The organism is Streptomyces sp. NPDC005402 (assembly GCF_040606575.1).
Lineage (GTDB): Bacteria > Actinomycetota > Actinomycetes > Streptomycetales > Streptomycetaceae > Streptomyces.
The window spans coordinates 1-57096 of record NZ_JBEXFB010000020.1 but is presented as its reverse complement, the minus strand read 5'-3'; the positions used below and the strand labels follow the sequence as shown (position 1 = coordinate 57096).

48 protein-coding genes, 1 tRNA gene and 2 pseudogenes (1 of these 51 only partly in view) are annotated in these 57096 nt (G+C 71.4%); 20 read left to right on the top strand and 31 right to left on the bottom strand.

Going from position 1 to position 57096, the window contains the following annotated elements; all coding sequences use genetic code 11:
* The 6 genes from zwf to ABZT02_RS32425 form a co-directional block, all read left to right on the top strand.
* Positions 1–1133, top strand: partial view of a glucose-6-phosphate dehydrogenase gene (gene zwf / locus ABZT02_RS32450; protein ID WP_356023845.1) — the 3' portion only. It extends 403 nt beyond the left edge of the window; only the last 1133 of its 1536 coding nucleotides appear in the window; the start codon falls outside the window, past its left edge; it ends in the stop codon at positions 1131–1133.
* On the top strand, positions 1130–2065 hold the full coding sequence (gene opcA / locus ABZT02_RS32445; protein ID WP_356023843.1) for a glucose-6-phosphate dehydrogenase assembly protein OpcA: 936 nt from the start codon (positions 1130–1132) through the stop codon (positions 2063–2065). Before zwf ends, opcA begins: the two co-directional genes overlap by 4 nt.
* Complete coding sequence (gene pgi, locus ABZT02_RS32440; protein WP_356023841.1) at positions 2058–3710, top strand: glucose-6-phosphate isomerase; 1653 nt, start codon at positions 2058–2060, stop codon at positions 3708–3710. The genes opcA and pgi overlap by 8 nt, the downstream gene beginning before the upstream one ends.
* A 1-nt stretch (position 3711) precedes the next feature.
* A complete protein-coding gene (gnd, locus tag ABZT02_RS32435) occupies positions 3712–4599 on the top strand; it encodes a phosphogluconate dehydrogenase (NAD(+)-dependent, decarboxylating) (protein ID WP_356023839.1) in 888 nt (295 codons plus the stop codon).
* Between the two features lie 7 nt (positions 4600–4606).
* Positions 4607–5194: a histidine phosphatase family protein gene (locus tag ABZT02_RS32430; protein WP_356023837.1), complete on the top strand. Its 588-nt coding sequence runs from the start codon at positions 4607–4609 to the stop codon at positions 5192–5194.
* Positions 5195–5293: 99 nt separating this feature from the next.
* Positions 5294–6757, top strand: a complete 1464-nt coding sequence (locus tag ABZT02_RS32425; RefSeq protein WP_356023835.1) for a membrane-associated oxidoreductase — start codon at positions 5294–5296, stop codon at positions 6755–6757.
* 18 nt (positions 6758–6775) lie between these two features.
* Here the strand turns inward: ABZT02_RS32425 and ABZT02_RS32420 are convergent, their stop codons facing one another.
* Positions 6776–7651 (bottom strand): shikimate dehydrogenase, encoded by an 876-nt coding sequence (locus tag ABZT02_RS32420; protein WP_356023833.1) that lies wholly within the window; start codon positions 7649–7651, stop codon positions 6776–6778.
* A gap of 130 nt (positions 7652–7781) precedes the next feature.
* Here ABZT02_RS32420 and ABZT02_RS32415 point away from each other — a divergent pair, with 130 nt between their 5' ends.
* Together ABZT02_RS32415 and ABZT02_RS32410 are read left to right on the top strand one after the other, a co-directional pair.
* On the top strand, positions 7782–8447 hold the full coding sequence (locus ABZT02_RS32415; protein WP_356023831.1) for a TetR/AcrR family transcriptional regulator: 666 nt from the start codon (positions 7782–7784) through the stop codon (positions 8445–8447).
* Positions 8448–8569: 122 nt separating this feature from the next.
* A complete protein-coding gene (locus ABZT02_RS32410; protein ID WP_356023829.1) occupies positions 8570–9910 on the top strand; it encodes an MFS transporter in 1341 nt (446 codons plus the stop codon).
* 21 nt (positions 9911–9931) lie between these two features.
* Here the strand turns inward: ABZT02_RS32410 and ABZT02_RS32405 are convergent, their stop codons facing one another.
* Together ABZT02_RS32405 and ABZT02_RS32400 are read right to left on the bottom strand one after the other, a co-directional pair.
* A complete protein-coding gene (locus ABZT02_RS32405; protein WP_356023827.1) occupies positions 9932–10342 on the bottom strand; it encodes a VOC family protein in 411 nt (136 codons plus the stop codon).
* 481 nt (positions 10343–10823) lie between these two features.
* Positions 10824–11273: a PPOX class F420-dependent oxidoreductase gene (locus ABZT02_RS32400; RefSeq protein ID WP_356023825.1), complete on the bottom strand. Its 450-nt coding sequence runs from the start codon at positions 11271–11273 to the stop codon at positions 10824–10826.
* Positions 11274–11431: 158 nt separating this feature from the next.
* Between ABZT02_RS32400 and ABZT02_RS32395 the strand changes: the two genes are divergently transcribed.
* A complete protein-coding gene (locus ABZT02_RS32395; protein WP_356023823.1) occupies positions 11432–12658 on the top strand; it encodes a serine hydrolase domain-containing protein in 1227 nt (408 codons plus the stop codon).
* Between the two features lie 3 nt (positions 12659–12661).
* On the opposite strand, the gene ABZT02_RS32390 is transcribed toward ABZT02_RS32395, so the two are convergent.
* From ABZT02_RS32390 to ribA, 5 genes are read right to left on the bottom strand one after another with little or no spacing between them, the layout of a single operon-like run.
* Entirely contained in the window at positions 12662–13816 is a 1155-nt protein-coding gene (locus ABZT02_RS32390) for a saccharopine dehydrogenase family protein (RefSeq protein WP_356023821.1), read from the bottom strand.
* Positions 13809–14873, bottom strand: a complete 1065-nt coding sequence (locus tag ABZT02_RS32385) for a saccharopine dehydrogenase (RefSeq protein WP_356023819.1) — start codon at positions 14871–14873, stop codon at positions 13809–13811. The genes ABZT02_RS32390 and ABZT02_RS32385 overlap by 8 nt, the downstream gene beginning before the upstream one ends.
* Complete coding sequence (locus ABZT02_RS32380) at positions 14870–16018, bottom strand: FAD-binding oxidoreductase (RefSeq protein ID WP_356023817.1); 1149 nt, start codon at positions 16016–16018, stop codon at positions 14870–14872. The genes ABZT02_RS32385 and ABZT02_RS32380 overlap by 4 nt, the downstream gene beginning before the upstream one ends.
* The gene (locus tag ABZT02_RS32375) at positions 16015–16578 is read right to left on the bottom strand and encodes a hypothetical protein (protein ID WP_356023815.1); all 564 of its coding nucleotides are present in this window, start codon (positions 16576–16578) and stop codon (positions 16015–16017) included. The genes ABZT02_RS32380 and ABZT02_RS32375 overlap by 4 nt, the downstream gene beginning before the upstream one ends.
* Before the next feature lie 45 nt (positions 16579–16623).
* A complete protein-coding gene (gene ribA / locus ABZT02_RS32370) occupies positions 16624–17283 on the bottom strand; it encodes a GTP cyclohydrolase II (RefSeq protein ID WP_356023812.1) in 660 nt (219 codons plus the stop codon).
* Positions 17284–17321: 38 nt separating this feature from the next.
* On the opposite strand from ribA, the gene ABZT02_RS32365 reads away from it, so the two are divergent.
* The gene (locus tag ABZT02_RS32365) at positions 17322–18095 is read left to right on the top strand and encodes a creatininase family protein (RefSeq protein WP_356023810.1); all 774 of its coding nucleotides are present in this window, start codon (positions 17322–17324) and stop codon (positions 18093–18095) included.
* A 113-nt stretch (positions 18096–18208) separates the two neighbouring features.
* Here the strand turns inward: ABZT02_RS32365 and ABZT02_RS32360 are convergent.
* The 5 genes and pseudogenes from ABZT02_RS32360 to ABZT02_RS32340 form a co-directional block, all read right to left on the bottom strand.
* Positions 18209–19342, bottom strand: a pseudogene (locus ABZT02_RS32360) (lysylphosphatidylglycerol synthase transmembrane domain-containing protein); the annotation flags it as partial.
* Complete coding sequence (locus tag ABZT02_RS32355; RefSeq protein ID WP_356023808.1) at positions 19339–20346, bottom strand: class I SAM-dependent methyltransferase; 1008 nt, start codon at positions 20344–20346, stop codon at positions 19339–19341. The pseudogene ABZT02_RS32360 and the gene ABZT02_RS32355, both read right to left, overlap by 4 nt.
* On the bottom strand, positions 20343–21518 hold the full coding sequence (locus tag ABZT02_RS32350) for a glycosyltransferase family 4 protein (RefSeq protein WP_356024117.1): 1176 nt from the start codon (positions 21516–21518) through the stop codon (positions 20343–20345). The genes ABZT02_RS32355 and ABZT02_RS32350 overlap by 4 nt, the downstream gene beginning before the upstream one ends.
* Before the next feature lie 5 nt (positions 21519–21523).
* Complete coding sequence (locus tag ABZT02_RS32345; RefSeq protein WP_356023806.1) at positions 21524–21922, bottom strand: 6-carboxytetrahydropterin synthase; 399 nt, start codon at positions 21920–21922, stop codon at positions 21524–21526.
* A 114-nt stretch (positions 21923–22036) separates the two neighbouring features.
* The gene (locus ABZT02_RS32340) at positions 22037–23017 is read right to left on the bottom strand and encodes a zinc-binding alcohol dehydrogenase (RefSeq protein ID WP_356023804.1); all 981 of its coding nucleotides are present in this window, start codon (positions 23015–23017) and stop codon (positions 22037–22039) included.
* A gap of 121 nt (positions 23018–23138) precedes the next feature.
* On the opposite strand from ABZT02_RS32340, the gene ABZT02_RS32335 reads away from it, so the two are divergent.
* Positions 23139–23936, top strand: coding sequence for a CDP-alcohol phosphatidyltransferase family protein (locus ABZT02_RS32335; RefSeq protein ID WP_356023802.1), 798 nt, complete (start codon positions 23139–23141; stop codon positions 23934–23936).
* Positions 23937–23955: 19 nt separating this feature from the next.
* Here the strand turns inward: ABZT02_RS32335 and ABZT02_RS32330 are convergent, their stop codons facing one another.
* The 5 genes and pseudogenes from ABZT02_RS32330 to ABZT02_RS32310 all read right to left on the bottom strand — a co-directional run bounded on the left by ABZT02_RS32330 (position 23956) and on the right by ABZT02_RS32310 (position 30023).
* On the bottom strand, positions 23956–24405 hold the full coding sequence (locus ABZT02_RS32330) for a GNAT family N-acetyltransferase (protein WP_356023800.1): 450 nt from the start codon (positions 24403–24405) through the stop codon (positions 23956–23958).
* Positions 24406–24993: 588 nt separating this feature from the next.
* Entirely contained in the window at positions 24994–26208 is a 1215-nt protein-coding gene (locus ABZT02_RS32325) for an MFS transporter (protein ID WP_356023798.1), read from the bottom strand.
* Positions 26205–27994 (bottom strand): annotated as a pseudogene (locus tag ABZT02_RS32320) (ABC transporter permease subunit). Before ABZT02_RS32320 ends, ABZT02_RS32325 begins: the two are co-directional and overlap by 4 nt.
* Positions 27995–27997: 3 nt before the next feature.
* A complete protein-coding gene (locus ABZT02_RS32315; protein ID WP_356023796.1) occupies positions 27998–29479 on the bottom strand; it encodes an ABC transporter substrate-binding protein in 1482 nt (493 codons plus the stop codon).
* A 7-nt stretch (positions 29480–29486) separates the two neighbouring features.
* On the bottom strand, positions 29487–30023 hold the full coding sequence (locus tag ABZT02_RS32310) for a GNAT family N-acetyltransferase (protein ID WP_356023794.1): 537 nt from the start codon (positions 30021–30023) through the stop codon (positions 29487–29489).
* A 117-nt stretch (positions 30024–30140) separates the two neighbouring features.
* On the opposite strand from ABZT02_RS32310, the gene ABZT02_RS32305 reads away from it, so the two are divergent.
* Complete coding sequence (locus ABZT02_RS32305) at positions 30141–31109, top strand: AAA family ATPase (RefSeq protein ID WP_356023792.1); 969 nt, start codon at positions 30141–30143, stop codon at positions 31107–31109.
* A 56-nt stretch (positions 31110–31165) separates the two neighbouring features.
* The gene (locus ABZT02_RS32300) at positions 31166–31558 is read left to right on the top strand and encodes an SCO5389 family protein (RefSeq protein WP_356023790.1); all 393 of its coding nucleotides are present in this window, start codon (positions 31166–31168) and stop codon (positions 31556–31558) included.
* Positions 31559–31643: 85 nt separating this feature from the next.
* On the opposite strand, the gene fusA is transcribed toward ABZT02_RS32300, so the two are convergent.
* From fusA to ABZT02_RS32285, 3 genes are all read right to left on the bottom strand, one after another.
* Positions 31644–33680 (bottom strand): elongation factor G, encoded by a 2037-nt coding sequence (gene fusA, locus ABZT02_RS32295; RefSeq protein WP_356023788.1) that lies wholly within the window; start codon positions 33678–33680, stop codon positions 31644–31646.
* Positions 33681–33980: 300 nt separating this feature from the next.
* Positions 33981–35084: a serine hydrolase domain-containing protein gene (locus tag ABZT02_RS32290; protein WP_356023786.1), complete on the bottom strand. Its 1104-nt coding sequence runs from the start codon at positions 35082–35084 to the stop codon at positions 33981–33983.
* A 675-nt stretch (positions 35085–35759) separates the two neighbouring features.
* Positions 35760–35844: transfer RNA gene (locus tag ABZT02_RS32285), tRNA-Leu, on the bottom strand.
* A gap of 197 nt (positions 35845–36041) precedes the next feature.
* On the opposite strand from ABZT02_RS32285, the gene ABZT02_RS32280 reads away from it, so the two are divergent.
* Positions 36042–36470 carry a PAS domain S-box protein gene (locus ABZT02_RS32280; protein ID WP_356023784.1) on the top strand — a complete coding sequence of 143 codons (429 nt, stop codon included), beginning with the start codon at positions 36042–36044 and terminating at the stop codon, positions 36468–36470.
* Between the two features lie 66 nt (positions 36471–36536).
* Here ABZT02_RS32280 and frc (ABZT02_RS32275) read toward each other — a convergent pair whose 3' ends face one another.
* Together frc (ABZT02_RS32275) and oxc are read right to left on the bottom strand one after the other, a co-directional pair.
* Positions 36537–37793 carry a formyl-CoA transferase gene (gene frc / locus ABZT02_RS32275; protein WP_356023782.1) on the bottom strand — a complete coding sequence of 419 codons (1257 nt, stop codon included), beginning with the start codon at positions 37791–37793 and terminating at the stop codon, positions 36537–36539.
* Positions 37794–37831: 38 nt separating this feature from the next.
* Positions 37832–39580 (bottom strand): oxalyl-CoA decarboxylase, encoded by a 1749-nt coding sequence (gene oxc / locus ABZT02_RS32270; RefSeq protein ID WP_356023780.1) that lies wholly within the window; start codon positions 39578–39580, stop codon positions 37832–37834.
* A gap of 254 nt (positions 39581–39834) precedes the next feature.
* On the opposite strand from oxc, the gene ABZT02_RS32265 reads away from it, so the two are divergent.
* The gene (locus ABZT02_RS32265; protein ID WP_356023778.1) at positions 39835–41418 is read left to right on the top strand and encodes a FadD7 family fatty acid--CoA ligase; all 1584 of its coding nucleotides are present in this window, start codon (positions 39835–39837) and stop codon (positions 41416–41418) included.
* A 952-nt stretch (positions 41419–42370) separates the two neighbouring features.
* On the opposite strand, the gene ABZT02_RS32260 is transcribed toward ABZT02_RS32265, so the two are convergent.
* The 5 genes from ABZT02_RS32260 to ABZT02_RS32240 form a co-directional block, all read right to left on the bottom strand.
* A complete protein-coding gene (locus ABZT02_RS32260) occupies positions 42371–43324 on the bottom strand; it encodes a LysR family transcriptional regulator (RefSeq protein ID WP_356023777.1) in 954 nt (317 codons plus the stop codon).
* Positions 43325–43386: 62 nt separating this feature from the next.
* Positions 43387–43599: a formate dehydrogenase subunit delta gene (locus tag ABZT02_RS32255; RefSeq protein ID WP_356023776.1), complete on the bottom strand. Its 213-nt coding sequence runs from the start codon at positions 43597–43599 to the stop codon at positions 43387–43389.
* A 1-nt stretch (position 43600) separates the two neighbouring features.
* Positions 43601–46417 (bottom strand): formate dehydrogenase subunit alpha, encoded by a 2817-nt coding sequence (fdhF, locus tag ABZT02_RS32250; protein WP_356023775.1) that lies wholly within the window; start codon positions 46415–46417, stop codon positions 43601–43603.
* A complete protein-coding gene (locus tag ABZT02_RS32245) occupies positions 46414–48027 on the bottom strand; it encodes an NADH-quinone oxidoreductase subunit NuoF (protein WP_356023773.1) in 1614 nt (537 codons plus the stop codon). The genes fdhF and ABZT02_RS32245 overlap by 4 nt, the downstream gene beginning before the upstream one ends.
* Positions 48024–48524, bottom strand: a complete 501-nt coding sequence (locus ABZT02_RS32240; RefSeq protein ID WP_356023771.1) for a formate dehydrogenase subunit gamma — start codon at positions 48522–48524, stop codon at positions 48024–48026. The genes ABZT02_RS32245 and ABZT02_RS32240 overlap by 4 nt, the downstream gene beginning before the upstream one ends.
* A 264-nt stretch (positions 48525–48788) precedes the next feature.
* Between ABZT02_RS32240 and ABZT02_RS32235 the strand changes: the two genes are divergently transcribed.
* Entirely contained in the window at positions 48789–49478 is a 690-nt protein-coding gene (locus tag ABZT02_RS32235) for a GntR family transcriptional regulator (protein ID WP_356023769.1), read from the top strand.
* Between the two features lie 18 nt (positions 49479–49496).
* On the opposite strand, the gene ABZT02_RS32230 is transcribed toward ABZT02_RS32235, so the two are convergent.
* The gene (locus ABZT02_RS32230) at positions 49497–50363 is read right to left on the bottom strand and encodes an acyl-CoA dehydrogenase family protein (RefSeq protein WP_356023767.1); all 867 of its coding nucleotides are present in this window, start codon (positions 50361–50363) and stop codon (positions 49497–49499) included.
* 219 nt (positions 50364–50582) lie between these two features.
* Here ABZT02_RS32230 and ABZT02_RS32225 point away from each other — a divergent pair, with 219 nt between their 5' ends.
* A complete protein-coding gene (locus ABZT02_RS32225) occupies positions 50583–51275 on the top strand; it encodes a GntR family transcriptional regulator (RefSeq protein ID WP_356023765.1) in 693 nt (230 codons plus the stop codon).
* Between the two features lie 40 nt (positions 51276–51315).
* Here ABZT02_RS32225 and ABZT02_RS32220 read toward each other — a convergent pair whose 3' ends face one another.
* Together ABZT02_RS32220 and frc (ABZT02_RS32215) are read right to left on the bottom strand one after the other, a co-directional pair.
* On the bottom strand, positions 51316–51837 hold the full coding sequence (locus tag ABZT02_RS32220) for a carbonic anhydrase (RefSeq protein WP_356023763.1): 522 nt from the start codon (positions 51835–51837) through the stop codon (positions 51316–51318).
* A gap of 29 nt (positions 51838–51866) precedes the next feature.
* Positions 51867–53060 (bottom strand): formyl-CoA transferase, encoded by a 1194-nt coding sequence (gene frc / locus ABZT02_RS32215; protein WP_356023761.1) that lies wholly within the window; start codon positions 53058–53060, stop codon positions 51867–51869.
* Between the two features lie 221 nt (positions 53061–53281).
* Between frc (ABZT02_RS32215) and sucC the strand changes: the two genes are divergently transcribed.
* From sucC to ABZT02_RS32200, 3 genes are all read left to right on the top strand, one after another.
* Positions 53282–54412 carry an ADP-forming succinate--CoA ligase subunit beta gene (gene sucC, locus ABZT02_RS32210; protein WP_356023759.1) on the top strand — a complete coding sequence of 377 codons (1131 nt, stop codon included), beginning with the start codon at positions 53282–53284 and terminating at the stop codon, positions 54410–54412.
* 11 nt (positions 54413–54423) lie between these two features.
* Positions 54424–55323 (top strand): succinate--CoA ligase subunit alpha, encoded by a 900-nt coding sequence (gene sucD, locus ABZT02_RS32205; protein ID WP_356023757.1) that lies wholly within the window; start codon positions 54424–54426, stop codon positions 55321–55323.
* Between the two features lie 95 nt (positions 55324–55418).
* Positions 55419–56975: an aldehyde dehydrogenase family protein gene (locus tag ABZT02_RS32200; RefSeq protein WP_356023755.1), complete on the top strand. Its 1557-nt coding sequence runs from the start codon at positions 55419–55421 to the stop codon at positions 56973–56975.
* Positions 56976–57096 lie beyond the last annotated feature (121 nt).

The following is a 57096-nucleotide window of genomic DNA, read 5'->3' as shown; positions in this document are numbered from 1 at the left end:
ACGCCTTCTACCTCTCCGTGCCGCCGAAGTTCTTCCCGAAGGTCGTCCAGCAGCTCAAGAAGCACGGGCTGGCGAACGCGCCCGAGGGATCGTGGCGGCGGGCGGTCATCGAGAAGCCGTTCGGCCGCGACCTGAAGAGCGCCCGCGAGCTCAACGCGCTCGTGCACGACGTGTTCGAGCCGGACCAGGTCTTCCGGATCGACCACTACCTGGGCAAGGAGACCGTCCAGAACATCCTGGCGCTGCGCTTCGCCAACCAGATGTACGAGCCCATCTGGAACCGCTCGTACGTCGACCACGTGCAGATCACGATGGCCGAGGACATCGGCATCGGCGGCCGCGCTGGTTACTACGACGGCATCGGCGCCGCCCGTGACGTCATCCAGAACCACCTGCTCCAGCTCATGGCGCTCACCGCCATGGAGGAGCCGGCCGCCTTCGACGCCGAGTCGCTGCTCACCGAGAAGCTGAAGGTCCTCAGGGCCGTGAAGCTGCCGGAGGACATCGGTGCGCACGCCGTGCGCGGGCAGTACGCGGGTGCCTGGCAGGGCGGCGAGAAGGTGCTCGGCTATCTGGAGGAGGACGGCATCGACCAGGCCTCCACCACGGACACGTACGCGGCCATCCGGCTGAACGTCGACAACCGCCGCTGGGCGGGCGTCCCCTTCTACCTGCGCACCGGCAAGCGGCTCGGCCGCCGGGTCACCGAGATCGCGGTCGTCTTCCAGACGGCCCCGCACTCGCCCTTCGACTCCACGGCCACCGAGGAGCTCGGCTCCAACGCCATCGTCATCCGGGTCCAGCCGGACGAGGGCATGACGGTCCGGTTCGGGTCGAAGGTGCCGGGCACCTCCATGGAGATCCGGGACGTGACGATGGACTTCGCCTACGGCGAGTCGTTCACGGAGTCCAGCCCGGAGGCGTACGAGCGGCTCATCCTGGACGTCCTCCTCGGGGACGCCAACCTGTTCCCCCGTCACCAGGAAGTGGAAGAGTCCTGGAAGATCCTCGACCCGATCGAGGAGTACTGGGCGAACCACGGTCGTCCGGCGCAGTACGCGTCGGGTACCTGGGGACCCGAGGAAGCCGACGAGATGCTCGCACGAGACGGACGGAGCTGGCGCAGGCCATGAAGATCGACCTGACCGACACCACGGCAAGCAAGATCAACAAGGCGCTGGTGCAGGGTCGCCGCGCCATCGGAACCCCCGCTGTGGGCATGGTCCTGACGATGGTGATCGTCACGGACGAGGAGAACGCCTACGACGCGATCAAGGCGGCCGAGGAGGCCTCGCACGAGCACCCCTCGCGCACCCTGGTCGTCATCAAGCGGCACGCCCGCACCGCCCGCGACCGGATGGCGTCCAAGCTGGACGCGGAGGTCCGGGTGGGCGCCGACGCCGGCACCGGCGAGACGGTCATCCTGCGGACCTACGGCGAGGTCTCCGACCACGCCGACTCCGTGGTGCTGCCGCTGCTGCTGCCGGACGCCCCGGTCGTCGTGTGGTGGCCGGTGGACGCGCCGGAGAACCCGGCGAAGGACCCGCTGGGCGCGCTGGCCCAGCGCCGGATCACCGACCTGTACGCCGTGGAGAACCCCCTCGACGTCCTCGCCGCCCGGGTCCGCTCCTACGCGCCGGGCGACACCGACCTCGCCTGGACCCGGCTGACCCCGTGGCGCTCGATGCTGGCGGCGGCCCTCGACCAGGCCCGCGCGGAGATCATCTCCGGGGCCGTGGAGGCCGAGGCCGACAACCCGGCCGCCGAACTGCTCGCGCGCTGGCTGGAGGCGCGGCTGAAGGTGAAGATCGACCGTGTGGTCACCGACGGTCCGGTCGTCACGGCCGTGCGCCTGGGCACCGCGAACGGCGAGGTCGTCATCGACCGCCCCGAGGGCCCGCTGGCCACGCTGTCCCTGCCGGGCCAGCCCTCCCGCACCCTCGCGCTGAAGGTCCGCACCACCTCCGAACTCATCGCCGAGGAGCTCCGCCGCCTCGACGCCGACGAGATGTACGCCGTCGCCCTGCGGGGCGAGGCCACCAAGGAGACGCCTGCTCATGTCTGACTCCCCTCTTCTGACCCGTCGCCCCGAGTGGACGGCCCTGGAGGACCACCGCGGCGAGCAGCACGCGCATCTGCGTGAGCTGTTCGCGACGGACCCCGGGCGCGCGGAGCGGTACGTGGTGCGCGTCGGTGATCTGCGCATCGACTACTCCAAGCACCTGATCACCGACGAGACCCTGGCCCTGCTCCAGGAACTGGCCGGCGCCACCGACGTGTTCGGGCTGCGCGACGCCATGTTCCGCGGTGAGCGGATCAACCTCACCGAGGACCGGGCGGTGCTGCACACCGCGCTGCGCGCCCCCGCCAACGCGGTGGTCGAGGTCGACGGCGAGAACGTCGTGCCTCGCGTGCACGCCGTGCTCGACAAGATGAGCGACTTCGCGAACCGGGTCCGCTCCGGCGAGTGGACCGGCCACACCGGCAAGCGCATCAAGAACGTCGTCAACATCGGCATCGGCGGCTCGGACCTCGGTCCCGCGATGGCCTACGAGGCCCTGCGGGCCTTCACGGCACGGGAGTTGACCTTCCGGTTCGTGTCCAACGTGGACGGCGCCGACCTGCACGAGGCGGTCCGCGACCTGGACCCGGCGGAGACCCTGTTCATCGTCGCGTCCAAGACCTTCACCACGATCGAGACGATCACCAACGCCACCTCGGCCCGCACCTGGCTGCTTCAGGGCCCGAACGGGCTGGGCGACGACAAGGCCGTCGCGAAGCACTTCGTGGCCCTGTCGACGAACGCCGAGAAGGTCACGGACTTCGGTATCGACCCGGACAACATGTTCGAGTTCTGGGACTGGGTCGGCGGCCGCTACTCCTTCGACTCGGCGATCGGTCTCTCGCTGGTGATCGCCATCGGCCCGGACCGGTTCCGGGAGATGCTCGACGGTTTCCGGATCGTCGACGAGCACTTCCAGAACGCGCCCGCCGAGGCCAACGCCCCGCTGATCCTGGGCCTGTTGGGCATCTGGTACGGCAACTTCCACGGCGCCCAGTCGCACGCGGTGCTGCCCTACTCCCACTACCTTTCCAAGTTCACCGCCTATCTCCAGCAGCTGGACATGGAGTCCAACGGCAAGTCGGTGGACCGCGACGGCAACCCCGTGGAGTGGCAGACCGGCCCCGTGGTGTGGGGCACGCCCGGCACCAACGGGCAGCATGCCTACTACCAGTTGATCCACCAGGGCACCAAGCTCATCCCGGCCGACCTGATCGGCTTCGCCCGTCCGGTCGACGAGCTGAGCGACGAACTCAAGGCCCAGCACGACCTGTTGATGGCCAACCTGTTCGCACAGGGGCAGGCGCTCGCCTTCGGCAAGACCGCCGAGGAGGTGCGCGCGGAGGGCGTGGCCGAGGAGCAGGTGGCGCACCGCACCTTCCAGGGCAACCACCCCACCACGACCATCCTGGCCCGCGCGCTGACCCCCTCGGTCCTGGGCCAGCTGATCGCCCTCTACGAGCACAAGGTGTTCGTCCAGGGCGCGGTCTGGAACATCGACTCCTTCGACCAGTGGGGCGTCGAGCTCGGCAAGGTCCTCGCCAAGCGCGTCGAGCCCGCCCTCACCGAGGGCGCGGACGTCCCCGGCCTCGACCCCTCCACCACCGCCCTCGTGGCCGCCTACCGTGAACTGAAGGAAGTGCACTGACATGACAGCGACGCAGCTCGGCCTCATCGGCCTGGGCAAGATGGGCGGCAACATGCGCGAGCGCATCCGCCGCGCCGGCCACACCGTCGTCGGCTACGACCGCAACCCCGAAGTGTCCGACGTGGCGAGCCTCGCCGAACTGGTCGACAAGCTCGAAGCGCCGCGCACGGTGTGGGTGATGGTCCCGGCCGGCGCCGCCACCCAGTCCGTCGTGGACGAGCTCGGCGAGCTCCTGTCCCCCGGTGACACCGTGGTCGACGGCGGCAACTCCCGCTGGACGGACGACGAGAAGCACGCAGAGGAGCTGGGCGCCAAGGGCATCGGCTTCGTCGACGCCGGTGTCTCCGGCGGCGTGTGGGGCCTGCAGAACGGCTACGCCCTGATGGTCGGCGGCGACAAGGAACACGTGGACCGGCTCCAGCCGATCTTCGAGGCGCTGAAGCCCGAGGGGCCCTACGGCTATGTCCACGCGGGCAAGGTCGGCGCCGGGCACTTCTCCAAGATGGTCCACAACGGCATCGAGTACGCCATGATGCAGGCGTACGCCGAGGGCTGGGAGCTGCTGGAGAAGATCGAGTCGGTGGACAGCGTGCGGGAGGTGTTCCGCTCCTGGCAGGAGGGGACCGTCATCCGTTCCTGGCTGCTCGACCTCGCGGTCAACGCCCTCGACGAGGACGAGCACCTGGACAAGCTCAAGGGCTACGCGCAGGACTCCGGCGAGGGCCGCTGGACCGTGGAGGCGGCCGTCGACAACGCGGTGCCGCTGCCCACGATCACCGCCTCGCTGTTCGCGCGGTTCGCGTCCCGCCAGGACGACTCCCCGCAGATGAAGATGGTCGCGGCGCTGCGCAACCAGTTCGGCGGCCACGCCGTCGAGGCGAAGAAGTAGGCGCGCCGTGGGGGATCTTCTTCTGGTCCGCCACGGCGAGACGGAGTGGAGCGTGTCGGGCCGGCACACCAGCTGGACCGACCTGCCCCTCACCCAGCACGGCGAGGAACAGGCCAAGTCACTCGCTCCGCTCCTCTCGGCCCGGACCTTCTCGCTCGCGCTGACCAGTCGACTGGGCCGCGCGATACGCACCGCCGAACTGGCGGGCATCACCGGGGCCCTGACCGACCCCGACCTCCACGAGTGGGACTACGGCGCCTACGAGGGCGTCACCACCGTCGACATCTACCGCACCCGCCCCGACTGGGACCTGTGGACCGACGGGGTCCCGCCCGGCCCGGACGGCCACCCCGGTGAATCCCCCGAGGAGGTCGGCCGCCGCGCCGACCGGGTCCTGGCCCGGGTCGACGCCGCCCTCCCCGACGGTGACGTGGTCCTCGTGGCCCACGCCCACTTCCTGCGGGTCCTGACGGCACGCCGACTGGGACTGGCCCCGGCGGACGGCCGGCTGTTCCAGCTGGCGACCGGCACGGTGAGCCGGCTGTCGACGGAACACGACCGACCGGTGATCGCGGAGTGGAACACCAGGGTCTAGAAAGGCAGTTGCGTACGGCCCGGGAGCACATGCTCCCGGGCCGTCGTCGTCCGCAGGGCCTGTTGACACCGTGACGTGTGCGTTGGAGAGTCACGCCTGATGGAGATCAACAGCCTGACCCCGGCCGAACTGCGGGTGTGGCGCGCCTTCCCGAAGGGCGAGGCCGTGGACTTCCGCGCGGCGGACGACGAGGAGGTGTCGGGCGGCGCCGAGTGGGGTGCCGAACGTACCGTGCGGGCCTCCGTGGTGCGGGCGCTGATGCTCAACGGACCGCAGGAGGACGGGGAGATACCCGCCCTCAAGCTGGCGGGCGCCCGGATCACCGGTGTGCTCGGGCTGCAGTACGGGACGGTCGACCACGCCGTGCGCCTCAGCCATTGCCACTTCGACGACGTACCGCTGCTGTACGGCTGCCGGCTGCGTCAGTTGAACCTCAGCAACTCCGTGCTGCCCGGGCTGACCGCCGCCACGATGCGCGTGGACGCCGTGCTGCGGATGACGGACTGCCGGGTGAACGGCCCGGTGCGGCTCGGCGGGGCGCAGATCGCCGGGGCGCTGTTCATGGACCGCGCCGAGATCGTCGCGGACCAGGCCGGGGAACCCGCCCTCCAGCTCAACCACATGAGCATCGGTGACGACCTGTGGGCGCCGGGCCTGCGCGCCCACGGCGAGGTCCGTCTCAACGGCGCCACCGTCGCCGGTTCCGTCAACCTCAACGACGCCCGGCTTAGTCACCCCGGCGACATCGTCCTCGACGCGCAGACCCTCGTCGTGGAGGGTGACTTCCATCTGCGCCGGGGGCACACCTTCGGCTGGATCGGCCTGCGGGGCGCCCGGATCGCCGGCCGGCTCGACTTCTCGTACGCGCATCTGTCGAACCCGGGCGACGCGGCGCTCAGGGCGAACAGTTCCACCATCGGGGAGCTCTGGCTGCGCAAGGGGCCACCCGTTCAGGGCACCCTCAGCCTGCGCCGCGCCCAGATCGACGACCTGTTCCTGGAACCCGAAGTGGTGCCCGAAGAGGTCCAGTTCAACAAGCTCGTCTACACCTCGCTCACCCCGCAGGAGCCCGCCGAGCGCCGCCTGCCCATGCTGGAGCGCGACCGCGAGGGCTATGTCCCGCACGCCTACGAGCAGTTGACCGCCGCCTACCGCCGCATCGGCGACGACCGCGCCGCCCGGCTGGTCCAGCTCGCCAAGCAGCGCCGCCACCGCGCCACGCTCGCCTGGTACGGGCGACTGTGGGGCCACGTCCAGGACGCCACCGTCGGCTATGGCTTCCACCCCCTGCGGGCCTGCGTCTGGCTGCTCTCCCTGCTCGCCGTCGGCACGGTCGCCTACGGCCTGCACCACCCGCCGCCGCTCAAGGCGGACGAGGCCCCGCACTTCAACGCGCTGTTCTACACCCTCGACCTCCTGCTGCCGGTGATCTCCTTCGGCCAGGAGGGGGCCTTCGCCCCGCGGGGCTGGTACCAGTCGCTGTCGTACGCCCTGGTCATCGCGGGCTGGATCCTGGCGACGACGGTCTTCGCGGGCGTCACCCGGACCGTCAACCGGCAGTGAACCTGTTGTGGAGCGGGGTTACTTGGGGGCGCCGACCACGCCCGCCAGTTCCGCGATGTCCGCGAGCATCCTCGCCGCGTCCGGCTCGCGCCCGGTGAACAGCCGGAACGCGTCCACGGCCTGGAAGACGGCCATCCCCGCGCCGTCGAGAGTGGCGCAGCCGAGCGCGCGGGCGGTCCGCAGCAGCTCCGTCTCCAGCGGGCGGTAGACCACCTCGGCGACCCACAGCTCGGGGCGGAGCAGGTCGGCCGGGAGGGGCAGGCCGGGGTGGGCGGCCATGCCGGTGGGGGTGGCGTGCACCAGGCCGTCGGCGTCGGCGAGCAGCTGCGGCAGTCGGTCCGGGGTGGCCGCGGCCGCCCGGCCCTCGCCGAAGTGCCGGTTCAGGGAGGCGGCGAGGTCGGCCGCCCGGTCGGCGAGCGCGTCGACGACGGTGACCCGTCCGGCGCCCAGGGTGAGCGTGGCGTGTGCGACGGCCGCGCCCGCACCGCCCGCGCCCAGCTGTACGACCCGTTCCAGGGGTACGTCGGGCAGCCCGCGCGCGAAGGACGCGGCGAAGCCGGTGACGTCGGTGTTGTGGCCGATGGCGCGGCCGTCCTCGAAGACGACGGTGTTGACCGCGCCGAGCGCCTCGGCCTGCGGGGCGAGCGCGTCCAGATGCCCGATGACCTGCTGCTTGCAGGGGTGGGTGATGTTCAGCCCGTCGAAGCCCAGGTCACGGGCGGCCCGCAGCAGCTCCCCGACCGCCTCGGGGCGCACGCCGAGCACGTCGATGTCGATGAGCCGGTACACATAGCGCAGGCCCTGCCGGTCCGCCTCCCGCTCGTGCAGCGCCGGGCTCAGCGAGGGGCCGATACCGGCGCCGATCAGTCCGACGAGAAACGAGTCCTTGGCCACGCGGACCTCCCGAGCAGAACGGTAATGTACGAACCAGTACGTTAGCTATATCAGCCGGACGGTCGCCGCGGAAGAGCCGGGCGGCGCCTTCTAGAATCTGCGGCACCGGCCGCTCTCCCGAAGGAACCCGATGACCAGCGTCGACGAACCGGCACGACCAGGCGGGCGGATCCGCGACGCCGCCCGCACCCAGGCCGAGATCCTCGACGTGGCGACCCAGGAGTTCGCGCGGGCCGGCTACGACGGCGCCCGCGTGGACGAGATCGCCGCCCGCACCCGCACCACCAAGCGGATGATCTACTACTACTTCGGCGGCAAGGAGCAGCTGTTCACGGCCGTCCTGGAGCGGGCGTACTCCGTGATCCGCGAGGCCGAGCAGGAGCTGGACGTCGAGCACCTGGACCCGGTCGCGGCGATCCGGCGCCTCGCGGAGCTGACCTTCGACCACCACGAGCAGCACCCCGACTTCATCCGCCTGGTCAGCATCGAGAACATCCACGGGGCCGAGCACATCGCCGCCTCCGAGAAGCTCGGCAGGATCGGCTCCCCCGCCCTCGACGTGATCGGCCGCATCCTCGCCTCGGGGCGGGAGTCCGGCCTGTTCACGGCCGACGTGGACGCGGTGGACCTGCACGCGATGATCAGCTCGTTCTGCTTCTTCCGGGTGGCCAACCGGCACACCTTCGGCGCGCTCTTCGGCCGGGACCTGGTCGCCCCGGAGCAGCGCGCGCACTACCGGGCCATGCTCGGCGACATGGTGATCGCCTACCTGACGGCGGACCGCGCGGCGGACTGACCCGGCACGCCGCGACCCCTTGACACCCGGGATGCGCGGGCGCACCATCCTCGGCAACCGCTACTAACTATCCAGTGGGTTAATTACCTGGATAGCTCCCGGAGTCCCCCGAAGGAGCACCCGTGTCCGTCCCCGCCGAAGCCGTCGGGCAACCGAAAAAGGCGGCGACCGCCGCCTGGATCGGCAGCGCCCTGGAGTACTACGACTTCTTCATCTACGGCAGCGCCGCAGCCCTGATCTTCCCGAAGGTGTTCTTCGACGAGTCCGACCCGGCCACCGCGACCCTGCTGTCGCTGGCCACGTTCGGCGTCGCCTACGCGGCCCGGCCCGTCGGCGCGCTCTTCCTCGGCCATTTCGGCGACCGGGTCGGCCGCAAGAAGATCATGGTCTTCACGCTGATCCTGATGGGCCTGTCGACCTTCCTCATCGGCTGTCTGCCCACCCGCCACCAGGTCGGCACCCTCGCCCCGGTCCTGCTGGTGCTGTGCCGGGTCCTGCAGGGCATCTCGGCGGCCGGCGAGCAGGCCAGCGCCAACTCCATGAGCCTGGAACACGCGCCGGCACACCGGCGGGGCTTCTTCACCAGCTTCACGCTCAGCGGCACCCAGGGCGGCCAACTGCTCGCCACCCTGGTCTTCCTGCCGGTCGCCGCGCTGCCCGAGGACCAACTGCTGTCCTGGGGCTGGCGGGTGCCCTTCTGGCTGAGCGTGGCGGTCGCCGTGGTCGGGTTCGTGATCCGCCGCAAGCTGGACGAGACACCGGCGTTCGAGCAGCAGGCCGCCTCCGAGGGCGTCCCGAGGATGCCGCTCGCGGTGCTGCTGCGGGAGCACTGGGCGGACGTACTGCGGGTGATCGGGGGCGCGTTGATCGCCTCGGTCTCCACGATCTTCACGGTGTGGGCGCTGGCGTACGCGACGAGTGACGCGGTCGGGATGAGCCGTTCCTCGATGCTGTGGGTGGGCGCACTGGCCAACCTCGTCGCACTCGCCGCGATCCCCCTGTGGGCCACGCTGTCGGACCGCATCGGCCGACGTCCGGTCTTCCTGATCGGCGCGGCGGGCAGCGCGGTGACGATGTTCCTGTACCTCTGGGCGATCTCCACGGGCAACTACCCGCTGACCCTGCTGCTCGGCATCGTCGCCTTCGGTGTCGTCTACAGCGCCGCCAACGGGGTCTGGCCGTCCTTCTACGGCGAGATGTTCTCGACCCGGGTCCGGCTGTCGGGCATGGCGATCGGCACGCAGATCGGTTTCGCGGTGGCCGGTTTCGCGGTGACCTTCGCGGCACAGATCGCGGGCCCCGACGGCACCGACTGGTCCTCGGTGGCCCTGTTCACCGCGGCCCTGTGCGTCCCACCGCTGATCGCCGCCGTGACCGCGCGCGAGACCCACAAGGTCCCCACGGAGGACCTCGGCTCACGTACACCCCGGGAGGCGTCCCGCCCGGAGAAGGTGACCGCCTGACCCCGGGCCCGCCCGTTGCCCCTACCCGTTCGCCCAGCCCCTCCTGCACAGCACCAGCCGGTAGCCGTCCGGGTCCTCCACGGTGACACCCCACTGGTTCCAGTACGGGTTGGGCGACCGCACCTGTCTGCCGCCGTGCGCCTCCAGGCGGGCGACGAGGTCCTCCGGCACCGGACCGTCGACGTAGATCACCAACAGGTCCTCCTCGGTGGGGCGGGGCTCGACGGGGTGGCCCTGCTCGTGGACCAGCTCCAGGTGCCACCCGGCGTCCGGCCATCCCAGCATCAGGAGGTCGTGCTCGCCGGGTTCGGGGCCGCCCTCGGCACGCCACACGACACCGAGGCCGAGCCCCTCGACCCAGAACCGTTCGGCCGCGGCCAGGTCCCGGGAGGGGCGGGCGATACGGATGTGGCTGCGGCCGTCGACCGGCATGGTGACCTCTTCCCTCGGTGTGCCGGTCAGCGTAGGCAGCCGCCGGGCCCGGCACATCGGCCGTCCGCCCTGCGCCCCCGGTCGTAGGACCGGTGCACCGCGGTGACCGACGGGCGGGTGCGGCGCCGTCGGCCGCGTTCGTCGCGCACCGGAACGCGGAAACGCGGCCACGGCCGGCCGGCGGGATGCCGCTGGGGCGGTTCGGCGCGGCCGGCGTTCCCGTGGAGTGCGCCGGTACTGCGCGCGCCGGCCGGGGCGGACGGGGGTCGGCACGCCCTGCCCGCCCGGTGCGCGCAGTGCCCTCGTACCCGGTCGATCCGCCCGGGGCCGGCCGCCGCCCGCTCGGCGGGATTGCGCCGGGCGCGTCCCCACGGATCGCACTGGTCACTCCTCGCAGCGGCCGAGACGCGCGGGGGCCGGCACGCGTGTCCCGGCCGGTGTCCGGCACTCGATCGGTCGGCCAGGGGCGCCCCCGCGTCGGTCAGCCGCGGTTCGTCCCGGCCGGAATCCCGTACGCCCGCTCCACCCGCAACCGCAGCACCAGCCGCCGGTCCCGGACCATCGCCGCCCGGTAGTCGTCCCAGTCGGGATGTTCGCCCTGGACGTCCCGGTACAGGCGGACGAGTTCGTCGACCGTGTCGTCGTGCGGGTCCTCCGCCACCGGGGTCAGATCGGCCGTGCCCTCGGCGACCGTGTACGCCCACCGGTCCGACGTCGTCACGTGGTACGAGGCACGGGGATCCCGGCGCAGGTTGCGGGTCTTGGCGCGGTCGTCGGTGAGGGAGACCCGGATGATCCGCTCGTCGGGGTAGTAGGCGTGGCTGACGTTCGACAGCTGCGGCCGGCCGTCGCGCTTGAGGGTGACCAGCACCCCGCCGTGGCTCTCGGAGAGCAGCCAGAGCAGTGCGTCCTGCGTCGCGTCCTGAGTCATACCACCGTCAACGGGCCCGGCCGCGTTCGGCATTCCCACGACCGCCGAATCCCGGCCCACCCGCAGCTCGTCGCGGTTTCCTGAGCGAAGATGATGTCTGAGGTGGTCCGGGCCGGGTATGTCGATCCGCACCTCGACGGATGCGACGGAGGAGAGCGATGGCACAGCTGCGGCAAGAGGTCGACCCCGGTGAGGTGGGGCTGGACGCGAAGGCGCTGGACCGCCTCGACCAGCACTTCGCGCACTACGTCGACGAGGGCCGGATGCCCGGCTTCCTGGTGTCCGTCGCCCGCGGCGGACGGGTCGCCCACCTCACCGCGCACGGCCATCGTGACCTGGCGGCCGGCCTGCCGGTCGAGGCCGACACCCTGTGGCGGATCTACTCGATGACCAAGCCGGTCACCGCGGTCGCCGCCCTGATACTGGTGGAGGAGGGCCGGCTGTCGCTGGACGACCCGGTCGCCGAGTATCTGCCGGCGTTCGCGGAGCCCCGGGTCTACGTGGAGGGTTCCGGTGAGAGCCTCACGACCCGCCCGGCGGACGGTCCGATACTGGTCCGTCATCTGATGACCCACACCGCGGGCCTGACCTTCGCCTTCTACCACTCCCACCCGGTCGACGCCCTCTACCGCGAGGCCGGTCTGGAGTCGTCCGTGCTGCCGGGCTCGGACCTCGCCAAGACGGTCGCCGTGTACGCGAGCCTGCCGCTCCAGTTCGAGCCGGGCACACAGTGGAACTACTCGGTCGCCTCCAACGTCCTGGGCCGGGTCATCGAGATCGCGTCCGGCCAGACCCTCGACGCCTTCTTCGCCGAGCGTGTCTTCGACCCGCTCGGGATGACCGACGCCGGCTTCTGGGTGCGGGACGAACAGGCGGGCAGGCTCTCGGAGTTGTACGGCGAGAAGGACGACGGCACCATCGAGCCGGTCCCCGGACTGCCGCTGCGGGGCCGCCCCCGCCTGCTGTCCGGCAGCGGCGGCATGGCGGCGTCGGCGTACGACGTCCACCGCTTCGCGGAACTGCTGCGCCGCCGCGGCGAACTGGACGGCACCCGCCTGCTGTCCGCCGAGACGGTCGACCTGATGACCTCCAACCACCTGCCGGGCGGTGCCGACCTGCGCGCGTTCGGCACCAAACCGGCCCACGACGAACCCGGCAACGACGGCGTCGGCTTCGGCCTCGGCGTCTCCGTGGTGATCGACCCCGCCCGCACCCTGGCACCGTCGACGCTCGGTACCTACGGCTGGAGCGGGGCGGCGTCCACGACCTTCTGGGTCGACCCGGGCCGCGATCTGACCGTCCAGTTCTTCACCCAGGTCCGGCCGAGGACGCTGAAGCTCTTCCCCGACCTCAAGCGGCTGGTCCACGAGGCGGTCGTGGCCTAGTGCCTACTGATCGACCCGCAGGGTGAAGTGCACGCCGTCCCGGGCGAGTTCGCCCAGCCACTGCTGTGAGCGGGCGGCGGTCTCGGCGGCGCGGTACAGCCCTGCGGTCAGGGAGCCGTCCAGGATGTGGCCGACGCCCAGGGCGACGGTCCGGGAGACACAGCGGGCCATCGCGCTGTCCTCCTCGTCACCCACCAGGTCGAGCAGATAGCCGCCGGACCAGGTGCGGCCGTCCTCCGCGCGCACGTCGAGGGAGACGGCGAGGACGACCCGGTCGCGATCGGTGTCCGTCGTCGGGTACCTGGCCGCCAACTCCTGGGCCAGGGCCGTGATCCGGGTGTCGTCGCCGGTCCTCAGCTCCTCGAAGACCGGCTCCCAGGCGCGCAGCCAGCCGTCCAGACGCAGGGTGCCGCGCACGAAGGTCCGCGGCGTCCAGGCGGCCGGCAGCCCGTACTGCTCGACGAAGGGGAGGCTGTCGCGGTTGGGATAGACCTCGAAGGTCTCGCCGTCCACGACATGGCGCCGGGTCACCTCCCAGGGGCGGTCGGCGGTGGTCGGGGTGCCGTGGTCGATGTAACGGGCGGGCGAGCGCAGGGCGTTCAGGACGCCGGCGGGGGCCCAGCTGAAGCGGTACCTGAAGTCGTTCGGGACGGCGGGGACACCGCCGCAGTAGGAGGTGAGTCGGTACGACGCCGGTGTCGCGTCGCCGATCGCCTCGCGGGCCCTGGCGACGAGGCTGTGCGCGAAGAGGTGGTCGATGCCCGGGTCGAGGCCGGCCTCGGTGAGGACGACGAGCCCGGCCTTGTGCGCCTGCGGGACCTGTTCGAGGACGGCGTCCGACACATAGCTGGAGCAGGCGAAGTGGGCGTTCTCGCGGACACAGACGGCGAGGATCCCGGCGTGCTCGGGAGCGGGCAGCATCGACACGACGACGTCCCCGGGGGCCAGTTCGGCCGCGAGCGCGGACAGCGTGCAGGCGCGGGGCGCGGCCCGTCCGTTGAGCCCCAGCGCTTCGAGGGCCTCTTCCGCCCGCTCCTCGGTGCGGTGCCACAGCATCACACGGTCGGCCCTGTCACACAGTGCGGCCAGACCGCTGCCGGTGGAGAGCCCGGCACCGATCCAGTGGACGGTACCGGTCGCGGGAACCAGGTCAGTCACGGCGCAACTCCCCTTCTTCGATGCCGAGTTCGCGGCACGCCTGGTGGAACTTGTCCAGACAGCGCCCCCACGGTCCGCCGACCCCGAACTCCAGCAGCAGGGGCAGCAGGGACCCCGAGAAGCCGAGGCTGGACTCCTCCGGGAGCAGGGACGGCAGGTTGTCGATGGCGATCAGGTCGAGCGGGGGTTCCTTGTGCAGCCGTCGGACCGGCTCGGCCCACTCGGTGGTGCGGTCGTAGACCGGCAGGACGTTCAGGGGCGAGCCGACGTCGCAGGTGACGTCGGAGAGGGTGCGCAGCCGGCGGGCCGGGTCGTCCAGGTCCGTCTCGCGGACGAAGGGCGGGATCGGGGTGGTGGCGAGGACACAGTTCACCAGCACGTCGTGCGCGAGCAGGGCCGGACGATCCAGGTCGCGGGTCTCGTCGAGGTCCCAGCAGGTCGGCTCGATCCCGGCGGCCCGGAGCGCGACGCGGGCGCCCCGCCCGCTGCGGCCCAGCGCCCCGATCACCAGCGCCGTGAACTCCTCGTCCCCGGCGACCGGCCGCAGCGCCTCCTCCAGTTCCTCCTGCGAGGTGGGCGTGAGGGGCGCGACGAGCCTGCCCCGGTGCTGGAGCACGGCCAGGGCCGCACCCAGGTAACCGGCCCAGTACCCGAACGCGGCGAGCCTGCGGCCGTGGTCGTCGACCAGGTACTCCAGGTCGAGGAGGGCCCCTCCCCCGGCGGCGAACCGGCGCAGCAGTTCCGGGGCCCCCGGCTGCTCCTTGTAGGCGTGACCGAAGAAGATGTGCCGGTGCTTCAGGGCGGGAGGCTCGTCGGGGAGCTCCTTCAGACCTACGACCACGGCGTCCTCCGGCGCCCGGGAGGCCCACGAACCCGCGGGCGCGACACCGCAGCCGACCGCCTCGTACTGCTCGGTCGGGAAGATCCGCTGCGGGGACTCCTCGACGGTCACCGTCACGCCGCTGTCGACGAGCCGCCGGGCGTCGGACGGCACGACGGGCGTGCGCCGCTCGGTGGAACGGACCTCGTGGCGCAGCCACAGATGGAGCTCGGTCATACGCGGTTGGCCTCCGGGCGCGGGGCGTCGGCCGCGAACCGGCCGGCGCTGAGCGGGCTGATGTCCACGAAGGGTACGCGGCCGAGGTACAGGTCGCGGACGACCTCGCCGACGGCCGGTCCCTGGAGGAATCCGTGGCCGGAGAAGCCGGTCGCGTACAGGAAGCGGGAGACCGAAGTGGCCTCGCCGATCAGGGCGTTGTGGTCCGGGGTGATCTCGTAGAGGCCGGCCCAGCCGCCGGTGCGGCGCAGGTCGAGGAGGGCGGGGGCGCGGTGGTGCATGGCCTCGGCCAGACGGGGGATCCAGCGGTCGTGGCCGGCGGTGTCGAAGCCGGGGGTCTCGTCGGGGTCGGACATGCCGAGGAGGAGGCCGGGGCCCTCGCGGTGGAAGTAGAAGCTGCTGGTGAAGTCGATGGTCATGGGAAGGTCCGGCGGCAGTCCCTGGACCGGCTCCGTCACCGCGATCTGGCGGCGCAGCGGCTCGACCGGCAGGTCCACGCCGGCCATCGCGCCGAGGGCCCGCGACCAGGCGCCGGCCGCGCAGACGACCGTGTTGGTGGCGATCCGGCCCCTGGTCGTCACGACGGCCGTGATGTCGTCGCCGCGCAGTTCGATGCCGGTGACCTCGGTGTGCCGGAGGATGGTCGCGCCGTGGCGGCGGGCGTCGGCCGCGTAGCCGTACACGACGGACTCGGGGGTGCAGTGGCCGTCCTCGGGCGAGAAGGCGGCGGCGAGCAGTCCGTCGGTGGTGATGAGCGGGGAGAGCCCGTGTGCCTCGGCGGGGTCGATCATGCGGCTCGGGACGCCGAGGGAGTTCTGGAGCCGCACGCTCTCCTCGAAGGAGCTGACCTCCTCCGGCGTCGACAGCAGGAACAGGTAGCCGACCCGGTGCAGTCCGATGTCCTGCCCGGTCTCCTCCTCGAAGCGGCCGAACGCCTCCAGGCTGCGCGCCCCGAGCCGGATGTTGAGCTCGTCGGAGAACTGCGCCCGCACCCCGCCCGCCGCCTTCGAGGTGGAGCCGGAGGCGAGCTCGTCACGCTCGACGAGCACCACGTCCGTCACGCCCGCGCGCACCAGGTGGCGGGCGATGCTGGTGCCCATGACGCCACCGCCGATGACGACGACCTCGGCCGTGCGCGTACTCACGGGCACACCGCCTTCGCCGCCCGCACCCTGGCCCAGGCCGGGACCTCGTCCTGGATGCCGGGACCGACGCCGTCGTGGTGGACGATGTCCCCGCGGGCCGCCCGGGCCGCGGTGCGTCCGGTCGGCACCTCGCCCAGGCCGGCGAGATCGCTCGGCAGCCCCGCCCGGATCGCGTCCGCAACTGGCCCGGCGTGCTCCGCCGGGGCCCCCTGGTCGGTGCCCGCCTCCCGGCGGGCAGGCTCGAAGGACCCCCCGCTCACCACCGTGCAGCCGTGCGCGAGCCGGTCCCCGTACACCGGTGTGGTGCTCGGTGTACGGGCCCTGGCGATCCTCCGTACACGGGCCGGGGCCCCGCTGCCCGGGTCCGGGACGGCCAGGTGGGTGCTGTCGGGTGCGGTGAGGTGGCCCGTCACCGACACCACGATGCGGGCCGTCGCGTTGCCCGGGTCGACGCTGCCGGGTCGCGCCCGGGCCCCGGCGCGCCGCGAGGCGATGGCCGTGTCCGCGTCGGGCAGGCGCGTGACCTGCTGTCCGGAGAGGAAGAGGACGTCGTCGGTCATTCCCTCTTCCTGTCCGGATCCGCCCTCCCGGAATCCGCCCGACGGTCAGGACAGGTGGGCCACCGCGTCCAGATGGGGCAGGACGTGGTCCAGCCGCTCCCGCTTGGTGCGCAAATAGGTGATGTTGCTCTCGCACGGTGTGATCAGCAGAGGCACCGTCTCGGTGACCTCGATGCCGTGCCGCAGCAGCGCCTCCCGCTTGCGCGGGTTGTTGGACATCAGACGGACCGAGTTCACGCCCAGGTCGTGGAAGATGCCGGCCGCGACACCGTAGTCCCGGGAGTCCACCGGCAGACCGAGCGCGAGGTTCGCCTCTACGGTGTCGAGGCCCTCCGCCTGCAGCGCCATCGCGCGGAGCTTGGCGAGCAGCCCGATGCCCCGGCCCTCGTGACCCCGCAGGTAGACGACGATGCCGCTGCCCTCCTTGACGACGGCCCGCAGCGCGGCATCGAGCTGGTCGCCGCATTCGCAGTGCTGGGAGCCGAACGCGTCACCGGTCAGGCACTCGGAATGCAGTCGCACGAGGACGTCGTTCGCACCGATGTCACCGTAGACCAGGGCGACTTGTTCGTCACCGCGGTCGTGATCGAGGTAGCCGACCGCCTGGAATTTCCCGTACACGGTGGGCAGCGGGGCATTGACCACGCGTTCCACGCCGGTGCGCTGTGGTGCCTTCTTGCCGAGGACGCCAACGTTATCTGTCATGATCTGTTTCCTAAGCAGAGACGAAAGGCCGTGAAAAGATGAGCGGTTCGGGAATACGGTCGACGGCGTACGGTCTGTTGCCGACGGACACTACGGAAGACGTACGGACACGGGGGGCGGGCGTCTCAACGCAGGTCGCCGTCCTTCCGGTCGGGAGCTTCGAACAACACGGCCCGTACCTTCCCCTGGCGACCGACACCCTCGTCGCCTGCGCCGTCGCGCGGGAGATCGCCGCGGCGTACCCGGTGCACCTCCTCCCCCCGGTGACGATCTCCTGCTCGCACGAGCACGCGGCCTGGCCGGGCACCGTCAGCATCTCCTCCGTCACCCTTCACGCGGTGGTGCGGGACATTGCCGCCTCGCTGCGCCGCTCGGGCGTCGAGGCGCTGGTCGTGGTCAACGGGCACGGGGGCAACTACGTGCTGGGCAACGTCGTGCAGGAGGCCTCCGCCGAGGGAGCGCGGATGGCGCTCTTCCCAGCCGCGGAGGACTGGGAGGCCGCCCGTACGGAGGCGGGAGTGCGCACCTCGCTGCTCACCGACATGCACGCGGGAGAAATCGAGACCTCCATTCTTCTGCACACGCACCCGGAATGCCTTCGCCCCGGTTACGAGACCTCCGATTTCGTCGCGGACGACCGTCGTCATCTCCTCACCCTCGGTATGTCCGGTTACACCGATTCCGGTGTCATCGGGCGCCCTTCGCTGGGCTCGGCGGAAAAAGGGAAAGCGTTGCTGGAGAGCCTCGCGGCTTCCTTCGGCACGTATTTCTCGATGCTGACCGAATCCGATGCCGCCGCCGACGCCGAGTAGGGCTTCGCCGGGCGCCGCAGACCCTCGTACCAGCGGACGACCAGGACGACGGCGCCCGGCAGGCTCGCCACGAAGCTGAGGACGCCGTACACGATCGCGGTCGCGAGGCCGGTGCCGGCGCCGAGGCCCATGGCGGCGAACGCCCAGGCGGTGACGCCCTCCCGGGGGCCGAACCCGCCGATGTTCAGGGGCAGTCCCATGGCGAGCAGGGCGAGCACGGCCAGCGGCAGCAGTACGGCGACCGAGGCGTCGGAGCCCGCGATGCGGGCGGCGAGCACGAACATCCCGAGGTGGCCGGCGAGGACGACGGCCGAGGAGAGGGTGACGCCGGGCCAGTTGCGGCGGGACAGCAGTGCCTCGCGTGCCTCGCCGAGGGTCGCGCGCAGGACCCGGCCCCGGCGGGAGGAGGGGGCCCGGTTCAGCCGCAGGGCCACGGTGACGGCGAGCGCGCCGAGGGCGGCGAGGCCGACGACGGGGGCGAGGTGGCGGGCCTCGGCCAGCACCGGGGAGTCCATGGTGAGCAGTACGGCGCCGCCGACGACCGCCAACGCGATCTGACCGGCGACCCGTTCGAGGACGACCGCCCGCACCCCGCGGCCCATGTCGCCGGCGCTCTGCCCGTGCCGCACCGCGCGGTGCACGTCGCCGAGCACACCGCCGGGCAGCGCCGCGTTCAGGAACAGGGCTCGGTAGTAGTCGGCCACGGCCGCGCCGAGCGGCAGCCGGATGCGCAGCCCGCGGGCCACCAACTGCCAGCGCCAGGCGCTGAACACGGTGGTCAGGAGGCCGATCGCGAGCGCCGCCAGCAGGGCGACGGCGTCGATGCGGCGCAGTCCGTCCAGGAAGACGCCGGTGCCGAGGCGCCACAGCAGGAGAGCGAGGATGGTGACGCCGGCGACGGTGCCGAAGTGGGTGCGCAGGGCGCGGGAGTTGAGGGCCGAGCGCAGTGCGGTGCGCCAACGCGGTGCGCGAAGGGGCCGCGCCTCGGTCACGATCACGCCGATCCGGTCCTTGGAGACGGCGGCTTCGGTCAGGTCCGTGGCGGGCACACCGGCGGCTTCGAGGATTTCGGCCCGGGCCACGAGCGCCTCGGTCCGTGCCGTGAGCACCTCGTCCCGAGTCCGGACCGCCTCCGCCCGGAGGGCGAGGGCCTGGTGGGAGAGGGAGCGGGGCTCGACCGGTGCAGCGGGCTGCCGGACGGGCAGACTCGGGCGCCCGGTGTCCGGCCGCACCGTCTCCACGCTCATGACGCTCCGCCCGTCGGCCGGGACAGTGCCAGCAGGTCGCTGTGGTGGACGACGACCTGCAACTCGCCCGCGCGGCAGGCCTCCAGGCGGTCCCGGAGGTAGCGCTCGGCGCGCTCCTTCAGCTCGGGGCGCTCCTCGACGGCCGCGCCGACCCAGCCGCGCAGCCACTGCGCGGTGAGCGCGGACTCCGCGGGGCCCAGGCGCCAGGCGCTCGGGTGCAGCCGTACCGTCGCGCCCCGTTCGGAGAACGCCTCGCAGGCGACGGTGACGGCGTCCGGGCCGAGCAGTCCGCCGCGCCGCTGGTGGGCGTTGAACGCGTCGGCGATCTCCTCGTCCAGCGGGTCGGACGGGCTGAGTTCGACCCGCCCGGCCACGGAGAGGGTGAGCAGGGCCGGGCAGCCGGCGCCCGTGCAGGCCGCGGCGAGGGTGTCGATCTCCTCGCGGGTGAGGACGTCCAGGAGCGCGGAGGCCGTCACCAGGGAGGCGCCGGCGAGGGCCTCCGGGGTGAGCAGGCCGACGTCGCCGCGGCGCGTCTCGACGGTGACCCGGCTGCCGTCGGCCGCGGAGCGCGGGGAGGCGACGGCCGCGAAGTGCAGGAGGTAGGGATCCCGGTCGTGCAGGATCCAGTGCTGCGGGCCGTCCAGGCGGGGCGCCAGCCAGCGGCCCATCGAGCCGGTGCCGCAGCCCAGGTCGTGGATGACCAGGCCGGCCTTGCCCGGCAGATTGGCCAGCCGGATCCGCAGCGGGTCGAGCAGATCCCCGGCCCGCGCCGCCGCGTCCGGTCCCTCCCGCAGTTCCAGCCACTCGGGGGCGTACCGGGGAGCGTCGTCGGGCCCGGCGTCCCTGAGCCGTACGGTGGGGCGCTCGCCGGGGTGAGCGCTGGGACCGGCACCGGGGATGACCGTTTCCGCGTCGGAGGGGACGGTGGGCTGCACGGACAAAACCTCCCGAGGCCCGGGCTGCGCCGGGATCTTCCCGCTCTGCTTGGTCGCCGTCTTCCTCATGCCGCCCTCCTGGGCTCGCTCGGGAGTCGGCCGAGTACTCCGGCCAGGCTGCGGGCCGTGGTGGCCCAGCCGTCCAGGGCGGCCCGCCGCCCCCGGGCGGCCGCCTTCAGCCGGCGCCGTACGTCCGCCTCGCCGAACCAACCGCGCAGTTCGGCGGCGAGGGCGGCGGGGTCCTCCGGCGGGACGAGGATGCCGGGCACCCCGCCGTCGGGGGCGCGGCCGACCGCCTCGGGCAGTCCGCCCACGTCGGTGGCCAGCACCGGGATGCCGCGCGCGAGGGCCTCGGTGACCGCCATGCCGTAGGTCTCGGCGTAGGAGGTGAGGACCATCAGGTCGGCGGCGTTGTAGCTGGCGTCGAGCTCTGCCCCGGCCTGCGGTCCCGCCAGGTGCAGGCGGTCCTGGAGGCCGTACTTCTTGATGAGCATCCGCAGATGGGCGACGTACTCGGGATCCTGGGTGATCCCGCCGACGCACACACAGCTCCACGGCAGGTCCTGGGCGCCGGCCAGGGCCTCGATCAACCGGTGCTGTCCCTTGCGGGGTGTCACCGCGGCCACGCACAGCAGCCGGGAGAGTCCGTCGGTGCCGGAGGCGAGCGGGGCGATGTCGGCACCCGGCGTGGCGACGTGCACCCGCTCGGGGGCGAGCCCGTGGTGCGAGACCAGTCGGCGTACGGCCCAGTCACTGGTGGCGATGACGGCGGGCACGGCCCGCAGCACCTCGCGCTCCCTGGCGTCCAGTTCGAGGGCGAGCCCGGGTTCGAGTCCGGTCTCGTCGCCGAGCGGCAGGTGGACGAGGACGGCGAGGCTCAGCCGCTCCGCCTCCGGGACGATGATCTCCGGCACCCCGCAGGCGACCAGGCCGTCGATGAGGACGACGGTGCCGTCGGGCAGGTCCCGCAGGGTGCGGGCCAGTTCGGTGCGGGCCGCCGCTCCCGGCCGGGGCCAGCTGCCGGCCACCGCGTGCCGCTCGACCTGCCAGCCGAAGCCGGGCAGGTCCAGGCAGACCCGCCGGTCGTAGGCGTTGCCCCCGCTCGGTGCGGTCGGGTCGTCCACGCCTCCCGGCATCAGGAAGTGCACGGTCCGCAGGGACATCGGGATGATCTCGGCCTTCTTGAGGGCGGAGTTCTGTACGGGCACGTAGTCGAGCGTGGCCGTCCGCCCGGTGGTCATGTCGGTCACAGGGCACGCTCGTAACTCGCCCAGGCGACATGCGACTCGTGCAGGGTGACGGTCAGGCCCGCGAGACCCTTGGCGCCCTCGCCCATCGCGCCCTTGGCGATGCGCTCGGCGAGCCGGTCCGCGATGACCTTCGCCAGGAACTCCGTGGAGGTGTTGATCCCCGCGAAGTCCGGCTCGTTGTCGAGGTTGCGGTAGTTCAACTCGCTGACCACGGCGCCGAGTTCCTGTGTGGCCAGTCCGATGTCGACGACGATGTTGTCGTCGTCCAGCTGTTCGCGCCGGAACGTGGCGTCCACCAGGAACGTCGCTCCGTGCAGACGCTGCGCGGGCCCGAAAACCTCGCCGCGGAAGCTGTGGGCGATCATGATGTGATCGCGGACGGTGATGCTGAACAACGGACGACCCTCCAGGTGCGGCGCGTCTGGTCCCCGGCTGATCCCTGCCGGGGATGCCGTGTAGTACGGCTCTTCGCTTCCCCGTGTTCAGTCGTATCTCACTCTTTTCTCAGGTCAGGCGCTCTTGCCGTACCTCACGAGGTGACAGAGGGCCGGAATCTCCCCACTGGCCAGCCCGGGCATCACCGCCGGTAGTTCTTCGAACGCGCTTTCCCCCGTGATCAGGGCGTCAAGCGCGGGATCGGCGAGCAGTTTCAGCGCGAGGGCGAGCCGGTCGCCGTAGCTGCGGTTGCCACGGGCCGGGGACACGGTGCCGACCTGGCTGCTGCGGATGACCAGGCGCCGGGAGTGGAAGGCCTCGCCGAGCGGCAGACTCACCTCCCGGTCGCCGTACCAGCTCAGTTCGAGGACGGTGCCCTCGGCGCTGAGCAGTTCCAGCGAGCGGGCGAGGCCCTGTTCGGTGGCGCTGGCGTGGACGACGAGGTCGCAGTCGCCGAGGGCGTCCGCGGGGGACGCGAAGCCGACGCCGAGCGCCTCGGCGGTCTCGGCGCGGGCGGGGTCGGCGTCCACCAACTGGACCCGTGCGCCGGGGAAGCGGGCGAGGAGCGCGGCGACCGAGCTGCCCACCATGCCGCCGCCGACCACCGCGATCCGGTCGCCCACCAGGGGGGCCGCGTCCCAGAGGGCGTTCACGGCGGTCTCGACCGTGCCGGCGAGGACGGCCCGTCGGGCGGGCACGTCGTCCGGTACGACCGTCACGGCGCTCGCGGGAACCACGTACCGCGTCTGGTGCGGGTACAGACAGAAGACGGTCCTGCCCTTGAGTGCGGGCGGGCCCTCCTCCACGACTCCGACGCTGAGGTAGCCGTACTTCACGGGCCCGGGGAAGTCGCCCTCCTGGAACGGTGCCCGCATGGCCGCGTGCTGGCTCTCGGGCACCTGGCCGCGGAACACGAGTGTCTCCGTGCCCCGGCTGACTCCCGAGTACAGCGAGCGGACCAGCACCTCGTCCGCGCCGGGGGCCGCGAGGGGTGCCTCCCGTATCTCGCCCTCGCCCGGAGAGCGGAGCCAGAACGCGCGTGCGGCGGCCTTCATCGAGAACCTCCTGAACGATCGGCAACCCGTGCACGTACCTCGTTCACGTACCGAGATGTGCACAGGCCGCGCACAGTACGCGGCCTTGATCCACTCTGTCATCTGGCCGGAGGAATGTGCGGTGGCCCTGAACAACACTTACGAAGCAAGGCTGGTCCAGCAGGAGACCGCTGTGGGAGCGGGTCTGCAGATCCTGTTGCTGGCCCTGCTCGGCACGGCCATCGGGATGGGGCCGGCGGGCTGGCTGACCGGCCTCGCCTTCGCCGTCGCCACCTGGGCCGTGCTCTCCAGGGCCCTGCACCGCACCCGGCCGCGCTCCTTCGGGCCCGCCAACCGGGTGACCCTCGGCCGCGCGACCCTGGTCGGCGGCGTGACCGCGCTGGTCGCGGACTCCTTCCAGGACTCCCCGCCCGTCACCCTCTTCGTCGGCCTGACGGCGGTGGCCCTGATCCTCGACGGCGTCGACGGCAAGGTGGCCCGCGCCACGGGCACCTCGACGCCGCTGGGCGCGCGGTTCGACATGGAGGTCGACGCTTTCCTGATCCTGGTGCTCAGCGTGTACGTGTCCATGTCGCAGGGCCCGTGGGTGCTGCTGATCGGCGCGATGCGCTACGGCTTCGTCGCCGCGGCCCGCGTCTGGTCGTGGCTGAACGCCCCGCTGCCGCCGAGCATGGCCCGCAAGACGGTGGCCGCGCTCCAGGGGATCCTGCTGCTGGTGGCCGCGTCCGGGTATCTGCCGTACCCGGCGACCTTCGGGGTGGTGGCGCTGGCTCTGGGCACCCTGGTCTGGTCGTTCGGCCGGGACATCCTGTGGCTGTGGCGCACGCACCGGGCGGACCAGGCGGTGGTGGGCGAGCTGCTGGAGCTGGAGTTCGTGGCGGTCGAGCGGGGGCGGGAGCCGGAGGCGGTGGCCTCCTGAAGCCCGGCCGGCTCGAAGGTCAGCCTTTGAGCGGCACCCGGTACACGGTCGACTCCCGCTGCCGGAAACCCTGCCGCTCGTACAGCCGGTTGGCCGCCGCCCGGTCCGGGCGCGAGGTCAGGTCGACGGTACGGGCCCCGGCCTCCCGGGCGAGCCGGATGGCCTCCCTGATCAGCAGTCCCGCGATGCCGTGGCCGCGAGCCGCGTGGTCGACGATCACGTCCTCGATACGGGCCCGCAGTCCCGCGGGCGCGGGGAACATGACGAGGGTGAGGGTGCCGACGACGGACCCGCCCGACGACCTGGCGAGCAGCATCGTGTTGGCGTCACAGGCCAGGATGCGGCCGAGTGCGGCGAGGTCGAGGGCCTCGGCCGTCGAGGACAACTGCGGCAGCATCCGCGCGAAGGCGTCGACGAGCTCCTGGTCCGCCTCCCGGGCGATCTCCACCCGGATGTCCTGAGTCTCCATGGGATGGACCCTATCGCCGCGGACTCGCAGCCCGGCGGTCCCTGGACGCGGCACCTGTGACGACCAGGCACGTCCATGGCCGAGGCGACGGAACCGTCCGGCGGTTCGTGGAGGGAGCGGCTGAGGTCCGCGGGTGGACTCCCGGCCGGGGCGGTCGAACCGTCCGGCGGGTTGCCGGCGGCGGCACGTGCGCCGTCCGGCGAGTCCCTGTGAACCGTGCGGCGGGTTCCTGGCGGCGGTGCACAAGCCCTCCCGCGGGTTCCTGACCGCGACACCGGAACTCCCCGACCAGTCCCTGGACAGGAATCTGAACCGACCGGCGAGTCTCTGCCCCCGACACCTGAGCCCACCCGTCGTGATCCGGCCCGCTGCCGCCTGAACCGCGGAAGAAGCCCCGGCCGGGACACCTACGCCCTCCGACGATTCCCTTCCCCGCGCACACGGCGCCGAGCCCCACGGGACGGGCACCTTCCCACGGTTTTGTCGCCCTCGCCCGTGGCCGCCAGGTCCTCGGTCCCGGTCAGGACCGGCGCCCGCAGGGCTGCGGGAGCGGCCGGAGCCGGACCGACCTCGCCCGCCCCGCAGGTTCTACCGTCGCGGCAACAACCCCACCGCCGCGACCGGCACCGCCGCCAGCACCAGCCACGGCACCGCGGTCGGCAGCCCGCCGTCCAGCAGGGCGCCGGTGACGGAGCTGCCGGCCAGCACGATCAGCCCGGAGACCGAGGAGAGCGCCCCGGTGTAGAGACCGAGTCGGCCCTCCTCCGCGAGGTCGGGAACCCAGGCGCGGGCCACGGGTGCGACGAGCATCTGCCCGAAGGTGAGCAGGATGACGAAACCGGCCGAGGGCAACAGGGCCGCCGTACCGGTCCAGTCGGCGGGCAGCGACACGGCGACGACCGCGAACCCCGCGCCGATCAGCAGCAGTCCGGCCCCCATCGAGCGGCGCATCGACAGCCTGGAGCCGACCCGGCGGGTGACGGAGAGCTGGGCCGTCACCACCAGCAGCGAGGACAGCGCGAACAGCCAGGCCAGCGCCGACTGCGAACCGGTCGCGCGCTCCACCTCGTCGGGGAGGGCGAGATAGAGCTGGTTGTAGGCGAGCAGGTAGGCGCCGTACGCGCAGCACAGCGCGAGAAAGCGGCGGTTGCGGACCAGTGCCCCCCATCCGCCTTTCACGCGCACTTGTTGTCTGCCCGGGATGTGCTGCGGCAGCATCCGCGCGTGCCCGGCGAGGACGATCACGAAGATTCCGGCACCCGCCAGACACACCGTGCGGAAGTCCACCGACAGCAGCAGCGCGCCGAGCAAGGGCCCGACGAAGGCACCGGCCTGCCCGGCGACCGTGAACAGCGCCAGCACGCGGGTGCGTTGCCCGCCCGCTTCCTCATGGATGACGGCCTGCCGGGCGACCTCGGACTCCACCGCCGGCGAGAACAGCGCGGCGGCGAACCCGATGAGCAGGACCGCGCCGATGACCGTCCAGGTCTCCTCGGCGTGTCCGAGCCAGGCGAACCCGGCGATCCGCAGCACGCATCCGGCGAGGACGACCGGCCGGATCCCGTACCGGTCGGCGAGCGCCCCGCCCACCACGAACAGGCCTTGCTGGCTGAAGGTCCTGAGCCCCAGCACGAACCCGACCAGCCAGCCCGCCATCCCGACGGCCTGCCCCAGGTACTCGGACAGGAAGGGCAGCACGGCGAAGAAGGCGATGTTGAAGGCGAGCTGGGTGACGATCAGCAGCCGCAGCAGCGGAGAGAGCCGCCCGGCGGTCCCCGGCGGATCCACTGACGTCGACGTCACCCGACCTCCACCAACTCCCTCGCCGGCAGAAGCGGTTCGGTTCCCTTCACGGTACGAAGCCGCGCGCGCCGGCGCGGCCACCGCACCCCGCCCGCCGCGCTCACCGCCAGCGCGCCCAGCAGGGCCAGTGCGGCGGCGGGGGCGAGGACGGCCCAGGGGGCGCGTTCGGCATAGGGCTGGTTCTCGGCCAGGAGCAGGCCCCACTCCGGGGAGGGCGGCTGGGTGCCGAGGCCGAGGAAGCCCAGGGAGGCGAGGGCCAGCGCGACGCCGGGCAGGCGCAGCAGGGCGTGCCGGTGACGGGCGGCAGGATCGCGGGCAGCAGTTCGTACCGCAGGAGGTACCAGCGGCCCGCGCCCAGCGCTCGGGTGGCCGTCAGATGCAGGGTGGCGTGTTCCTGCCGGAGCAGGGAGGAGGTGTGCGCGGCGAGCGCCGCCCAGGAGACCGTGGCCACGGCGATCGCGGGCGTGGTGGCGCCGCTCCCGGCGACTGCGGTCACGAGCAGCGCGGCGAGTACCGGCGGCACGGCGTTGACGGTGTCGACGAGCGGCCCGGACAGCCGGGGCAGCAGTCCGAGCAGGACGCCGACCACCAGTGCGGTGACGCTGATGGCGACGGCGACCACCAGGGTGTCGAGCGCCCCGTGCCCGACCCGGGCGAGCAGGTCCCGGCCGAGCGCGTCGGTGCCGAACGGGTGGACCCAGGACGGAGGTTGGAGGCGGGCCGCCGTGTCCAGGGTGAGCGGGTCGCGCAGCAGGCCGAGCGCGACGACGGCGGTCAGGAGGCCGCCGTACACGAGAGGCAGGGTGCTGCGGGTGGACCGTCGCGGGCGGTGCAGGGAGTCCAGGGCGCCGTCGCGCAGGGCCGGGCCGGCCAGGTGGCGGACGGTGAGGGCCGCGAGCCAGGTGGCGGTGACGGCGAGGAGCAGCAGGGCGAGGGTGCCCGCCTGGAGAACGGGCAGGTCCTGCGCGAGGGCGGCCTGGAGGGTGGTGCGGCCGAGGCCCGGGATGTCGTAGATCTGCTCCACGGCGACGGACCCGGCGGTGAGGCCCACGACGAACAGGCCCAGGTTGGGCAGCAGCGCGGGCACACAGCGGCGGACCGCCTTGGCGGCGACGCTGCGGCCCGGCAGTCCGCGGGCTTCCGCGGCCAGCGCCCAGGGTTCGGCGAAGGCGCCGGGCAGCAGATCGTCGAGGAGGCGCCCGAGCACGGCGCCGGCGGGCAGGCCGAGGGCAAGGGCGGGCAGCACCGTCCACTGGGGGCCGTACCAGCCGAGCGCGGGCAGCCAGCCGAGCTGTACGCCGACGACGGTGGCGAGCACGGAGGCGGTGAGGAACTCGGGCAGCGCGGCGAGCATCGCCGAGGCGCCGCCCCCGGCCCGTCGCCCGTCGAGGCGTCGGCGGGCGCCGAGCCACAGCGTGGGGGCGCACACCAGGGCGGCGGTGGCGGCGGCGATCACGAGCGCCACCGTCACCAGCAGCAGGGACACCCCGAGTGCCTGGACGACGGTCGGGGTGACCGCCGTGCCGTTCAGCCACGACCGGCCGGCGTCCCCGCGGGGCAGGCCGCCGAGCCATTGGCCGAGCAGGTGCAAGGGGCCCTGGCCCAGGCCGAGTTGGGCCCGTATGTCGGCCAGCACCTGGGGCATCGGGTCGCGTTCCGCCGAGCGGGCCTTGAGTACGGTGAGCGCCGGGTCGGTGCGGGACAGCCACGGCAGCAGACCGATCCCGCACACCAGGGCCGCCGCGAGCAGGACCCGCCACAGCAGGATGGCCAGTCGGTGCCCCATGGATCAGCGTCGCGTTCCGGTGCCGACCAGGGTCCGCTCGTACGGGTCGAGAAGCACGCCCCGGACGTCGGTGGCGACGCCGACGATGATCGCCTGGTGGGCCAGCGGGACCACGGCGTCGGTGCCGAGGATCGCCGCTTCGGCGCGCATGGCGGCGTCCTGCCGCTCTCCGGTGTCGGTCACGGCGTCGGCCTCGGTGACCGCCCGGTCGACCTTCCTGTCGCACAGCTGGGCGAGGTTGTAGCCGCCGTCGCAGGTGTAGTCGCTCGCGAGGACGCCGACGGGGTCGCCGGTGTCGACGAGACTGTTGCGGGCGCCGAGGACAGCGTCGAACTTCCCTGCGAGCGCGTCGCTTTCGAGCCGTGAGTACTCGCGCACCACCAGGGTGACCTTGAACCCGGCTTTCTTCAGCTGCTGTTGGAGGACCTGGGCGGCCTCGGGGAGTTCGGGCCGGTTGTCGTAGGTGGCGAGGGTGACGGAGGTGCCGTTCGGCTTGGCGGCGGTCGCGCGTCCGGTGGGCTGTACGCGCTTGCCCTCGGCCCAGGACACGGCGGGCCCGTAGACGCCGGCGCCGGGATCGGCGTACCCCTCGAAGACGCCCTTGACGACGGCGGAGCCGTCGACTGCCTCGCGGGCGGCGGCCCGCAGCCTCGAGTCCTTGAACGGGCCGGACCGAGTGTTGAGTTGGAGGCTGGTGGTGCGGGTGGTGGCGGTCTCCTTGAGGGTGGCCTTGTCGAGGGTGGCGGCCTGGGCGACGGGGATCGACTCGGCGATGTCGACCTGGCCGGTGCGCACGGCGTTGGCGCGGGCGGTGCCGTCGGCGATGAAGCGGGCGTCGATGCCGGAGGCCTGGGCGCGGCCGCCCCAGTAGTCGTCGAAGCGGTCGAGGGTGGCGGAGGTGGAGCCGGTGACCTTCGTCAGCTCGAAGGGGCCGGAGGCGGTGCCGACCGGGTCCACTTCGCCCGTGGCGTAGGCCTTGGCGGCGAACACGGCGAGGTTGGGGCTGGACAGCCTCAGCGGCAGGACGGGGTCGGAGGTCCTGGTGGTGATGCGTACGGCGTCGCCCGCCGCCTTGGCGGTCAGTGTGACGCCGGACAGGGCGGCCGGGGCGGGCTTGGCCTCGGTGGCGTGGGTGAGGGCGGCGACGACCGCGGCCGGGGTGACCTCGGAACCGTCCTGGAAGGTGGCCTCGCGCAGGGTGAACAGCCAGGTGCGGTCGTTCTCGCGGCGCCAGGACGCGGCGAGCGCGGGGGCGGCGGCGCCGTTGGCGTCGAGGGCGGTCAGGCCCTCGGTGACGCCGAGGCGGCTGAGGAGGGTGGCGTCGGCGCCGTACGGCGAGAGGTTCTCGGCGGGCGGGAAGGCGAGGGCGACGCGGAGTCGGGAGCCGTCGTTCGCGGCGCTTTCGGAGTCGCCGCCGGAGGAGGCAAAACAGGCGGTGAGGAGGGGGGCGAGCAGCAGGGAGCCAAGTAGGTGACGGTGTCGCATGGTTGTCCTATCGCCCCATCGGCATCTCGAAGTGGACGACGCTGCTCGCGCCGCCCGTGGTCTCTCGCTCGTCGTGCACGACCTTGCCGAGCGAGCGCCAGAAGGGTTCGGCACCCGCAACCGCCGGATCGGTGTGCAGGTAGACGGAGCGGTAGCCGCCGTCGGCCGCCGCGAACACGAGCAACTTCTCGACCAGGCGGCGGGCGAGGCCGCGCCTGCGGTGCTCGGGGCGGACGTAGATCCGGCGCAGCTGCGCGGTCTCGCCGGAGGGGTAGCGCTCGGCCAGCTCGCGCGGGTTCGGCGGGTGGGCGGGGCCGCGGGAGTCGAGGGCGCCGGTGGCCACGACGGTGCCGTCCTCCGGGTCGCGGGCGACGAGGAGGGTGTGGCGGGGCGGGACGAGATAGGCGGCGGCCGGGTCGATGATGTCGCCGTGCCAGCGGGGCACGTACCCGGTTCCGAAGTCGCGGTAGACGGTGTCGAGCATCACGGCTCGCGCACCATCGAGGTCGTCCGGGCCCGCCGCCCTGATGCTGTAATCACGCACTTGCACATCATATGCATTAAGCCTTCCAGCTTGATCGCGGGGGCGATTTGACAGTGATCGAACGCGCGCCATAGAACCTACCAACATGACATCCATTTTCAAAAAGGTGGAGCGGTAGTGCGCATCGCGTTCGTCGGCAAGGGCGGCAGCGGCAAGACCACCCTGTCGGCGCTCCTCTCCCGCCATCTGGCCCGTTCCGGCGCACCGGTACTGGCCGTGGACGGCGACATCAACCAGCACCTCGCCGAGGCGCTGGGTCATGACGAGGCCGCTACCTTGGGCGCCCCTCCCCTGGGCGCGCACGTGGCCGAGATCAAGGACTACCTGCGCGGCACCAATCCGCGCATCGCCTCCCGGGAGGCGATGATCAAGACCACGCCGCCGGGGCGGGGTTCACGTCTGCTGCGTCTGCTGGGCGATGACGAAGTGCACGCCAGACACGTCCGGCGGGTCGGCGAGGTCCCGCTGATGGTGACGGGCGAGTTCGACGAGAGCGACCTCGGCGTGGCCTGCTACCACTCCAAGCTGGGCGGGGTGGAGCTGTACCTCAACCACCTGGTCGACGGCCCCGGCGAGTACGTCGTCGTCGACATGACGGCCGGCGCGGACGCGTTCGCCTCGGGCCTGTTCACCCGATTCGACATGACCTTCCTGGTGGCCGAACCCACCCGCAAGGGCGTCTCGGTCTACCGCCAGTACCGGGACCACGCACGGGAGTTCGGGATCCGGATCGCCGTGATCGGCAACAAGGTGACCGGCGAGGACGATCTGCTCTTCCTCAAGGAGCACGTGGGCGACGACCTGTTGACCCATCTGGTCCACTCGTCCTGGGTCCGCGCCGCCGAACAGGGCCGCGACCAGGTTGACTCGGGCGGGCTCGACGGCCTGGAGCCCCACAACCGGCACGCGCTGACGATCCTGCGCGAAGCGGTCGACTCCCGGCCCCGCGACTGGCTCACCCTCCACCGCCACGCGGTCGAGTTCCATCTGCGCAACGCCCGTTCGTGGGCGAACCAGGCGACCGGCCTCGACCTTGCGGCCCAGGTGGACCCGGACTTCGTGCCGGGCCCGCCCTCCCTCGTCTGACCCCCTCCCCTCCTTCTTCACTCAGTGCACGACAACAGGACAGGAACCCCCCTCACATGTCTCTCGACGTCTCCCCGAAGCTCCTCGCCGAAGCCGAGCAGGGCACCGTCCGCGAAGAGGACTTCGTGGACACGGTCCGCACGTCCCTCCCCTACGCCTACGACCTGATCGCCTCCCTCGCCAACGAACTGCGCGACGGCAAGGCCGAGTTCACCGACAACCAGACCCCTCCCCCGTCGGAGAAGGAACGCGGCCAGCTTCTGCGCGCCCTCGCCAGCGACGCCATCCGAGGCAGCCTGGAACGCCACTTCGGCGTGGCCCTGGCCTTCCAGAACTGCCACCGGGTGGCGGCCTTCCGCCCGGAGTCGGTGAACGGCGACACGTACGCCCGCTTCACTTCGGTGCGCTCGCAGGTGCTGAACCAGTCGCCGGAGTTCCGGGACTGCTGAGCGGATCCTCGTGCGCGTGACGAAGGGCCGGGCGGTGCGACCGCCCGGCCCTTCGTTCCCGTATCCGGGACTTCCGTCCCGGCCGTCACCGTGCCGAGGTCACCGCCGGTGCCGGCGCGTACCCCGTCGGCCGGGCCGTGAAGGTTCCGCGGCCCTGCGTCCGGCTGCGCAACCTCGTCGCGTAGCCGAAGAGTTCGGCCAGCGGCACGGTCGCCGTGACGACGGCCGAACCGCCGCGCGTGGCCGAGCCCGAGACCCGGCCGCGGCGGGCGGCGAGGTCGCCGAGCACCGCGCCGACGGTGTCCTCGGGCACGGTGACCGTGACCTCGACGACCGGCTCCAGGAGAACCATCGCGCAGGCGCGCAGGGCCTCCCGGAGGCCGAACCGGCCCGCCGTACGGAAGGCCGTGTCCGAGGAGTCCTTCACATGGGTCGACCCGTCGGTGAGGGTGACGCGCAGCCCGGTCACCGGGTGCCCGCCGAGCGGCCCTTCGGCCAGGGCGTCCCGGCAGCCCGCCTCGACCGCGCGGACGTACTCCTGCGGGACGCGCCCGCCCACGACCGTGGAACGGAACTCGAAGCCCGTCTCACAGGGTTCGACGTCGAGCACGACATGCGCGAACTGCCCCGCCCCGCCGTCCTGTTTGACGTGCCGGTGAACCAGACCCGACACCCCGCGCCCGACCGTCTCGCGGTAACTCACCCTTGGACGACCGACGTTGAGCACCAGCCCCTGCTCCCGGCGCACCTTCTCCACCGCGACCTCCAGATGCAGTTCCCCCATGCCGGACAGCAGCGTCTGACCGGTCTCGGCGTCCGTGCGGACGACCAGCGACGGGTCCTCCTCGGCCAGTCGGGCGAGCGCCGAGGACAGCCGGTCGGTGTCCACGGACCGCCCCGCCTCGACGGCCACGGACACGACCGGCTCGGCCACGCCGGGCGGTTCGAGCACGAGCGGGGCGTCCGGGGCGCACAGGGTCGAGCCGGCGCGGGCCGACTTCAGTCCGACGACGGCGACGATGTCACCGGCGACCGCCCGGTCCAACGGCGCGTGCCGGTCGGCCTGCACGCGCAGGATCCGTCCGACGCGCTCGGTACGGCGTGCGCCCGCGTCCCACACGGTGGCTCCCTTCTCGATCGTTCCCGAGTACACGCGTACGTACGTCAGCCGTCCCGTCGCCGTGGCGTTCACCTTGAACGCCAGCGCCGCGAGGGGCGCCGCCGGGTCGCTGGGCCTCTCCTCGCCGTTCTCACCGCGTACGGCGGGCACGTCGAGCGGCGACGGCAGATACGCCACGACCGCGTCGAGCAACGGCTCGATGCCGCGGTTGCGGTAGGCCGAGCCGCACAGGACGACCACGCCGTCGCCGCTGTGGGTGAGGTCCCGCAGGGCGGCGGTGAGGGTGCCGGCGGAGAGGGTCTCCCGGTCGCAGAACTCCTCCAGGGCGGCGGGGTGGCGTTCGGCGACGGCCTCCTCCAGGAGTCGGCGTCGCTTTTGCGCCTCCTCGCGCAGCGCGGCGGGCACCGGTCCGTCCTGCGCCGCTTCACCGGAGCCGGACCAGGTCAGCGCCCGCATCCCGATCAGATCGACGACGCCGGTGAAGGCGTCCTCGCTGCCGATGGGCAACTGCACGACCAGCGGCGCCGGGTGCAGCCGCCGCCGGATCGACTCGACGGCCGCGTCCAGGTCGGCGCCCGCGCGGTCCAGCTTGTTGACGAAGGCGATCCGCGGCACACCGTGCCGGTCCGCCTGGCGCCACACCGACTCGCTCTGCGGCTCCACGCCCGCGACCGCGTCGAACACCGCGACCGCCCCGTCGAGCACCCGCAGCGCACGCTCCACCTCGTCGGCGAAGTCGACGTGCCCCGGGGTGTCGATCAGGTTGAGGCGGTGCCCGTCCCAGGCGCAGCTCACGGCCGCCGCGAAGATGGTGATGCCGCGGTCCCGCTCCTGCGGGTCGAAGTCGGTGACGGTCGTGCCGTCATGGACCTCGCCGCGCTTGTGCGTGGTTCCGGTGGCGAACAGGATCCGCTCGGTGACGGTGGTCTTGCCGGCGTCGACGTGGGCGAGGATGCCGAGGTTGCGGACGACGGCGAGCGGGTCGGATGTGTGGGTGCGCACGGCCCATGGCCTTTCGGTGCTGTGCTGACAGGGCTGCGCGATGGGCCCGTACGACGACATGACGGCACGTCATATACGCGTGCCGCAGAGGTGCTTGACTGTTCAGACAGCCGTCGCGGGCGTCCGGTGCCGGCCGCGCAGCGGGCACCGGAGGGGCGAGGACACGAGGATCACGTCGTACGACGTGCGGGGAACGGCGACAGCTGTGCGCACGCACATGGCCGTACTCCCCTCACTCGTCGTCCTGGTCATGGCGAGTATAGGGAGCCGGCCGGGGTCGGCGCACAGGGTTTTCCGCGGTCAGCGCAGGCCCTGGAGGCCGTCGTAGGCGGACATGACGAGGTCCATGCCACGGGTGTCCTCGGCGGGTTCACGCATCTGGTGGGTGGCGTACGCGACGACCATGCGGGCCTCGGGATCGATCACGACCAGGGAGCCGCCCCAGCCGCCCCAGCCGAAGGAGGTCCCGAAGAGGCCGAATCCGAGACCGTACCGCTGAGTCATGCCGATCACGCGGTCCTCGCCGCTGAACTGCTCCTCGCGGGCGCGCTCGGCTCCCGCCGCCGACAGCAGCCGGACACCCCCGACGGTTCCTCCGCAGGCGAGCGCGGACTGGACGAGCGCGACCGAGCGGGCGTTGCCGAACCCACTCGCGGCGGGGATCTGGGCGCGCCGCCACGCGACGCCGTTGGCGTCCCTGACGCGCATCGCGGTCCCCGAGGCGGGTGTCGCGTCGGGCCCGGGGGCGCCCGCGGTGTAGTCGTCGTCCCGGCCGGGCGGCGGGAGGGTCCGGGCGACCCGGTGGTCGTGTTCGGCGGGGAGTCCGATGTGGAAGTCGGCGCCGAGGGGGCCGGTGACTTCCCGGGCGAGGAACGCGCCGATCGTGCGGCCGGTGATCCTGCGCAGAACCTCGCCGACCAGGAAGCCCTGGGTGAGCGAGTGGTAGCCGGCCGCGGTGCCGGGCTCCCAGAGAAGCGGCTGGGCGGCGAGGCGGGCGGTGGCGGCCGGCCAGTCGTAGAGCTCCTCGACCGGGCCCTCCCAGTGCGGCAGACCGGCGGTGTGCGAGAGCAGGTGCCGTACCAGCACCTTGTCCTTGCCGGCGGTGGCGAACTCCGGCCAGTACCGGGCGACCGGCGCGTCCAGGTCGAGTTCGCCGCGATCGGCCAGGATCAGCGCGCACAGCGCCGTCATCGTCTTGGTCGTGGAGAAGACGTTGGTGATCGTGTCCCGCTCCCACGGAGCCGTCCGGTCGGCGTCGGCGAAACCGCCCCAGACGTCCACCACCGGTTCACCGTCCACGAAGACGGCCACCGAGCCCCCCACATCCCCTTCGTCCAGCAGCGCCGCCAGCCCGTTGGGTACCGCGGAGAACAGATCGTCGTATGTGCCCTGGATGTCGGCCATGGAGGGTATTGAGCCCGTCGTCCGTCGCGCCGGTCAACCGATATACGGGGGAAGCGCTCCGCCGTACCCACATGAGCGCCGGAGCCGACGCCGCCAGGGTGATCAGGCCACCGGCCAGAAGTCCTGAGCTGGCGCCCTCCGCTTCGACGAGCCGGCCCAGCGGAAGGGCTCCCAGCGGCGTCGATCCCTGGAAGATCACGACGCAGGGTCAGGGCGAACGTCGGCGCCAGGCCCGAGGCGATCTCGCACAGGCCGAACAGCACGCTCGCACCGATCACCACGCCGGCCGTCGGTCTGCGCACACGAGCGGTCGTGACGAGCGCGGCGCCGAGCGAGCCGGCCGCGAGCGCGGAGGTCAGCAGTCCGAACGAGGCCGGGCTCGTCCCGGACTCCGCCTTCGCGAGCACGGGCAGGGAGAGCTGGAAGGCGAAACCGAAGGTTCCCACCGTCACCGGCAGTGCCGGCGGCAGGAGCAGGTCGGAGCGCGCTTGCGGGCGAGTTCGGGGTCCTGCGCGGCGGCGATCTCAGGCGTCGCCGGTCCGCAGCAGCACCGGGCCCGGTCCCGGGGACGCTCGGCCCTCCGGAGAGCGAGGAGCACGGGCGGCCGAAAACACGAAATGTGCCGACCGAAGTACGGCCGACACATGAGTGTGCGATGTGAATCTGAGTTGTGAGTGTCCGAGGGGGGACTTGAACCCCCACGCCCGATAAAGGGCACTAGCACCTCAAGCTAGCGCGTCTGCCATTCCGCCACCCGGACCAGGTGTCTGCCGCCTTGACGGGGGTGTTCCCCGGGGCGACACGCACAACAATACCAAGCTTTCGGAGGTGCTTTCACCTGCATATCCGTCCCCCTTGCGGGGGTCCGGGGAAGCTCCGGGGGCTCCCGGCCCGGAGTAGGTGACAACAGTATTCTGTATACTGTTGTCACCTAAACGGCCCCGGCTCGGAGGCGACATGGCAGATCTGGATTCCGCGGTGGTTCTGGGCATGGCAGACCAGGCACCCGACGGCATAGTGATCACCGACAGGGAAGGGCTGATCCGTTACTGGAACCGGGGTGCGGAGCGCATCTTCGGGTTCGCGGCGGCCGACGTGACGGGTCGAAGCCTGGACGTGATCATTCCCGAGCGGCACCGCAAGCGGCACCAGGAGGGCTTCGACGCGGCCATGGAGCGGGGGTCCAGCAAGTACGGGGACGCGGATCTGCTGAACGTGCCCGCACTGGCGGCGGACGGCCGCAAGCTGTCCATCGAGTTCAGCGTGGTGCTGCTGTCGGGCCCCGACGGCAGCCCCTACTGCGGCGCGGTCGTCCGGGACGTCACCGCGCGGCGCGAGCGGGAGCGGGAGCTGATGCGGCGCCGGGACGAGGCGACGACCGCCTGAGCCCCTCCGGACGGTGCGGAAGCGGCCGTGACCTCCGGGTCACGGCCGCTTCGCGTCGGCTGCGCGTCAGACGATGACTCCGCTCTCCTTCAGCCGGCCGATGGTCTCCTCGTCGTAACCCAGCTCCACCAGGACCTCGGAGCTGTGCTCGCCCAGCAGCGGGGCGCCGACGACCTCCGGCTTGAAGGAGGAGAACTTCACCGGACTGCCGACCGTCAGGTAGGTGCCGCGGCCCTTCTGCTCGACCTCGACGACGGTGCCGCTCTTGCGCAGGTCCTCGTCGTAGGCGATCTCCTTCATGCTCATCACCGGGGCGCAGGGCACCTCCCACTCCCGCAGGATGTTCACCGCCTCGTACTTCGTCTTGTCCGCGAGCCACTTCTCGATCTCCTCGAAGATCTCGAAGATGTGCGACTGGCGGGCGAGCGCGGTGGCGTACTCCGGGTCCTCGGCCCACTCGGGGCGGCCGATCACCTCGGCGGTGCGCTTCCAGTTCTGCTCCTGGACGGTGAAGTAGATGTACGCGTTGGGGTCGTCCTCCCAGCCCTTGCACTTGAGCACCCAGCCGGGCTGGCCGCCGCCGCCCGCGTTGCCGCCGCGCGGCACCACGTCGGTGAACTCTCCGTTCGGGTACTGCGGGTACTCCTCCAGGTGGCCGACCCGCTCCAGGCGCTGCTGGTCGCGCAGCTTGACGCGGCACAGGTTGAGCACGGCGTCCTGCATGGAGACGGAGACCTTCTGGCCCCGGCCGGTCCTGCCGCGGTCGATGATCGCGGTGAGGATGCCGATCGCCAGGTGCATCCCGGTGTTGGTGTCGCCGATGGCGGCGCCGGAGATGGTGGGCGGACCGTCCCAGAAGCCGGTGGTGGAGGCGGCGCCGCCCGCGCACTGGGCGACGTTCTCGTAGACCTTGAGGTCGTTCCAGGACGACTGGTCGTTGAAGCCCTTCACCGAGCCGAAGATCAGGCGCGGGTTGAGCTCCTGGATGCGCTCCCAGGTGAAGCCCATGCGGTCCAGGGCGCCGGGAGCGAAGTTCTCCACCAGGACGTCGGCGTCCTTGATGAGCTTCTCCAGGACCTCCTTGCCCTCGGCGGTCTTGGTGTTGATGGCGAGGGAGCGCTTGTTGCTGTTGAGCATCGTGAAGTAGAGCGCGTCCAGGTCCTCGATGTCCCTGAGCTGACGGCGCGTCACATCGCCGCCGTTGGGGCGCTCCACCTTCAGCACGTCGGCGCCGAACCAGGCGAGCATCTGCGTGCAGGCGGGACCGGCCTGGACCCCGGTGAAGTCGATCACCTTGATTCCGGCGAGCGGCTTTTCACTCATGTGTGCTTCCTTTTCGTGAAGTGATGTGGTCTGGACGGTCACTTCTTCGCCGGCGTGATGTTGCCGACGGTGATGCCCTTGGGGTTCAGGTGCGAGATGTGGCCGCTCTCGGTGCCGGCCGAGGGGTCGATCACGCAGTCGATGAGCGCCGGGCCGCCGGAGGCGAGGGCCTCGGTGAGCGCGGCGGTCACTTCTGCGGGTGTGGTGGCCCGGTAGCCCTTGCCGCCGAACGCCTCGATCAGCAGGTCGTGGCGGGCCGCCGACATGAGGGTCGTGGGCGAGGGGGCGTCGTCGTACGGGTTGGTGTCATCGCCGCGGTAGACCCCGCCGTTGTTCATGATCACGGTGACGACGGGCAGCTTGTAGCGGCAGATCGTCTCGATCTCGATGCCGCTGAACCCGAAGGCGCTGTCGCCCTCGACGGCCACGACCGGGGCGCCGCTCTCGACGGCGGCGGCGATGGCGTAGCCCATACCGATGCCCATGACGCCCCAGGTACCGCTGTCGAGGCGGTGGCGCGGCACGTGCATGTCGATGACGTTGCGCGCGATGTCCAGGGCGTTGGCGCCCTCGTTGACGATGTACGTCTCCGGGTGCGCGTGCACGACGTCGCGTACGGCCTTCAGAGCGCCCATGAACTGCATGGGGTGCGGGTCGGCCTCCAGCCGCTTGGCCATCTTGGCGACGTTCTGCGCCGAGCGCGCGCCGAGTTCCTCGCGCCAGGCCGAAGGGGCCGTGATCTGGCCGGGCTTGGTGCGTTCGGCGAGTGCGTCGAGCACCGACTCGATGTCACCGACGAGGGGTGCGGAGATCGGCTGGTTGCTGTCCATCTCCTTGGGGTCGATGTCGATCTGGACGAACTTGGCGTCGGGGTTCCACCCCGTCTGACCGTGGCCGAGGAGCCAGTTGAGGCGCGCGCCGATCAGCATCACCACGTCGGCCTTCTTCAGCGCCAGGGAACGGGCGGTGGCGGCGGACTGCGGGTGGTCGTCGGGCAGCAGGCCCTTCGCCATCGACATCGGTACGTAGGGGATGCCGGTCGACTCGATGAACTGCCGTACCTTCGCGTCCGCCTGGGCGTACGCGGCCCCCTTGCCCAGCACCACCAGCGGGCGCTCGGCGGAGGCGAGGAGCTCGATCGCCCGGTCCACGGCCTCCGGTGCCGGGAACTGGCGGGGGGCGGGGTCGACCAGGCGGCTCAGTGTCCGGTCGCCCTCCGCCTTGGGCAGGATGGCGCCGAGCACCGCGGCGGGGATGTCGAGATAGACACCGCCGGGACGCCCGGAGATCGCGGTGCGCAGGGCGCGGGCGATACCGCGGCCGATGTCCTCCACCCTGCTGACCCGGTACGCGGCCTTCACGAACGGCTGCGCGGCGGCAAGCTGGTCCATCTCCTCGTAGTCGCCCTGCTTGAGGTCGACGAGGTGACGCTCGCTGGAGCCGGAGATCTGGACCATGGGGAAGCAGTTGGTGGTCGCGTTCGCCAGCGCGACCAGGCCGTTGAGGAAGCCCGGGGCCGAGACCGTGAGGGCCACGCCGGGCTTCTTGTTGAGGTAGCCGGCGATGGCGGCCGCGTGTCCGGCGTTGCTCTCGTGGCGGAAGCCGATGTAGCGGATGCCCTGCGCCTGGGCGAGACGCGCCAGGTCGGTGATCGGGATGCCGACCACCCCGTAGATGGTGTCGACGTCGTTCATCCTCAGTGCGTCGACGACCAGGTGGTACCCGTCGGTGAGCTCGGTCGGAACGTCGGCTGCTGCCGCGGTCTCCAGTGTCGAGGGGGCGGTCATGGTCCGAGGTCCTCCTTGGGCAGGTCCTGCCGGAGCGGCTACTGCTCTCACCATCCGCAGCACGCTCGTCCGCGTCCAAGACCCATCGGCGACCAGCCGATAAACGGTGTCTATCGAGGGCTGGTCAGAGGCCTGGCAACTCCCTTGATAGACAGCTGCTATCGGCCGTTCGCCAGCGGGTATTGGACGTCCACCGGGTGCCACCGCACGCTCGCAGAGGATGTTTCATCGGACCTGTGCGAGGGGGTGGGGTCATGGCCGTTCCGGCCGCGGCATCCGTGCGTGACGCGAACCGGTACCGGCCTGCGCGGGTCACGGGACTCGTCGATCTGCTCGACCGGCAGGTGAGTGAACGCCCGTACGACCGTGCCCTGGTGGTGACCGGTGAGCGGGTGCAGCTGTCGTACCGGACCCTGGCGACCCTGGCCGACGAGGTGGCCGCCCGGCTCGCCGGCGCGGGGCTGGGCCGTGGCGACGCGGTCGGGCTGATCTGTGCCAACACGGCGGAGTTCGTGGTCGGCCTGCTCGGCGCGGCGCGGGCCGGACTGGTCGCGGCCCCACTGGATCCCGCACTTCCTTCGCACCAACTCTCCATACGGCTCGCGGCGTTGGGGGCACGGGCCGCCCTCCTCGGTCCGTCGGTGTCCGACGGCATGACGCTTCCGGTGCCCGCGTGGCCGCTGCGTGTGGACGTCTCGACGGCAGAAACAGCGGCGGTCGTGCTCGAACCCGGAGCAGGCGAGCTCCCCCAAGGTGCCGGTGCGGCAGGTGAGTTGTCGGACCGTGACGCGCTCGTGCTGTTCACCGCCGGCACCACCGACCGGGCGAAGATGGTCCCGCTGACCCACGCCAATGTGGCCGCCACTCTTGAGAACATCTGCGCCACCTACGAGTTGGGCCCCGCTGACGCGACGGTCGCGGTGATGCCGTTCTTCCACGGCCACGGGCTGTTCGCGGCGCTGTTGTCCTCCCTGGCGAGCGGGGGGTGCGTGTTGCTGCCGGAGCAGGGGCGGTTCTCGGCGGGCACGTTCTGGGACGACATGCGGTCCGTGGGCGCCACGTGGTTCACGGCGGTACCGGCCATCCACGAGATCCTTCTGGACCGGTCGGAGCGGGAGTATCCGGGCCAGAAGGCGCCGCCGCTGAAGTTCGTCCGCAGTTGCAGCGCACCCCTCAACACGGCGACCCAGCGGGCGCTGGAGCGCACGTTCGGCGCGCCGCTGCTGTCCGCGTACGGGATGACCGAGTCCTCGCACCAGGCGACCAGCGAGCCGCTGCCGCAGCGGGGAGCGCTCCGGCAGGGGTCGGTCGGCCGGCCCACCGGGGTCGAGGTGCGGGTCGTGGACCATGGCGGGCGCTCCTGTCCACCGGGCGTGGAGGGCGAGGTGTGGGTGCAGGGGCCCACGGTCGCCCGGGGTTACTTGGCCGACGGGGACGAGTCGGCGCGGACCTTCGTCGACGGGTGGCTGCGCACCGGTGATCTGGGCGCGCTGGACGAGGACGGATACCTGTCGCTGACCGGACGGATCAAGAACCTCATCAACCGGGGCGGGGAGAAGATCTCGCCCGAGCATGTCGAGGACATCCTCGCCGGGTGCCCGGGGGTCGCGGACGCGGCCGTGTTCGCGGTGCCCGACGCGGTGTACGGGCAACGGGTAGGTGCCGCCGTGGTGGTACGCGAGACGGACGGCGCCGGGCGCGAGGAGATCCTGCGGTACTGCCGTGACCGGCTGGCCGCGTACGAGGTACCGGACCGGCTCGAACTGGTCACCGCGCTGCCGTACACCGCGAAAGGGGGCCTGGACCGGAAGGCGGTCCAGGCACGGTACGCACCCTGACGAGGGCTGGGGCGCGGTGCTCTGCGGGAGGGGCCGGGGGGAGTCCAGCGGCAGGCCGGCCGCCGCGCCGGGGTGGACCGCCAGGGACGTCCGGCGGAAGGCGATACGGGCTCGGCGTGCGTCGCGACGAGACCTGTGCGCGGGCGTGCGCGGGTTCAGCGCACTCGGTGCACGTGCGGGTGGAGCCCGGCAAGGCGGTCGGCCCAACCGGAAGACGGTCCGGGCTCGGTACACGCCCGCCCGGCAGCTGCCGGCAGGCTCAGCGCGCTAGGCGGCTGGTACGAGTGGGCCTGCGAGGAAGTCACCCAGGAGCGGGCGGCCGGAAGACGGTAAGAGCCCGGTACGCGCCCTCACGGGGGGTCCGCGGCGGCTCAGCACCTCGGTGCTCGCGCGGCAGGGGCCCGGCCCGTCTGGCCGTTGCGGTAGACCCACCAGGCCAGCCCGAGGGCAAGCCGACACAAGCCCGCCACCACGCCTGCCCCCCCACACACACAACAGCCCCCGACAGACGCAGCACTCGGTTCTCGTGCCGCAGGAGCCCGCCCAGGCAGCCAAGCCGTCCCGTGTTGCGGTAGACCGACCGGGGCGGCCCGACGGGAAGACGACACAAGCCCAGCACCATGCCCGCCCTCACAACAGCGGCCGACAGGCCAAGCACGCGGTTCTCGTGCCGCAGGAGCCCGACCCGGAAGCCAAGCCGTCCCGTGTTGCGGTAGACCGACAGGGGCCGCCGACGGGAAACCACGCAGGCCCAGCACCACGCCCACCCTCACAACAGCCGCCGACAGGCGCACCACAAAGGTGCTCGCCGCAGGGGCCCAGCCAAAAGGCCAGCCCCCGACATGCTCAACACAAGAGTGCTCGTGCCGCAGGAGCCCGCCCAGGAAGTCGCTCAGCGCCCGACTTTGAGGGCCCGGTCATGCCCGCGCCCTCGCGGCAGGCGCCGACAGGGTCAGCGCACGCCGTGTCCCGTCGGGAGCGGGCGGGCGAAGAAGTCGTCCAGGGACAGGCCCGTCGCGGCGTTGACGAAGGCGCGCGCGGCGACCGAGCCGGGGGTCGCCGCGTGGATGGCCACCGAGACCTGGGCGCCGGCCTCGGGGTCGACCAGCGGCAGCGCTCGGGTCCGGCCGACCACCGGCATGGCCCGCAACCAGGTGTGCGGCACGATGCTCGCCCAGCCGCCCCCGCCCACGTGCGCGTAGAGGGAGGCGATCGAGTCCGTCTCGACCTGCGGGGTGACCACGTACCCCTTCTCCGCGAACACGGTGTCGACGATCTGACGGATCCGCATGTCCGGCGTCAGCAGCGCGAGCGGCAACTGGGCCGCGTCCGCCCAGGACACGGTGGCGGACTGGGCCACCAGGTGTTCGTCGGAGACCAGCAGCATGTATCTCTCCTGGTAAAGGGGGACGACCTGGAGGCCCTCCTGGTCGTCCGGGTCGAAGTGGGCGATCGCCACGTCGAGTTCGTAGTCGCGCAGCTGGCGGTGGAGTTCCTTCGTGGACAGCCGGGAGCGGACCTGGACCTTGGCCAGCGGGTGCGCCGCGCAGAACGCGGCCACGGGAAGGGCGAGGGTCGTGGACGCGGTGGGGTCGGTGCCGAGGCGGAGGGTGCCGGTGATGCCGGACTGCACGGCGGCCACCTCGGCCTTGAAGGCGTCCTGTTCGGCGAGGATCCGCTTGGCCCACACCACGAGCCGCTCGCCCTCGGGGGTGAGGCCCTGGTAGTTGTGGCCGCGGTTGATCAGCGTGACGTTCAGCTCGCGCTCCAGCTTGGCGATCGCCGCCGAGAGCGCGGGCTGGGAGACGTAGCAGGATTCCGCCGCCCGGGCGAAGTGCCGTTCCCTCGCCACTGCCACGAAGTATTCGAGCTGCCGGAACAGCATGAGCGGCTCCTCCCTGCCCATGGGATCACTGGCTCCATACTGTATGCAGTGTGGAGTGATGTACAGGGAGGAGACCGTACGGGTCAGCGCAGGAGCTTCACCGCGGCCACCACCAGCGGGTCAAGACCCTCCATTCCGGCGTCGACGAACTCGTGGAGGCGAGTGCGCATGCGCGGATCCCAGAACCTGTCGATGTGCCCCGCGACGGCCTCGGCGGCCTCCGCCCCCGGCAGATGGCCGAGGTTCCTGGCGATGTCGTTGGCCATCCTGCACTCCGCCGGCACGGTCGCTGTCATGTCAGTCCACCACCGTCACGAGGTCGTTCCCGGCGGCTTCGGTCGCACTCGGCCGGTCCGGGCGGGCGAGCGCGACCTGTACGGCGGTCACCTTGTACTCGGGGCAGTTGGTCGCCCAGTCGGAGTTCTCCGTGGTCACCACGTTGGCGCCGGTGACGGGGTGGTGGAACGTGGTGTACACGACCCCGGTCGGCATGCGGTCGGAGATCTCCGCGCGCAGGGTGGTCTGCCCGACGCGGCTGGCCAGGGTGACCAAGTCGCCGTGGTTGATGCCGCGGTCCTCGGCGTCGTGCGGGTGCAGCTCCAGCACGTCCTCGGGGTGCCAGGCGATGTTGCCGGTACGGCGGGTCTGGGCGCCGACGTTGTACTGGCTGAGGATGCGGCCCGTGGTGAGGACCAGCGGGAAGCGCCGGGTGCTGCGTTCGTTGGTCGGCACATAGGAGGTGACGACGAACTTGCCCTTGCCGCGCACGAATTCGTCCACGTGCATGACGGGCGTGCCCTCGGGTGCCTCCTCGTTGCACGGCCACTGGACACTGCCGAGCTTGTCGATGAGGTCGAAGGAGACCCCGGTGAACGTCGGGGTGACCGAGGCGATCTCGTCCATGATCTGGCCGGGATGGTCGTACGACATCTCGTAACCCATGGCGGTGGCGATCTCGCTGACGATCTGCCACTCGTGCTTGCCCGTCTTCGGCTTCATCACCCCGCGCACCCGGTTGATGCGGCGCTCGGCGTTGGTGAAGGTGCCGTCCTTCTCCAGGAAGGACGCTCCGGGCAGGAAGACGTGCGCGAACTTGGCCGTCTCGTTGAGGAACAGGTCCTGGACGACGACCAGTTCCATCGCTTCGAGGGCAGCCGTGACGTGCTTGAGGTTGGGGTCCGACTGGGCGATGTCCTCACCGTGCACGAACAGGCCGCGGAACGTGCCGTCGATGGCCGCGTCGAACATGTTGGGTATGCGAAGTCCCGGTTCGGCGAGGAGAATTCCGCCCCAGAGGTTCTCGAAGACGGTACGGACGGCGTCGTCGGAGACGTGCCGGTAGCCGGGAAGTTCATGCGGGAAGGAACCCATGTCGCAGGAGCCCTGCACGTTGTTCTGGCCGCGCAGCGGGTTCACGCCGACGCCGTCGCGGCCGATGTTGCCGCACGCCATCGCCAGGTTGGCCATTCCCATGACCATGGTCGAGCCCTGGCTGTGCTCGGTGACGCCGAGGCCGTAGTAGATGGCTCCGTTGGGGGCTTCGGCGTACAGCCGTGCGGCCGCGCGGAGTTCGGCGGCCGGGACACCGGTGATCTCCTCGACGGACTCCGGGCTGTTCTCCGGGCGGGCGATGAACTCGGCCCACTCGTCGAAGCCTTCGCACCGCTGGTCCACGAAGGACTGGTCGACCAGGCCCTCGGTGACGACGACGTGCGCCATGGCGTTGACGACGGCGACGTTGGTGCTGGGCCTGAGCTGGAGGTGGTGCTGCGCCTCGATGTGCGGGGAGCGCACCAGGTCGATGCGGCGCGGGTCCACGACGATCAACTTCGCGCCCTCGCGCAGGCGTCGCTTCATCCGGGAGGCGAACACGGGGTGCCCGTCCGTGGGGTTGGCGCCGATCACCATGATGACGTCGGCCTCGGCAACCGAGCGGAAGTCCTGGGTGCCGGCGGACTCGCCGAAGGTCTGCTTGAGTCCGTATCCCGTCGGGGAGTGGCAGACGCGGGCGCAGGTGTCGACGTTGTTGTTGCCGAAGGCGGCGCGCACCATCTTCTGTACGACGTAGACCTCTTCGTTGGTGCAGCGCGAGGAGGTGATGGCGCCGACGGAGCTCGTTCCGTAGCGGTCCTGGAGTTCGCGCATCCGGCGGGCGACCGTGCCGATCGCCTCGTCCCAGTCGACCTCGCGCCAGGGGTCGGTGATCTTCTCTCGGACCATGGGCTTGAGTTGTCGGTCGGGGTGGGTGGCGTAGCCGAACGCGAAGCGGCCCTTCACACAGGAGTGGCCCTCGTTGGCCCCGCCGTCCTTGTACGGCACCATGCGCACGAGTTCGTCGCCGCGGAGCTCGGCCTTGAAGGAGCAGCCGACCCCGCAGTACGCGCAGGTGGTCACAACTGACCTTGTGGGCATGCCCAGTTCGACGACCGAGCGCTCCTGGAGCGTGGACGTCGGGCAGGCCTGGACGCAGGCCCCGCAGGAGACGCACTCGGAGTCCATGAAGGTCTCCCCCGCGCCCGCCGAGACCTTGGAGTCGAAGCCGCGCCCCTCGATGGTGAGCGCGAACGTGCCCTGGACCTCGCCGCAGGCGCGGACGCAGCGGGAGCAGGCGATGCACTTGGCGGGGTCGAAGTCGAAGTAGGGGTTGGAGGTGTCCTTCTCGGCGTCGAGATGGTTCTCCCCCTCGTAGCCGTATCGGACCTGCCTGAGCCCCACCACGCCTGCCATGTCCTGGAGTTCGCAGTCGCCGTTGGCCGGGCAGGTGAGGCAGTCGAGGGGGTGGTCGGAGATGTAGAGCTCCATGACGCCCTGGCGGAGTTTCTCCACCTTCGGGGTCTGGGTGCGCACCTTCATCCCGTCGGCGCACGGGGTGGTGCAGGACGCGGGGGTGCCGCGGCGGCCGTCGATCTCCACCACGCACAGCCGGCAGGAGCCGAACGCCTCCAGGCTGTCGGTAGCGCAGAGTTTGGGTATGTCCAGGCCGGCCTGCGCGGCGGCGCGCATCACCGAGGTGCCCTCGGGGACGGTCACCGGTATACCGTCCACCTCCACGGACACCGTCGCCGGTCCTGGCCTCTCGGGTGTTCCGAAGTCTGGTTCCTTGAGGAGTGTCATGCCGTGCCCTCCGTCTTCGGGCCAGTCGCCTGTACGGGTTGGATGTCCAGGAGTCGACGGCCGCCGAGGAAGTCGTCGGGGAAGTGGGTGAGGGCGCTGCGGACGGGCAGCGGGGTGAGCCCGCCCATCGCGCACAGCGAGCCCTCGGTCATCAGGTCGCAGAGGTCTTCGAGCAGGGCGAGGTTCTCGTCCCGGTGGGTGCCGGCGACGATCTTGTCGATCACCTCGACGCCGCGCACCGCGCCGACCCGGCACGGTGTGCACTTGCCGCAGGACTCCTCGGCGCAGAACTCCATCGCGAAGCGAGCCTGTGCGGCCATGTCGACGCTGTCGTCGAAGACGACCACACCACCGTGGCCGACCATCGCTCCGGCGGCCGCGAACGCCTCGTAGTCCATCGGCAGGTCGAACATCGACTCCGGCAGGTACGCCCCCAGCGGACCGCCGACCTGCGCGGTGCGCACGGGACGTCCGGAGTGGGTTCCGCCGCCGTACTCCTCGATGAGCTCGCGCAGGGTGATGCCGAAGGCGGTCTCGACGATGCCGCCTTGGGCGATGTTGCCGCCGAGCTGGAAGACCTGGGTGCCGCGGGAGCGTTCGACGCCGAGTTGCTCGTACGCCTTCGCGCCCTCGGCCATGACCACGGGCACGGTGGCGAGAGTGAGGACGTTGTTGACCACGGTAGGTCTGCCGAACAGCCCCTCGATCGCCGGGATCGGCGGTTTCGCGCGGACCATGCCGCGCTTGCCCTCCAGGCTCTCCAGCATGGAGGTCTCCTCGCCGCAGATGTACGCGCCGGCGCCGACGCGGACGTGCAGGTCGAAGTCGAGTGCGGAGCCGAGGATGTTCCGGCCGAGCCAGCCGTGCTCGTGCGCGATCCCGATCGCCCGGCGCATCGTGGCCACCGCGTCCGGGTATTCCGAGCGGATGTACAGGTAGCCCTCGCTCGCTCCGACCGCGTGTGCGGCGATCGTCATGCCCTCGATGAGCATGAAGGGGTCGCCCTCCATGACCATGCGGTCGGCGAAGGTCCCGCTGTCGCCCTCGTCGGCGTTGCAGCAGACGAACTTCAGCTCGTCGGCGCAGTCGAGGACGGTCTTCCACTTGATACCGGCCGGGAATCCGGCGCCGCCGCGGCCGCGCAGTCCGGACGCGGTGACCTCGGCGACCACGTCCACGGGGGCGAGCTCCAGCGCGGTGCGCAGTCCCGCGAGGCCGCCGTACGCCACGTAGTCCTCGGTCGACAGGGGGTCGGTCACGCCGACGCGGGCGAAGGTGACGCGGTTCTGGCTTGACAGCCAGGGCAGTTCGTCGACGAGGCCGAGCCGCAGCGGATGGTCCGCGCCGTCGAGCATGCCCGCGCCCAGGAGGCTTTCGATGTCTTCCGGGGTCACCGGGCCGTAGCCGACGCGTCCTTGGGGGGTCACCACCTCGACCAGGGGCTCCAGCCACAGCATGCCGCGCGAACCATTGCGTACGACGTCCAGGGCCAAGTCGCCGCGATCTGCGGCCTGTTGGAGGGCCTGCGCGACCTCGTCGGCGCCGACGGACCTGGCGGCGGAGTCGCGGGGGACGTAGACGGTGGCCGTGGAGTGCGAGGGGTTGTTCATGAGGAGACCGTCCCGTCGAGGATCGAGCCCAGCCGGGCCGGGCCGACTCGTCCGTACAGCCGTCCGTTCGCCTCGACGGAGGGCCCGAGCGCGCAGTTGCCGAGGCAGAAGACCTGCTCGACGGTGACCGAGCCGTCCGCCGTCGTCTCCCCCAGAGAACATCCCGACTCGCGGGCGTAGCTGACCAGTTGGTCGGCGCCCAGGGCCTGGCAGGCCTCGGCGCGGCAGATGCGGACGGTGGTGCGGCCCGCGGGCTCGCGGCGGAAGTCGTGGTAGAAGGTCACCACTCCGTGGACGTCCGCCCGGGAGAGGTTGAGCTCCTCGGCGAGCACCGGCACGGCCTCCTGCGGCACATGGCCCAACTCGGCCTGGACGGCGTGCAGTACGGGCAGCAGCGCACCTCGCTCGCCCCGGTGACGGGCCACCACCCTCCGGACCACGCTCTCGACCGTCACGTCACTCCCGCTGGTCGTCATGATCGCTTCGCCTTCCGTCACGCGGGTCTCCGGCGAGGGGTGCAGGAGACGCAGACAATACTCCATACAGACTTCTGTATACACAACCCCGCCGCACGGGAGAGAGGAGACGCCGCACGCCGGGATCAGGTGGCGGACCAGGGCCGATTGTGGCGGTGACCGGCCCTTGCCGCCCGCCATGTTGCATACCAAAACCTGTATGCTGACGCGGCCGTCGGCAACCCTTCGGACGGCCCCACCGGCAAAGCCGCCGCCCGGCCACACCGGCGGCAGAACGGGACAACCATGCGCGAGGCACTCACGGCCGCTGCGTCCCGGCGCGTCACCCGCCCGGCGCCGCTGCGTCAGGCCGTGTACGACGCCCTGACCGAGCTGATCGTCAACGGCTCCCTCAAGCCCGGCCAGCACCTGGTCGAGGCCGAGCTCGCCGAACACCTGGGGGTCAGCCGTCAGCCGGTGCGCGAGGCACTCCAGCGGCTCCAGACCGCCGGCTGGGTGGATCTGCGGCCCGCCCAGGGGGCCTTCGTCCACTCCCCGACCGAGGAGGAGGCCGCCCAACTCCTCGGCGTCCGGTCGGTTTTGGAGACGTATTCGGCCCAGCTCGCCGCCAAGAACGCGAAGCCCGAGGACATCACACATCTCGACGAGCTCCAGCTGGAAGGCATCGCCGCGCTCGCCGAGGGCGACGTCGAGCGACTGGTCTCCGCCAACACCGCGCTGCACGACTTCATCACCACCGTCGCCGACAACGCCGTACTGGCCGAACTGATCGCCCAGGTGGGCCAGAAGGTCCGCTGGTACTACACGCCCATCGCCAAGCCACGCGGCAAGGAGGCCTGGAACGAGCACACCCAGCTCATCAGGGCCATCGCCAAGGGCGACGCGGAGCAGGCCGGCGAGGTCATGCGCAAGCACACCGAACGTACGACCGACTTCTACCGCAGGCAGATCGCGGCCAGGGCGAACCAGGACTGACGTCTTCCCCGGCACGGTTCAGGACGCGGCGAGGGAGCCGGCGGGACGGCGGGGACCCCCGAGGCCGAGGGCCGGGTCGAGGACAGGATCGAGGACGGAGTCGAGGACCGGTGGGCGGCGGGTCTCGGCGGCGGCTCGCAGTTCGAGCAGCCACGGCAGGACCGTGCGCAGCAAGACGTCGAGTCCGCCGCCGTCCGCGCCGAGCATCGCCTCCGCGGGCACCAGTACCGGGTCGGCGAACACCGTGGACGTCGCGCTGCCACGGGGGCCGGCGGTGCCGGGCCGCGCGGGGACGAACAGGTCGGGGGCGTGCGCCGGGACCGCCCAGAGCGTCAGCCCGTCGGGGGCGGTGAGGGGCCGGGAGGACCAGACGTAGAGGTCGGCCTCCCCTGCCGCGACGACCCGCCGCTTGCGGGCCCGCAGGGCCACCACCTCACCGGAACGGGTGGCCGTGGAGCGCGGCACGAGGAGTTGGGTCTCCGCCGCCGGCCCGTCACCCCCGGCCTCCGACGTCGACTCCGCATCCGACTCCGAGTCCGACTCCGACTCGGCGAGCGCGAGACTGGCGAGGTGGCGTCCGGCGGCGATCTCGGCGCGCAGCCAGGGGCCGCCGTACGCCTCGATGACGGCGACAGCCGTGTAGTGGGACTGGAGCACGGCCGCCGTCGCCGGGCAGACCCGCGCGCTCCGCGCGACCACGTCGACGGCTTCGGGCAACCCCCGTCCCCCGCCGCCGAATGCGGTGGAGGCGGTGAGTCCCAGGAGTCCCGCGCGGCCGAGGGCCGTCACGGCGCCGCGAGGGAACCGGCCCTGGACGGCCGTCGCTTCGGCGACGGGTCCGACGACGCCGGTCAGGACTTCGGAGAGAGCGGTGCGGTACGACACGGGGCGGCCCCCTCGGGCGTGGCTGATGTTCCACTGCCGAACAATGATTGCATACAGTATTCTGCATGTGAAGGTGAACGCGCCAGGGGTCCAGCCGGGCGATTCCCGAAAGTCCTCGGCACCGTACGAGACGTGGCACCGTACGAGACGTGGCGCCGCGCGAGACATGGCGATCGACAGACGGCTCGACCCACCAGTCGAACGAGGGAGACAGGGCCCATGCCCGACACACCCACCGTGACAGCCCGCGGCCCGATCAGCAGGCCCACCCCGTTGCGCCAGGCGGTCTACGAGGCCCTCACCGAACTGATCATCAATGGCTCGCTCACACCCGGTCAGCACCTGGTCGAGGCCGAGCTGGCCGAAAGTCTCGGGGTGAGCCGGCAGCCGATCCGTGAGGCGCTGCAGCGGCTCCAGACCGCCGGCTGGGTCGATCTGCGCCCGTCCCAGGGGGCCTTCGTCCACTCCCCCACCACCGAGGAGTGCACCCAACTCCTCACCGTGCGGGCCCTCTTGGAGACCCATTCCGCGCGCGGCGCCGCCCAGCACGCCACTCCGCGCGACGTCGCCCGTTTGTGGGAGCTCCAGCAAACGGGCCTGGCCGCCCTGGCGGCAGGGGACGCCCGGGCCATCGTGGAGGCGAACGCCGCCCTCCACAACCACATCACCCTGCTCTCCCGCAACGCGGTCCTCGCCGAACTCATCCCCCAGGTCGACCGGCGGGTGCGCTGGTACTACATGCCCATCGCCAAGCCCCGCGGCAAGGACGCCTGGAACGAGCACGCGAGGATCATCGAGGCCATCGGCGAGGGCGCCCCGGACCGCGCCGAGGAGCTCATGCGCCGACACACCCGCAGCACCACCGACTTCTACTGCCGGCAGATCGCCGCGGTGGCCGGCCGGGGCGACTGACCCCGGCCCGACCACCATTCCCCCCGGCGGGCCAGTCGGCTCAGGGGTTCGGAGCGATCTCCCGCAGCAGCCCCGTCGTCACGTCGAAGACGAACCCCCGCACATCGTCGGTGTGCGGGAGGAACGGCGAGGTGCGCACCCGCTGCATGGACTGCCGTACGTCCTGGTCGACGTCACGGAAGGCCTCCACCGCCCAGGCGGGGCGCTGGCCGACCTCCAGCTCCAGTTCGTGCCGGAAGTCCTCGGTCAGGGTCTGCAGACCGCAGCCGGTGTGGTGGATGAGCGCCACGCTGCTGGTGCCGAGCGCTCGCTGACTGATCGTCAGGGAACGGATCGTGTCGTCGGTGACCACACCTCCTGCGTTGCGGATGGTGTGGCAGTCACCGAGTTCCAGGCCGAGCGCGGCGTGCAGGTCGAGTCGGGCGTCCATGCAGGCCACGACGGCGACACGCAGGACGGGGCGGGCGCCCATGCCGGGGTCGGTGAACCCTGCGGCGTAGGCGCGGTTGGCTTCCACGAGCCGGTCGGTGACCGTCGCGGTTCGCGGTACTGAAGTCGACATGGGGGACTACCTCACTCCGGTCGAGTCCGTCAGATGACGCCCTGCTCCTTGAGCTGCGGCAACTCGGCGCGGGACAGCCCGAGTTCATGAACGAAGATCTCTTCGTTGTGTTGGCCGAGGAGGGGTGGGGTGGTGATGGTGGTGGGTGAGTCGGAGAGTTTGAGGGGGTTGCCGACCGTGGTGAACGTGCCGCGCTGCGGGTGCTCGACCTCGACGATCATGTCGTTCGCGGCGAGAGAAGCGTCCTCGATGATCTCTTTCGGGGACAGGATCGGCCCACAGGGGATGTTGTGCGCGTTGAGCTGTTCCAGGACCTGCCATTTGGGCAGGGCCGCGGTCCATTCCTCGATCAGCTGGAACATCTTCGCCAGCTTCGGCAGCCGGGCCTGGGCTGTGGCCCACTCGGGGTCCTCGGCGAGTTCGGGACGGCCGATCAGAGCGGCCAGGGGTTTCCAGCCGACGGGCTGGACGATGACGTACACGTAGTCGTTGGGACCGCCCGGCGCGCACCTGACGGCCCAGCCGGGCTGCCCGCCCCCCGACGCGTTCCCGGAACGCGGCACCTCGTCGGTGAAGTTCTCGTTGGGGTACTCGGCCAGCGGCCCGCGCGCCAGGCGCTGCTGGTCGCGGAGTTTGACCCGGCACAGGTTCAGGACCGCGTGCTGCATCGCCACGTTCACCCGCTGCCCGCGCCCGCTCCGCTCCCGCTGCAACAACGCGGCCAGGATCCCGGCCACCGCATGGATCCCGGTACCCGAATCACCGATCTGCGCACCGGTCGCCATCGGCGGCCCGTCCTCGAACCCGGTCGTGGCCATCGAGCCGCCCATCGCCTGCGCGACCACCTCGTACGCCTTGAAGCCCGTGTACGGGCCCTCCCCGAACCCTTTGATCGAGGCGTACACGATCCGCGGGTTGATCTCCCGGATCCGTTCCCACGTGAACCCCATACGATCGACCGCGCCCGGCGCGAAGTTCTCCACCAGCACATCCGCACCCCGGATCAACGCGGTCAGGATCTCCCGCCCCCGGTCCGTCTTGGTGTTCAAGGTGATGCTGCGCTTGTTGCAGTTGAGCATCGTGAAATACAGCGAGTCCGCGCCCGGGACATCCCGCAGCTGCCCGCGCGTGACGTCCCCGCCCGGCGCCTCCACCTTCACCACATCCGCCCCCAGCCACGCCAGCAACTGCGTCGCCGACGGACCCGACTGCACATGCGTCATGTCCAACACCCGCACACCCTCAAGAGCCGTACTCGACACAAGCCACCTCACTTGTCCGTTGCCTTGAGCGTCCTGGTGCGCCGGTCCTGACCCCTTGTTCGGCACATTGCATACAGTCGACGAATACTGTATGAAGATTGTTATCCCGCATCCGGTGGGTGATGTCCAGGGGGCGTGCAGCACTTTTCAGTCGTGCATCACTTTCAGACGGGAGCCTCATCATGGACCTGTACGAGCATCAGGCCCGGGCCCTCTTCGAGGAACACGGAATCCCGGTGCCGAGGGCGGAGGTCACCGACTCGCCCCAGGAGGCCCGTGCGATCGCCCGCAGGCTCGGCGGCAGCGTCGTCGTCAAGGCGCAGGTCAAGACCGGTGGCCGCGGCAAGGCGGGCGGGGTGCGGCTCGCCGCCGACCCGGCCGGGGCCGAGAAGACGGCACGCCGGATCCTCGGCATGGACATCAAGGGACACCCGGTCGACAGGGTCATGCTGGCCCAACCGGTGGACATCGAGAGCGAGTTCTACGTCGCCTACGTTCTCGACCGGGCCGCGGGCCGTTTCCTCGCCATCGCCTCGGCGGAGGGCGGCATGGACATAGAGGAGGTCGCCGCGGTCCGCCCGGAGGCGGTCGCCCGTATCCACATAGACCCCGCCGAGGGTGTCACCTCGGCGAAGGCGGGCGAGATAGCCGAGGCCGCCGGGCTGCCACCGCAGACCGTCGACGTTCTCGTACGACTGTGGGAGGTCCTGGTTCGCCGGGACGCGGTCCTCGTCGAGGTCAACCCGCTCGTCCGCACCCGGCAGGGGCACATGCTCGCCCTCGACGGCAAGGTCACCCTCGACGACAACGCCCGCTTCCGGCAGCACCGTTGGGGCGCCGAGAGCATCGCGTACGGCGATCCGCTGGAGGCGGCCGCCGCCGCGAAGGGCCTCGACTACGTCAAGCTCGACGGTGAGGTCGGCATCATCGGCAACGGCGCCGGCCTGGTCATGTCGACCCTCGACGCGGTCGCCGGCTGCGGAGCCCGTCCCGCCAACTTCCTCGACATCGGCGGCGGTGCCTCGGCCCAGGTCATGGCCGACGGGCTGACGGTCATCCTGTCGGACCCGGCCGTGAAGTCCGTGTTCGTCAACGTCTTCGGCGGCATCACCGCCTGCGACGCGGTTGCCGACGGCATCGTCAAGGCCCTGGACGAGGTCCGGCTCACCAAGCCGCTCGTCGTGCGCCTTGACGGCAACAACGCCGCTCGCGGCCGGGCCGTCCTCGACCGGCGCGCCCACCCCCTGGTCCAGCAGGCCACCACCATGGACGGTGCCGCCCGCCGTGCCGCCGAACTCGCCGACACCAGCTGAAGGAGCGGGACATGGCCATCTTCCTGACCAAGGAGTCCAGGGTCCTCGTCCAGGGCATGACCGGCGGCGAGGGCATGAAACACACCCGGCGCATGCTCGCCGCCGGCACCAACGTGGTCGGCGGCGTCAACCCGCGCAAGGCCGGCCGGAGCGTCGACTTCAACGGCCGGGCCGTACCCGTCTTCGGGTCGGTCGCCGACGCCATACGGGCGACCGGAGCCGACGTCACCGTCGTCTTCGTGCCACCCGCCTTCGCCAAGGCGGCAGTTGTCGAGGCCGCGGACGCGGGAGTCCAACTGGCCGTCGTCATCACCGAGGGCATCCCCGTCCACGACTCCGTCACCTTCACCTCGTACGCGAAGAGGAAGGGGACCCGGATCGTCGGCCCCAACTGCCCCGGCCTCATCACACCCGGCCAGTCCAACGCCGGCATCATCCCGGCGGACATCACCAGGTCCGGCCGGGTCGGTCTGGTGTCCAAGTCGGGCACGCTCACCTACCAACTCATGCACGAGCTGCGTGACATCGGCTTCTCCACCTGTGTCGGCATCGGCGGAGACCCCGTCGTCGGCACCACCCACATCGACTGCCTGGCCGCCTTCCAGGACGACCCCGACACCGAACTGATCGTTCTCATCGGGGAGATCGGCGGCGACGCCGAGGAACGGGCGGCCGCGTACATCCGTGAGCACGTCACCAAGCCCGTCGTGGGCTACATCGCCGGATTCACCGCGCCCGAGGGCCGGACCATGGGCCACGCGGGCGCCATCGTGTCCGGTTCGGCGGGCACGGCGCAGGTGAAGAAGGCGGCGCTGGAGGCGGTCGGCGTCAAGGTCGGGAACACCCCCACCGAGACGGCCCGCCACGTGCTCGCCCTGCTGGACACGGTCCGCGAGGCCCCTCAGGCCTGACCCGGAACCACCCAGCGGCGGACGGAGACCCCTCCGGCCCCGCCGCGTTCCCCCGTACCCCGCCCCCGACTGTGCACCGAGAGCGGAGACATCGCATGACAACCACCCTCAACTCCACCCACCTCGTGGTGAAGTCCGGTACCTCCTGGAACGACGCCTGGCAGCGCTGCCTCACCGTCGCCCCCGAGGCCTTCCGGGACGACCGCGTCCTCAACCTCTGGGCCTCCGCCTGGCAGGCCGACGGCCGGGCGCTGCCCGCCACCAGCCCCGTCGACGGCAGCCCGATCGCCGGCCCGCCGCGCCTGGACCGGGAAGCCGCCCACCAGGCCGTCCGCGCCTCCCTCGACCAGCACCGCGCCTGGCGGCACATACGGCTCCAAGAGCGCCGAGCCCGCGTCGCGGCCACCCTCGACGCCCTCACCCAGCACCGCGAACTCCTCGCCCTCCTGCTCGTGTGGGAGATCGGCAAGCCCTGGCGGCTCGCGCAGGCGGACGTCGACCGGGCCATCGACGGCGTGCGCTGGTACGTCGACGGCATCGAGCCGATGGTCGAGGGCCGCGCCCCGCTGGACGGACCGGTGTCCAACATCGCCAGCTGGAACTACCCGATGAGCGTGCTCGTTCACGCCATGCTGGTGCAGGCACTGGCGGGCAACGCGGTCATCGCCAAGACCCCCACCGACGGCGGCGTCGCCTGTCTGACCCTGGCCTGCGCGCTCGCCGCCCGTGAGGGAATCCCCGTCACCCTCGTCAGCGGCAGCGGCCGAGAGCTGTCCGAGGCACTGGTGCGGGCGCCCGAGATCGGCTGCGTCTCCTTCGTCGGCGGCCGCGACACCGGCGCCGCCGTCGCCACGGCCGTCGCCGACCTCGGCAAGCGCCACGTACTCGAGCAGGAGGGACTCAACACCTGGGGCATCTGGAACCACACCGACTGGGACGCGCTCACCGCCGTCATTCCCAAGCTCTTCGACTACGGCAAGCAGCGCTGCACCGCCTACCCGCGGTTCGTCGTCCAGCGTGAGCTGTTCGACGAGTTCCTGGCGGCCTACCTCCCCGCGGTGCGCACCCTGCGCCTCGGCCACCCGCTCGCCGTCGAGCACCCCGACGACCCCTACCCGGCACTGGACTTCGGCCCGGTGATCAACGCGGCCAAGGCGAAGGAACTGCGCGACCAGGTCGCCGAGGCGATCAACCGCGGAGCCGTCCCCGTCCACCGCGGCAGCGAGGCGGACGCCCGCTTCCTGCCCGGCCAGGACACCTCGGCCTACGTCCAGCCGGTCACGCTCCTGAACCCGCCCCCCTCCTCACCCCTGCACCACGCGGAACCCTTCGGCCCGGTCGACACCATCGTCCTGGTCGACACGGAGGCGGAACTGCTGGCCGCGATGAACGCCTCCAACGGCGCGCTGGTCGCCACCCTGTCCACCGACGACCGGGCCACCTTCGACCGGCTCGCCCCGCAGATCCGCGCCTTCAAGGTCGGTCACGGCAAGCCGCGTTCCCGCGGCGACCGGGACGAGCTGTTCGGCGGGTTCGGCGCCTCCTGGAGCGGCGCCTTCGTCGGCGGCGAGCTGCTGGTGCGCGCCGTCACCCGGGGCCCGACCGGCGAGCGGCTGCCCGGCAACTTCCCCGAGTACCAGCTGATGCCGTGAGGCGAGTCCGGGGGGGGGGCCCCCGGGGGGGGGGGGGGGCGCCCCCCCCCCCCCCCCCCCACGGGCGAGTTGGGGGGGGGGGGAGGAGAACCGAGAGAAAAACCCGCCGGTGTGGTGTTTT

Coding starts and splice junctions, on each gene's coding strand:
- ABZT02_RS32265 (WP_356023778.1), top strand. CDS start 39,835: ATGGCCGTTCCGGCCGCGGCATCCGTGCGTGACGCGAACCGGTACCGG.
- ABZT02_RS32245 (WP_356023773.1), bottom strand. CDS start 48,027: ATGAACAACCCCTCGCACTCCACGGCCACCGTCTACGTCCCCCGCGAC.
- sucC (WP_356023759.1), top strand. CDS start 53,282: ATGGACCTGTACGAGCATCAGGCCCGGGCCCTCTTCGAGGAACACGGA.
- ABZT02_RS32365 (WP_356023810.1), top strand. CDS start 17,322: ATGAGCGGTTCGGGAATACGGTCGACGGCGTACGGTCTGTTGCCGACG.
- fdhF (WP_356023775.1), bottom strand. CDS start 46,417: ATGACACTCCTCAAGGAACCAGACTTCGGAACACCCGAGAGGCCAGGA.
- ABZT02_RS32235 (WP_356023769.1), top strand. CDS start 48,789: ATGCGCGAGGCACTCACGGCCGCTGCGTCCCGGCGCGTCACCCGCCCG.
- ABZT02_RS32315 (WP_356023796.1), bottom strand. CDS start 29,479: ATGCGACACCGTCACCTACTTGGCTCCCTGCTGCTCGCCCCCCTCCTC.
- ABZT02_RS32355 (WP_356023808.1), bottom strand. CDS start 20,346: ATGAGGAAGACGGCGACCAAGCAGAGCGGGAAGATCCCGGCGCAGCCC.
- ABZT02_RS32220 (WP_356023763.1), bottom strand. CDS start 51,837: ATGTCGACTTCAGTACCGCGAACCGCGACGGTCACCGACCGGCTCGTG.
- ABZT02_RS32405 (WP_356023827.1), bottom strand. CDS start 10,342: ATGCCGGTCGACGGCCGCAGCCACATCCGTATCGCCCGCCCCTCCCGG.
- opcA (WP_356023843.1), top strand. CDS start 1,130: ATGAAGATCGACCTGACCGACACCACGGCAAGCAAGATCAACAAGGCG.
- ABZT02_RS32415 (WP_356023831.1), top strand. CDS start 7,782: ATGACCAGCGTCGACGAACCGGCACGACCAGGCGGGCGGATCCGCGAC.
- ABZT02_RS32200 (WP_356023755.1), top strand. CDS start 55,419: ATGACAACCACCCTCAACTCCACCCACCTCGTGGTGAAGTCCGGTACC.
- ABZT02_RS32290 (WP_356023786.1), bottom strand. CDS start 35,084: ATGGCCGACATCCAGGGCACATACGACGATCTGTTCTCCGCGGTACCC.
- ABZT02_RS32330 (WP_356023800.1), bottom strand. CDS start 24,405: ATGGAGACTCAGGACATCCGGGTGGAGATCGCCCGGGAGGCGGACCAG.
- ABZT02_RS32385 (WP_356023819.1), bottom strand. CDS start 14,873: ATGACCGAGCTCCATCTGTGGCTGCGCCACGAGGTCCGTTCCACCGAG.
- pgi (WP_356023841.1), top strand. CDS start 2,058: ATGTCTGACTCCCCTCTTCTGACCCGTCGCCCCGAGTGGACGGCCCTG.
- ABZT02_RS32280 (WP_356023784.1), top strand. CDS start 36,042: ATGGCAGATCTGGATTCCGCGGTGGTTCTGGGCATGGCAGACCAGGCA.
- ABZT02_RS32425 (WP_356023835.1), top strand. CDS start 5,294: ATGGAGATCAACAGCCTGACCCCGGCCGAACTGCGGGTGTGGCGCGCC.
- ABZT02_RS32225 (WP_356023765.1), top strand. CDS start 50,583: ATGCCCGACACACCCACCGTGACAGCCCGCGGCCCGATCAGCAGGCCC.
- ABZT02_RS32395 (WP_356023823.1), top strand. CDS start 11,432: ATGGCACAGCTGCGGCAAGAGGTCGACCCCGGTGAGGTGGGGCTGGAC.
- gnd (WP_356023839.1), top strand. CDS start 3,712: ATGACAGCGACGCAGCTCGGCCTCATCGGCCTGGGCAAGATGGGCGGC.
- ABZT02_RS32400 (WP_356023825.1), bottom strand. CDS start 11,273: ATGACTCAGGACGCGACGCAGGACGCACTGCTCTGGCTGCTCTCCGAG.
- ABZT02_RS32350 (WP_356024117.1), bottom strand. CDS start 21,518: ATGACCACCGGGCGGACGGCCACGCTCGACTACGTGCCCGTACAGAAC.
- ABZT02_RS32300 (WP_356023790.1), top strand. CDS start 31,166: ATGTCTCTCGACGTCTCCCCGAAGCTCCTCGCCGAAGCCGAGCAGGGC.
- ABZT02_RS32340 (WP_356023804.1), bottom strand. CDS start 23,017: ATGAAGGCCGCCGCACGCGCGTTCTGGCTCCGCTCTCCGGGCGAGGGC.
- ABZT02_RS32375 (WP_356023815.1), bottom strand. CDS start 16,578: ATGACCGACGACGTCCTCTTCCTCTCCGGACAGCAGGTCACGCGCCTG.
- oxc (WP_356023780.1), bottom strand. CDS start 39,580: ATGACCGCCCCCTCGACACTGGAGACCGCGGCAGCAGCCGACGTTCCG.
- sucD (WP_356023757.1), top strand. CDS start 54,424: ATGGCCATCTTCCTGACCAAGGAGTCCAGGGTCCTCGTCCAGGGCATG.
- frc (WP_356023782.1), bottom strand. CDS start 37,793: ATGAGTGAAAAGCCGCTCGCCGGAATCAAGGTGATCGACTTCACCGGG.
- frc (WP_356023761.1), bottom strand. CDS start 53,060: ATGACGCATGTGCAGTCGGGTCCGTCGGCGACGCAGTTGCTGGCGTGG.
- ABZT02_RS32255 (WP_356023776.1), bottom strand. CDS start 43,599: ATGACAGCGACCGTGCCGGCGGAGTGCAGGATGGCCAACGACATCGCC.
- ribA (WP_356023812.1), bottom strand. CDS start 17,283: ATGACAGATAACGTTGGCGTCCTCGGCAAGAAGGCACCACAGCGCACC.
- ABZT02_RS32260 (WP_356023777.1), bottom strand. CDS start 43,324: ATGGGCAGGGAGGAGCCGCTCATGCTGTTCCGGCAGCTCGAATACTTC.